Below are 50,391 nucleotides of genomic sequence, written 5' to 3' on the forward strand. Positions count from 1 at the left end.
CGACGGCAACGACGCGGTCTATGGCAACGGCGGCAGCGACCGGATCCACGGCGATGCCGGCGACGACTATCTGCGCGGCGACCTCGACGACGACGCGCTCTGGGGCGATGCCGGCAACGATCTGCTGGCCGGCGACCATGGCGCCGACACCCTGAACGGCGGCGACGGCGACGACACGCTCAACGGCGGGCGCGATGCCGACCTGCTCGTCGGTGGCGCCGGCGCCGACCTGTTCGAGCATGAGGGCGTGCAGGCCGGCGGCCCGGACGGGGGCATCGATACGGTCGTCGACTACGGCTTTGCCGAGGGCGACACCGTGCGCGGCAATGGCTGGGCGGTGATCGGCCCCGATACCGTGGTCTACGACGCCGACGGCGACCCGATCTTCACGTTGCCGGGGTACGACGCGTCCGTGTCCGGCCTGCGCCTGCTGACCTTCGCCGGCGACCTGGTCGGCTGACGAACGCTGCGCTGAGCCGTGGCGCGCGAGACGGGGCGGCCGGTCAGTCGATGGTCGCCATCAGCTTGGTCACCGTGGCGCGGAATGCCTTCTTCACCGGCATCTCGATGCCCGGGCCGATGATGATGCCGCAGGCATAGATCTTCCACTTGCCGCCGTGCTTCACCGCCAGCAGCTGATGGAAATAGGCGCTGCCGTCGCCGATGGTCTCGCCGACGATCTTCTCGCCGAGGTCGAGCGGCGTGTAGACTCGCGGCTCTATGCGGCATTCCAGCGTGCCCTGCGCCGCCTTCAGCACGCCGAGCCGGTTGCTGTCGGCGTCGTGGTAGAAGATCAGGTGCGGGCCGTTCGACCGGACCTCCAGCGAGCAGCCGTTCATGCCGCCGGTCACCACCATGGTGCCGTTCGGCGCGGCGCGCAGCACGTTGACCTCGCCGACGCCGCGGTTGACCCAGGGGAACAGATAGTCGCTGCCGCCGTTCGACGCGGCCAGCCGGGTTACGCCGTTCGACGGCTTCGCCTCGGTCAGCGTGCACGGCCCGCCATATTCGCAGTTGGTGACGCCGGGCAGCTTGGTGGTCTTGAAGCCGCGGGCATCGACCATGAAGTCGTACTTCTCGATCGCCGTATCCGGGTTGGCGCGGAAATCGCTGAGGGCCGACATGGGGGAACGCTCCTTCGGGCGTGAACGCACTGTCGTTGCCGGGGGCAAGCGGATGCGGTGCCGCGACCGGCATTGCCGCCATCCTAGCGCGGAGCGGCACACCAGTGTGTTAATTGCCGCCGGCCATCCGTGCGCATGTCGGCCGCGGCGCGGCCAGCGGCGGCTGCGGGCCGGCGCGCCCTACAGCGCGACGAACCAGTAGCTGAACGCCACCGGCCGGCCGGCACGGACCGCCGACACCGCCGAGGCCCGGTTGCTGCGCTGGATGGTACCGGCCAGCACGCTTGCCGGATCGGTCAGCCGCAGCCTTGCCGCCAGGCATCGCTGGGCCTCGGCCGCCAATCCCCGGCCGCTGAACGGTGCGCTCACGATCTCCTCGACGACGAGGTGGCAGGGCAGGAATTCGATCGTTCCGGGCAGCGTTGCGATCAGCCCGGCGATCCGGCCGTCCACGGCGATGGTGTGGAGGGTGCCGCGATCCCGGCATGCGGCAAGGGTGTCGTGGTCCGCCGGATACAGTTCCGCGGCCAAGGCCGGGTCGCTCCGCCCGAGCGCGGCATGGCGGTCGCGGACGAGGCCAAGCGCCCGGTCGATGTCGGTCTCGGCGACCAGCGTGCAGGCGCCGACCGGTGCCGGCATTGCCGCGGCGCGCGCGGCGTGGAGGGTCTGGTCGGCATAGGCGCCTGGCCACGGCGGGGCGGGACCGGCGAGGACACGGACCGCGAAGGGCGCGAACCGGCGCCATTCGGCGCGGATCGCCGCGCACGCCGCGGCGACGTCGAAATCGTGGCTCCACGCGAGCAGGTCGACGAAGGGCCGAGCGCCGTCGCCGCCGTAGAAGCGAATCCTTGCGAGAAGATCGCATCGGCCGACACGCAGCACCCGCGGGGCATAGGCGAGGGCCGGCGCATCGAAGCGTGCGAAATGCGCACGGAACCGCGCCGCAAATCCGGGGTCGGCGACGTCGGCAAGCCGGCGCGACAGCCAGCTGTCGAGCGCGGCTGCGGCGGCGTCGGGCCCGATCAGGCCGGCCAGTGTCGGCCGATAGGCGTCGACCGAGGTGAATCGGGCCGGCTGCGGCTCGTCGCGGCGCATCGGCTCACATCCGCAGCTGTAACGAGGATCCGGGACCGGGCAAGGCGGTCAGAGTCCGGCGACGCTGCCGAGCTCGCGGCGCGCCATGGCACGGAAGGCGCTCGGGCTGCGATAGCCCAGCGCCGCGGCGATGCGGGCGGGCGGTTCGCCGCGCGCGGCGCGTTCCTGCGCCTGTAGCAGGCGAAGCCGACGCCGCCAGGCGGCGAAGCTGAGGCCGGTCTCGGCGCGAAACAGGCGGGTCAGCGTGCGCCGGCTGAGCCCGGCACGGTCGGCCCAGCCGTCGATGTCGAGCGCCGAGTCGGGCTCGGCGGCCAGCGCCTGGCACAGCCGGGCGAGCCGGCGGTCGCGCGGCAGCGGCAGCTCGAACGGCGTCGCGGCGGCGCGTGCGATCTCGTCCAGCGCCAGCGCGGCGAGGTGGCCGCCGCGGCCGGCCGCGTCGTAGAGCGGCGGCTCCTCGCGCAGTGCCAGCAGGGTGGCGCGCAGCAGGTCGGAGACCGCGATCACCCGGCAGCCGGTCGGCAGGTCCGGGCGCGCGTCCGTCGCGACATAGGCGGACCGCATGCGCACGCCGTCGTGGATGACGGTGTCGTGCGCGATCCCGGCGGGAATCCACAGCGCGTGGCCGGCCGGAACGAACCAGGTGCCGACCCGGGTCTCCGCGGTCATCAGCCCCTCGATGGCATAGAGCAGCTGGTGGCGGGGATGGCTGTGCCAGCCGGTGCGCCCGCCGGTGCGGTAGTCGCGCGACAGCAGCGCGATCGGGCGCGGGATGCTCTGCTGTTCGGCGGCGTGGTCGGTGACGAGGAAGGTGTCGGTCAGCATCGCCGCTGGCTCCGGGTTGGCCCGATCGATGACAAATCTGGCCCGACGCGGCAATCGGGTCAATGCTAGGCTGCCGCCGCAATCCGGAGACCGACGCTTTCATGGCCGCACCCGACTACGCCCGCCGCACCATCGCCTTTGTCAATCTGGCACACGGGCTGGACCACTTCGTGCTGCTGATCTTCCCGACCGCGGTGCTGGCGATCGCCGCGGCCTGGGACATGGCCTATGGCGACCTGATCGGGCTCGCCACCGGCGCTTTCGTGGCGTTCGGTCTGTTCTCGCTGCCGGTCGGCTGGATGGCCGACCGGGTCGGCCGGCGCACCATGCTGGCCGCCTTTTACCTCGGCTGCGGCGCCTGCTGCCTGGGCCTGGCGACCGCGACCGGCGAGACCGGGCTCGCGATCTGGCTGCTGGCGCTGGGCGCCTTCACCGCGATCTACCATCCGGTCGGCTCGGCGCTGCTGGTCAGCAACACCCGCCGCCTCGGCCGCGACCTCGGCATCAACGGGGTCTGGGGCAACATCGGCGCGGCCAGCGCCTCCGGCGTCACCGCGTGGCTCGCCGCCACCTTCGGCTGGCAGGCCGGCTTCGTGGTGCCCGGCGCCGTCTGCCTCGTCGCCGGTCTCGCCTTCCTGGCGCTGGTGCCGCGGACCGATGCGGCGGTCAGCACCCGCGGCGGCCGGCCGCAGCCGGCGCCGATCCCGGTCGCGCGGCCGCTGCTGCTGGCCGGGCTGTTTGGCCTGGCCATCGTCGCCGGCGGCTTCACCTTCAACATCACCTCGGTGTCGCTGCCGAAGGTGATCGACGAGCGGCTCGGCTTCCCGCTCGACCTGGAGATGGTCGGCTCGCTGACCACCGCGGTGTTTCTGTGCGGCGCGGTCGCCCAGTTCGCCATCGGCCGGCTGATCGACCGCAGCGCGCTGCCGCCGCTGTTCGCCGGCATCGCCGCCTGCCAGGCCGCCGGCCTGGTGATCGCGGCGCTGACCACCGGCATCGCGATGCTGGCCGGGCTGGTCGTGACGCTGGCGGCGATCTATGCCCAGGTGGTGGTCAACGACGCCATGGTCGCCCGCTACGTGCCGGCCGAGAAGCGGTCGCGCGCCTATGGCATCCGCTATTTTTTCGGCTTCACCACCGCCGGCTTCGCGGTGCCGATGATCGCGGTGATGCACGAGGCGGCCGGCTTCGAACTGGTGCTCGGCGTCGCCGCCGCCTTTGCCGGCGTGATCTTCCTGTCGGCGCTGTCGTTCCTGCTGGTCGGCGGCCGCGGCATGCGGCCGGTGCCGGTGGCGGCGGAATAGCGGCCGCGATCGAAGTCTTGCCCCGGCGCGCCCGCTGCGCCACTGTCGGGCGCGGCGGGCCGGGGGAGGTCCGCCCATTCATCGCCGGCAAGAAACGCATCGGAGGGAACGGCATGGCCGCGGACCTGACTGCATCGAGGAAACTGGGGCGGACCGCGCTGACCGTGGCGCCGATCTGCTTCGGCACCTCGGGCCTGGGCAACATGCCCAACACCTATGGCTACGAGGTCGATATCGAGCGGGCGCGCGCGACCGTGCGGCAGATCTTCGACGGGCCCGGCAGCTTCCTCGACACCTCGCGCAACTATGCCGAGGCGGAGGACCGGGTCGGCGACGTGATCCGCGAGCGCGGCGGCATCCCGGCCGGCTTCGTGGTCTCGACCAAGCTCGACCGCGACATGCAGACCAACGCCTTCGACGGCGACCGCGCCCGCCGCTCGATCGAGGAGAGCCTGCGCAAGCTCAACCTAGACCGGGTCCAGCTGCTGCATCTGCACGACCCGGAATATGTGCCTGACATGAACCAGGTCACCGGGCCGGGCGGTTCGCTGGAGGCCTTGTTCCGGATGAAGGAGGAGGGGCTGTGCGATGCGGTCGGGCTGGCCGCCGGCCGGGTCGACGTGATGATGCCGCTGTTGCGCGACTGGCCGTTCGACGCGCTGATCAGCCACAACCGTTTCACTCTGGTCAATCGCAACGCCGACGCGATGTTCGACCTGGCCCACGAAAAGGGCATCGCCGTGCTGAACGCGGCGCCGTTCGCCAGCGGCGTGCTGGCCAAGGGCACGGCGAACTACAAGCGCTACGTCTACCAGCCGGCGAGCGAGGCGACGCTGGAGCCGGTCAAGCGGGTGGAGGCGATCTGCGCCCGCCACGGCGTGCCGGCCGGCGCCGCCGCGCTGCAGTTCTCGATGCGCGACCCGCGGGTGACCTCGACCATCGTCGGGGTCAGCAAGCCGGAGCGCGTCGCCCAGGCCTGGGAATGGGCACGCTGGCCGATCGGCGACGAGGTCTGGGCGGAGCTGGCCCAGGTCCCGGCCACCGGCGACGACCCGGAAGCGAGCCGCGACTACAAGCCGGGCTGAGCCTGCGCGGGCGCGGCGGGCTCGATTTCCGCCACATTGCGCGTGAACGCTGCCCGCCCATGAACACGCACCCGGTCCTGGAGCACGGTTGCGCCGCGTGGCTGCGTGCGGCCGTCCTGGCGCTGGCAATGGCGGCCTCGACACACGGGCGCGCGGCGCTGGCGCAGTCGCCGCCGGTGCTGGCCCCGTCTGCCACCGTCATCCTCGGCGAAGGCCCCTATCCGCTGCAGCAGCAGACCTATGCCCTGGCCGCGGACGTCGGGCGCGTCGCCACCATCGGCACCCGCGGCATTCTCCTGTGGGACGGCGGCGGACGGCTGTTGGCGGCACTCGAAGACGGCGGGAACCGCCGCTTCGAGTGGTACAGCGCCGTGGCGGCCAGTGCCGGCGGGCGCCATGTCGCCGTCGGACTGCGCGACGGACGGATTGCCCTGTGGGACAGGCCGTCCGCCGGTGCCGCCCCGCGGCTGCTGGAGGGTCACGGCGACCGTGTCACCGCCATCGCCTTTCTCGGCGACAGCGGCGTGATGACCAGCGGCGGCGGCGACGGCAGCCTCGTCTTCTGGGTGGACGGCAACCCGGCGCTGGCGTTGGCGGGGCACGACCATGCGGTCACCGCGCTGGCGCTCAGCGCCGACGGCCGCTGGCTCGCCAGCGGCGACGACGGCGGCACCGTGCTGGTCTGGGAAGCCGGCGCGCTGCGGTACCGGCTGCAGGCCCATGCGGAGGCGGTCTATGCGCTGGCGTTCAGCCCGGACGCGCGCTGGCTGGCCAGCGGCGGCCGCGATGCCCGGTTGCTGGCCTGGGACATGGCCGACGGCCGGGCGCTCGCGACGATCCACGACGGCGCCGGTGCGGCCCCGCTGGCGCGCAGCCCGGTCTATGCGGTTTCGGTGAGCCCCGACGGGGCCTGGCTCGCCTTCGGCGGCATGCGCGGCGAAATCGGGCTGTGGGAGGTGGCGACGGGTCGGGCGCGCGCGATCCTGCTCGGCCGTGACCAGAACGGCTATCCGATCGCGGCGCTCGGTTTCTCGAGCGACGGCACGGTGTTGTCGGCGGTGTCGGGCGAGGGCACGCTGCGGCAATGGCCGGTCGGGCGGTTCTGATGGGGTCGCGGCCGCTCGGTTGGGCCGTCGGCGCCCTGGTCGCCTTCGCCGCCGGCGACGGCCTTGGCCAGCAACCCGCGCTGGCTGGCGCCTGGACGTCGGTGAACGGCACCTCGATCCCGACCTACAGCATGACCACCGGCGAATGGATGGGCCAGCAGACCCAGATTGCCGGGCTGAACTATGTCTTCCTGCCCGATGGCAGCTACCGTGCGGTCTATGCCTCGCGCGCCGAAAGCCCCGCCGGCGGCGTCGTCTACTACGGCTGGGAGTCGGGCCAATATGCGCTGGCCGGCGACGTGCTGACGCTGCAGCCAGCCGTCGCGGTTCGCACGGACAATGCCGGGCGCAGTATCGACCCGCCGCCGCGCAGCTACGACGTCGGCTTCGACGGCCCCGACGCGCTGGTCCTGTTCGGCTGGTGCGCGGAATGGCAGTCGGATGCATGGTGCGCCGACGGTATCGGCGGCGGCTATCGCGCCGTCCGGTCGGAGCAGCGGTTCTACCGCACTGCGCTGGAGTGAGGCGCCGGTCCGCCCGCGCCGCCGCGACCGCTCAGCCGGCCGGCAGCTCCTCCGTGTCGATCTCGGGCTGCAACGTGGCGGAATAGCGGCCGCCGCTGACCGTGCGCGCGTTGATCATCGCCTCGAGCTCTGCCATTGCCGCCGGCGACAGGGCGACGTCGGCGGCGCCGAGGTCCTCCTCCAGATGCGCCACCGACGTGGTGCCCGGGATCGGCACGATGTGGTCGGCCTTGTGCAGCAGCCAGGCGATGGCCAGCTGGGCGCGGGTGCAGCCCAGTCGCGCCGCGCAGGCGCCGAAGCTGTCGAGCAGGCGCAGGTTGGCGGCGTAGTTCGGCTCCTGGAACCGCGGCATCGTGCGGCGGATGTCGCCGTCGGCGAACACCGGCGGGTCGGCGACGCCGCCGGCGAGGAAGCCGCGCGCCACCGGCGAGAAGGCGACGTAGGTCACGCCCAGCTCGGCGCAGGCGTCGAGCACCGCCACCTCGGCATTGCGGGTCCACAGCGAATATTCGGACTGCACGGCGGCGATCGGGTGCACCGCATGGGCCTTGCGCAGGGTGGCGGCCGAGACCTCGGACAGGCCGATGGTCTTGACCTTGCCTTCGCGCACCAGGTCGGCCAGCGCGCCGACGCAGTCGGCGATCGGCGTCTTCTTGTCCCAGCGGTGCAGGTAGTAGAGGTCGATGACGTCGGTGTTCAGCCGGCGCAGCGACTCCTCGCAGGTCCGCTTGATCCGCGCCGGGCTGCTGTCGATGGCGCGGGTGCGGTTGGGGCCGGACATGCCGCACTTGCTGGCCAGCACGATCTCGTGCCGGTGCGCGCCCAGCGCCTCGCCGACCAGCACCTCGTTGTCGCCGTGGCCGTAGATGGCGGCGGTATCGAAATGGGTGACGCCGAGGTCGAAGGCGCGGCGGATCAGCGCGCGCGCATCCTCCGGCGACGGCCCCGGGCCGTAGGCATGGCTGACGTTCATGCAGCCGAGCCCGATCTCGGCGACGTCGAAGGGGCCGAGCCTGCGCGTTTTCATCGTCGTCATCCCTGTGCGGCGAGTTGGCGCTCGATCGCGTCGAGCGTGCGGTAGCAAGGCATCACCTTGGCGACGCTGGCATTGGGCTCGCGCCCGTCGCGGATCGCGGCGAAGAACGCGCGGTCCTGCAGTTCGATGCCGTTCATCGAGACGTCGACGGCGGAGACGTCGATTTTCTCGTCCCTGCCGGTGTAGAGGTCGTCGTAACGGGCGAGCCAAGTGCCGCTGTCGCAGATGTAGCGGAAGAAGGTGCCGAACGGACCGTCGTTGTTGAAGCTCAGCGACAGGGTCAGGATCGCGCCGTCGGCGGCCTTGATCTGGATCGACATGTCCATGGCGATGCCCAGCTGCAGGATGCAGCGGCCCCTGGATGGCGTGGACCTGCACCGCCGGCTGGCCGGTCTGGTATTGGAACAGGTCGACCGTGTGGGCGGCGTGGTGCCACAGCAGGTGGTCGGTCCACGACCGCGGCTCGCCCTGGCGTTGGTGTTGCTGCGGCGGAAGAAATAGGTCTGCACGTCGTCCATCTGCTGGATGCGCGCCGCACCCGCGGGTCGCTGCGGCGCACCCACTGGTGCGACGGGTTGAACCGGCGGGTATGGCGGCGACCATGCAGACCAGCCCGGTCTCCCGCTGCGTCTGCAGCACCGCCTCGGCGTCGGCCAGGCTGTCGGCCAGCGGGATCTCCACCTGGACATGCTTGCCGGCCCGCATGCACTGGATCGCCTGGGCGGCGTGCTGCTGGGTCGGCGTGCACAGGATCGCCGCCTGCACGCCGGGCAGCGCCAGCGCGTCGACCAGCTCGGTGGTTGCGTGCGGGATGCCGTAGCGCTTCGCCACTTCCTGGGTCGGTTCCAGCCGCCGCCCGACCAGCGAGACCACCTCGATGCCGCCGATCGCGGCGATGCCGTCGAGGTGCTTCTGGCCGAAGGCGCCGCCGCCGGCGACTATGATGCGCATCCGCTGCTCCCGTCCCGGTTCAGGTGTGGTTCTTCAGGATCAGGTGGCCGACCGCCGTGTTCGATGCCGGCACATGGTAGAAGCGGTGCACCTCGTCGACGGCGTCGTCGAGCGCGCCGCGCATGATCAGCCACATCACCAGCTCGATTCCCTCCGAGCCCGCCTCGCGGACATAGTCGATATGCGGCATCCTCGACAACCCGGCCGGGTCGTGGATCAGGCGCTCGATGAAGTCGTGGTCGAACGCCTTGTTGATCAGGCCGGCGCGCGGGCCCTGCAGCTGGTGGCTCATGCCGCCGGTGCCCCAGACCTGGACGTTGAGGTCGTCGTCGTAGCGCTCGACCGCGCGGCGGATCGCCTTGCCCAGCGCATAGCAGCGCGCGCCCGACGGCGGCGGATACTGCACCACGTTGACCGCGAACGGGATCACCTTGCACGGCCACGCCCTGGGCTGGCCGAACATCAGCGACAGCGGCACGGTCAGACCGTGGTCGACGTCCATCCTGTTGATGATGGTCAGGTCGAAGTCGTCCTGGATCACCGATTGGGCGATGTGCCAGGCGAGGTCGGGGTGGCCGATCACCTCCGGCACCGGCCGCCGGCCCCAGCCTTCGTCGGCGGGCTGGAAGCGGTCGGCACAGCCGATGGCGAAGGTGGGGATCATCTCCAGGCTGAACGCGGTGGCGTGGTCGTTGTAGACCAGGAAGATCACGTCAGGCTGTTCCTCGGCGATCCAGCGCTTGGAGAAGTCGTAGCCGGCGAACACCTTGGCCCAGTAGGGCTCCTGCGCCTTGCCGTGGTCCAGCGCCGCGCCGATCGCCGGCACGTGGCTGGTGGTGACGCCCGCGGTGATCCTAGCCATGCGCCTTCTCCCCGACATAGCGGTTGCCTTCGGGGGAGCGGCCGCCGGCGATCATCATGTCGCGATACGCCTCCTCGGTCATGCCGGTCATCAGCGAGGCGGCGTACTGGAAGCTCTGGCCGTCGGTGGCGAAGATCTTGGCCAGGAAATAGACGTTGCCGCCCAGCGCGATCATCCGGTTGTAGTCGCGGTCCAGCACCGCCCGCTTCTGGTCCTCGGTCATCGGCCACTGGTCCAGATAGGCGCGCTCGTTCTCGCGGAAGGCGTCGCGGTTGGCCGCCTTCATCAGCGACATGCAGAACTGGTTGAGGTGGTAGCCCTTGCGCGCCATCTCCGCGTCGAAGATCGTCGTGCCGGGGACGTCCTTGTAGGGTTTGTCCAGCGCCATCAGGCCACCTCCTCCGGCCAGTACAGCCGCATCGGATTGTCGACCAGCAGCTTCTGCTGCAGTTCAGCCGTGGTCGCGATGCGCGGGATGAAGTCGACCAGCTGGCCGTCGTCGGGCATGTGCGACTTCAGGTTGGGGTGCGGCCAGTCGGTGCCCCAGATCACCCGGTCCGGGAAGGTCTCGACGATCCGCCGCGAGAACGGCACCACGTCGTCGTAGGTCGGCGGGCCCACCTTGGTCAGGCGCTCGGTGCCGCTGACCTTGGACCAGAAGTTGGGGTGGTCGGCCATCAGCCGCACGAAGGTCTCGAACTCGGGCCCGTCGGCCGGCTTGGAAACGTCGGGCCGGCCCATGTGGTCGACCACGACCGTGGTCGGCAGCGAGGTGAAGAACGCCTGGTGCTCCGGCAGTTCCTGGATCTCGAAGTAGATCACGATGTGCCAGCCCAGCCGGGCCACCCGCTCGGCGATGCCGGCGAGCGCGTCGTGGGGCAGGGCGTCGACCAGGCGCTTGACGAAGTTGAAGCGCACGCCGCGGACGCCGCCGTCGTGCAGCATCTGCAGCTCCTCGTCGCCGACGCCCGGCTTCAGTCCGGCGACGCCGCGGGCGCGGCCGTTCGAGGCGGCGATGCCGTCCAGCATCGCCCGGTTGTCGGCGCCGTGGCAGGTCGCCTGGACGATGACGTTGCGCGAGAAGCCGAGGAAGTCGCGCAGCGCGAACAGCTTGTCCTTGCCGGCGTCGCAGGGGGTGTATTTGCGCTCCGGCGCATAGGGGAACTCGGCGCCGGGCCCGAAGATGTGGCAGTGGGCGTCGACCGCCCCGGGCGGCGGGGTGAATCGCGGCTTCGACGGGTTCTGGCAGTAGACCAGCCAGCCGGGGTCCATCTGGAATGTCTGTTGTGTGGTCATTCGTCTCTCAAAGCAAAATCGGTCATGTCATCCCCGGGCTTGTCCCGGGGATGACGGCCATTGCTGGCAGGACGCGCGCATCACCGGCCCTGGGCCTTCAGGATGGCGTCGAGCCGCGGATAGACGCGCCGCGCATTCAACGCGAACACCTTGCGCTTGTCGGCCTCTGGGATGGCCAGCGCGTCGATGTAGCGGCGGGTGTCGTCGAAATGATGCCCGGTCTCCGGGTCGATGCCGCGCACGGCGCCGACCATCTCGGAGCCGAACAGGATGTTGTCGACCGCGATCACCCGGAACAGGAGGTCGATGCCGGGCTGGTGATAGACGCAGGTGTCGAAGAACACGTTGCGCATCACATGCTCCGGCAGCGGCGGGCGCTTCAGCATGTCGGCGAGCCCGCGATAGCGGCCCCAGTGATAGGGCACCGCGCCGCCGCCGTGCGGGATGACGAACCGCAGCGTCGGGAAGTCGCGGAACAGGTCGCCCTCGATGAACTGCATGAAGGCGGTGGTGTCGGCGTTGATGTAGTGGGCGCCGGTGGCGTGGAAGTTGGGGTTGCACGAGCTGGAGACGTGGATCATCGCCGGCACGTCGAGCTCGACCATAGCCTCGTAGAACGGGTACCAGTGCCGGTCGGTCAGCGGCGGCGCGGTCCAGTGGCCGCCGGACGGGTCCGGGTTCAGGTTGCAGCCGACGAAGCCGAGCTCCTCGACGCAGCGCCGCAGCTCGTCGACCGAGTTCGCCACCGGCACGCCGGGCGACTGCGGCAGCTGGCAGACGCCGATGAAGTTCTGCGGGAACAGGTCGACCACCCGCTTGATCAGGTCGTTGCAGGCGCGGGTCCAGTCGCGCGAGGTCGCCTCGTCGCCGACATGGTGGGCCATGGCCGACGCCCGCGGCGAGAAGATGGTCATGTCGGCGCCGCGTGCGCGCAGCAGCTTGAGCTGGTTGTTCTCGATGCTCTCGCGGATGGCGTCGTCGCCGATTTCCGCCGCCGCCGGCGGCGGCAGCGTAGGGTCGGCCAGCCGCGCGATCTGCGCGTCGCGATAAGCCTGCAGCGGCGGCGGCGCCGTCGTGTAGTGGCCGTGGCAGTCGATGATCATGCCTCTGGCGCCTCCTCCGCGTCCAGCGTCGCCAGGATCGCGTCCAGCATCCCGGTCAGGTCGGCCGCCTGCGCCGCGGTGCGGAAGCCGGCGGCCCAGTCCTGGCGCTCGGCGGCGCCGGCGCTCATGTGCGGGTCCAGCCCGGCATCGGCGACGGTGCGTGCCACCTCGCGCATCTCCTCCGCCCGCCGCGCGCCATGCACCAGCGAGCGGCCGATCATGTAGCGGGCGCGCTCCGGCCAGTCGTCCAGCGGGAACAGGTCGCGCAGCGACGCCAGCACCGTGTCGTCGACGCCGTAGCGGCGCGCCGCCAGCAGCCCCTCGGCCAGCAGCGCCTCGATCCCCTTGATCATCACGCTGCGGCACATCTTGGCCGCCGATGCCTTGCCGACCTCGGCATCGAACACCCTGGCGCCGGCAAAGCCGAGGTCGTGGGCGACCGGATAAAAGGCCGCGGCATGCGGCCCGCCGAGCAGGATCGCGGTGGCGATCCGCTGCGGCGCGATCGGCGACATCACCGCCGCCTCGACATAGCGGCCGCCGCCGTCCTCGATCGCGCGGGCGGCGCGCCGCTTCTCGGCCGGCGAGGCGGAGTTGAGGTCGAGGTAGAAGGTGCCGGCCGCGATCGCGGCGGCGGAGGCCTGCGCCGCGGCGACCGCCTGCGCCGCGGTGACCGCGCTGATCACGATGTCGGCGCCGCGCCCGGCGTCGGCCGCGTCGCCGGCCGGGCGCACGGCGCGCGCCGCCACTGCAGCCGACGGGCCGCTCGACGGATCGGCGAATTTCACATCCCAGGCCGCCAGCCGCACCGCGCCGCCGGCCGCGAGGTCGTCGGCCAGGGTCTGCCCGACCTCGCCGAAGCCGATCAGACTGATGTCGTGCCGGTTGGTCAAATCGTGGTCCGGTTGCCGTCCCCGGGCCCGCTGCGGCGGCCGGCCCGGCGTGCCGGCCGGCCGTCCATTCCAATGTCGTCGCACGCGGGCCGCGTTTCCTAGCTGCGAAGTGTCGGGAAACCGACCGGCTGCGGCCAGCGCCTTTTGCGCCGGCCGCTATAACCCTTCGCTATCGGGGGCCATCGTGCCCAGCCCGGTGGCGACATGGCCGGCGACACGCAGGGCCGCGACCAGCGCGGTCTGCAGCGGGGTCGGCACCCAGTCGCTGCGCAGCGTCAGGCCGATCGGCCGCTCGGTCTGCGGCAGGTCGAGCGGCAGCACGGTCAGCACGCCGAACCGGGTCTCGACCGCCACCTGGGCGCGCGACAGGATGGCCAGCCGGTCCGACCCCATCAGCACGCCGCGCAGCGCGACCAGCGAGCCGGTCTCGATCACGTTCGCCGGCGGCATGCGCCCGGCCAGCGCGAACATCTGCTCGAACCGCGCGCGCGCCGGCGTGTTCGGCCGTGGCGCCACCCACGGCCAGTCCAGCACGTCGGTCAGCGCCAGGGTGGCGCGGGCGGCCAGCGGGTGGTCCGGCCGCGCGATCACGCACAGCCGGTCGCTGAACAGCGGCTCCTGCACGATGTCGGCGGGCAGCGGCGGCTGGCGCAGCGCGCCGACGATCAGGTCCAGATCGCCGCGCCGCAGCGCCGCGATCAGCCCCTCATAGGCGCCCTCGACGATGGAGACGGCGACGTCGGGGAAGCGGGCGGTGACGGCGTTGACCGCGGCCGGCAGGATCTCGGTGCGGGCCAGCGGCAGGCAGCCGACCGCGACCCGGCCGGTGACGGTGCCGGCCAGCGCGGCGAGGTCGTGGCCGGCCGCCTCGATCTCGCCGAGCGCCAGGTTGGCCATGCGGGCCAGATCGCGGCCGGGCTGGGTCAGCACCAGGCCGTGGCTGAGCCGCTCGAACAGCGGCACGCCGACCACCCGCTCCAGATCGCGGGCGGCCCGGTGGACGCTGGGCTGGGCGAGACCGAGCTGGCGGGCGGCACTGGCGAAGCCCTCGGTGCTGCCGACCGCGACCAGCGCGCGCAGCTGCGCCATCGTCGCCAGCCGTTCCAGCGGGCGCGGCTGTCCGCCGCCGGCGGCCAGCCGGCGCCCGGCCAGGGCCAGATGCTGCAGCGCCCGCTCGACCCGCCGCTGCAGCACCTCGCCGGCCGCAGTCAGGTACATGCCGGTGCTGCGCCGGTGGAACAGCGGGGTGCCGAAGCGCCGTTCCAGCTGGGCGATCGCCTTGGTCACCGCCGGCTGCGACAGGTTCGCCGCCTCGGCCGCACGGTTGGCGGTGCCGAGCCGCGCGGTCAGGTCGAAGGCGAGCAGATGGCGCAGCGACGGCGGTCGATCCATGGCGCGGTTTCGGTCTTGCTCCGCAGGCGGGCGATAGCCAAAGTTTATACCCAATCGCATCCATGCCGCTTCGTCACAAGTGGCTATCCGCGCATGGTTGCGGGCCGATCTTCCGTGCGGCTGCTGGGCAGGCGATCATGAGCCATTGTGTCGTTCAGAATATCCGGCGCGCCGATGCGTCGGCGATCGCCGGCCTGGGCGAGGCCGGGGTGGCGACGGTGCACGAGGCCCAGGGCCGCACCGGCCTGATGCTCAGCTACATGCGGCCGATCTATGCCGGCGCACGCATCGCCGGCAGCGCGGTCACCGTGTCGGTGCCGCCGGCCGACAACTGGATGATCCACGTCGCGGTCGAGCAGTGCCAGCCCGGCGACATCATGGTGGTGGCGCCGACATCGCCCTGTGACGCCGGCTATTTCGGCGACCTGCTGGCCAACTCGCTGGCGGCGCGCGGCGTGCGCGGGCTGGTGATCGAGGCCGGGGTGCGCGACGTGCGCGAGCTGACCGCGATGGGCTTTCCGGTGTGGTCGCGCGCGATCTCGGCGCAGGGCACCGTCAAGGAGACGCTGGGCTCGGTCAACGTGCCGCTGGTCTGTGCCGGCGCCCTGGTCAACCCCGGCGACGTGATCGTCGCCGACGACGATGGCGTCTGCGTGGTGCCGTGCGACACCGCGGCGGACGCGCTGGCCAAGGCGCGGGCGCGCGAGGAGAAGGAGGCCGGCGTGCGCGCGCGCCTGGTCGCCGGCGAGCTCGGGCTCGACGTCTACGGCATGCGTGCGAAGCTGGCCGAGAAGGGCCTGAAATATGTCTGACCCGCGCGCCGCGGCGGGCGGCATCCGCTGCATGTGGATGCGCGGCGGCACCTCGAAGGGCGGCTATTTCCTGGCCGAGGATCTGCCGGCCGATACCGCCGCGCGCGACCGCTTGCTGATGCGGATCATGGGCACACCCGACCGGCGCCAGATCGACGGGCTCGGCGGCGCCGACCCGCTGACCTCGAAGATCGCCGTCGTGCGCAAGTCCGACCGGCCGGGCATCGACGTCGACTATCTGTTCCTGCAGGTCTTCGTCGACCGACCGATCGTCACCGACCAGCAGAACTGCGGCAACATCCTGGCCGGCATCGGCGGATTCGCCATCGAGCGCGGGCTGGTGGCCGGCCGCGACCCGGAGACGCCGGTCGCCATCTACATGGAGAACACCGCCCAGACCGCGGTGGCGCGGATCGCCACACCCGGCGGCTGGCCGACCTATGCCGGCGACGCCGCCATCGACGGCGTGCCGGGCACCGCCGCGCCGGTGCCGCTGGAGTTCCGCGACACCGCCGGCTCGACCTGCGGCGCGCTGCTGCCGACCGGCAACGCGGTCGACCGGATCGACGGGGTCGAGGCCACCCTGATCGACAACGGCATGCCCTGTGTCGTGATGCGTGCCGCCGACCTCGGCATCGACGGCGACGAGGACTGCGCCGCGCTGGAGGCGGACGCAGGGCTGCGGGCGCGGCTGGAGGCGATCAGGCTGGCCGCCGGGCCGCTGATGAACCTGGGCGACGTGGCCGACAAGTCGGTGCCGAAGATGACGCTGGTCTCCGCCGCACGCGCCGGCGGCGCGCTCAGCACCCGGTCGTTCATCCCGCACAAGTGCCACGACGCCATCGGCGTGTTCGCCGCGGTCAGCGTGGCCACGGCGGCCACGCTGACCGGCACGCCGGCGGCGTCGGTCGCCGCGCTGCCGCCGGGCCGCCGCAAGTCGCTGGACATCGAGCATCCGACCGGCCGGATGACCGTGATCGTCGATCTCGACGACAGCGGCGCGGTCGCCGGCGCCGCGCTGCTGCGCACCGCCCGCAAGCTGTTCGACGGCGTCGTCTTCGCCGACGGCTGACGGCGAACCGTACCCGCGCTTGACGCTGCGGGTCGCGCGATGCACGAAGGCCTCTGTGCCGGGCCGCCCGGACCCTGATCCCATGCGGCGGCCGGTTTGACAGGGAAGCAGGCGACGGCGGTGCGCAGGGCACGGGTTCGACTGAAGGACATTGCCGACCGCACCGGTTTTTCCATCAACACGGTGTCGCTGGCGCTGCGCGAGAGCCCGCGCATCCCGGCCGAGACCCGCAAGGTGATCCGCGCGGCGGCGGACAGCCTGAACTACCTGCCCAACCAGATCGCCAAATCGCTGGTCAAGCGCGAGACCCGCACCGTCGGCCTGGTGCTGACCAACATCCTGAACCCGACCCTGACCCAGACCGCACAGACGCTGGAGCGCATGCTGGCCGACCGCGGCTATTCCATCCTGTTCGCCACCTCGAACAACACGGTCGAGCAGGAGGACGCGGTCATCGACATGTTCCGCAGCCGCCAGGTCGACGGCATGCTGGTCTACCCGACCCGCCATTGCCGGCTCGACCGGGTCCGCGCCCTGCGCCAGGCCGGCTATCCGATCGTGCTGCTGGTCGCATTGCCCGACGCGGCCGGCGTCGACGCGGTCAGCGTCGACGACCGCAGCGGCGCCTACAAGGCGACCCGCCACCTGCTGGAGCTTGGCCATTCGCGCATCGGCTTCCTGGATTCGGCGCACCCGCTCGGCAACAACGAGAAGCGCGACGGCCATCTGCAGGCGCTCGCCGAGTTCGGCGTCGCGCGCGACGACGCGCTGATCTGCGACCCGAAGGGCCATGGCGCCGGCCAGGGATTCGACGCGATGTACCGGCTGATGGCCAGCGCCGAGCCGCCGACCGCGGTATTCGCGGCCAACGATTCGCTCGCCATCGGGGCGTTGCGCTGGTGCCAGAAGCACGGGCTGGACGTGCCCGCCGACCTGTCGGTGGTCGGTTTCGACAATATCGAGCTGGCGCAGTTCACCGCCGTGTCGCTGACCACCATCAACTATGCGGTCCAGCGGCTCAGCCGGATGGCGATCGACCGCCTGCTGGCGCTGATCGAGGCCGGCGACAGCCTGCCGCCGCCGCGGGTCACGCTGCTGGACCCCGAACTGGTGGTGCGCGAAAGCAGCGGGCCGCCGCGCTGACGTCGGCGTGCGGCGGTGCGGCTTGACCCGGCTCGTCCGCCGCGCCCAGGATCGGCGCGACCGGCACGCGGCGGGCGGCGGCGTCGGCGACCGCACAATGACACGCCCGGCCGGGAGGCCCCATGACCGCGACCCCGCTGTTCCCGACCACCGTCGCCGGCAGCCTGCCGAAGCCGTTCTGGCTGGCGGAGCCGGAGAAGCTGTGGCCGGCGTGGCGCCACCAGGGCGCGGCGCTGGAGGCGGCGCAGCGCGACGCGGTGCTGGTCTGGCTGAAGGAGCAGGAGGACGCCGGCATCGACGTCGCCTCGGAGGGCGAGCAGGGCCGCATCCACTTCGTCCACGGCTTCCTGCAGCACATCGACGGCATCGACTGGAACCTGAAGACGCCGATGGGCATCCGCAACAACCGCTACGTCGTCGACGTGCCGACGGTGACCGCGGCGGTGACGCGGCCGCGGCCGGTGCATGGGCGCGAGGCCGGCTTCCTGCGCGCCCACGCCCGCGGGCCGGTGAAGTTCACGCTGCCCGGGCCGATGACCATCTGCGACACCATCGCCGACGGCCACTACGGGCGGCGCGCCGACATGGCGATGGCGTTCGCGGCGCTGCTGAACCAGGAGGCGCGCGAGCTCGACGCGCTCGGCATCGACGTGATCCAGTTCGACGAGCCCGCCTTCAACGTGTTCGAGGCCGACGTGCTGGACTGGGGCATCGCCGCGCTGGAGCGCGCCGCCGAGGGCCTGAAGGCGCGGACGGCGGTGCACATCTGCTACGGCTACGGCATCGAGGCCAACATCAAGTGGAAGCAGACGCTGGGCGCCGAGTGGCGGCAGTACGAGGCGATCTTCCCGGCGCTGAACGCCAGCCGCATCGGCCAGGTCTCGCTGGAATGCGCCGGCAGCCACGTGCCGATGGCGCTGATCGGACTGCTGCCGGACAAGGAGGATCCTGGTCGGCGCCATCGACGTCGCCACCGACCGGGTCGAGACGGCGCAGGAGGTGGCCGCCACGCTCGGCGAGGCGGCCCGCCACGCCGACGCCGGCCGCATCCAGGCCTGCACCAACTGCGGCCTGGCGTTGCTGCCGCGCGACGTGGCCGTCGCCGCTTCAGGGCGCTCGGCGAAGGCGCGGCGCTGATGCGGAAAGGGACGGTACGGCTGACCGGGCCGCCCTCGCGGGGTCCCCGCGCCGAATGCCGGCGGCCGAGTTCGCTGGTCGCGACGCTGACGCCGTTGCTGCGCACCAGCACGCCGTCATTGTCGTAGACGGTGCTGGCGCTCTCGAAGAAGGTGAACGGCACCCGAAGCCGACCCTGCGGGCGCGCAGGAAGTTGATGGCGATGTCGGGCGGCGTGACGATGCTGACCGGCAGGTCGCCGGCGCGGGCGCGGCCCTGCAGCACGTCCACGCCGTAGATCGCGGCCAGGTGGGCGTTCGATTCGAAGCTGATCCCGATCGAGACCACGGCGCTGTCGCTGCCCTCGCGCACCACCTCCGGCGCGACGCTGAGCACGGGGGCGCGGTCGGAATGCCGGTTGATGGTCTGGATCTCGCGGAACACCGAGGTGCTGCCGGTGATCCAGAACGCGCTCGCGGTCAGCTCCGGGTCGGTCTGCTGCATGATCGCGACCGCGCCGGCAACCAGGCCGGCGAGCTCGGTGCGGGCGTTGGCCGGGTCCTCGACGGCGAGATACTGCACCTCGATCCCGAGCGCCTGGGCGAAGTCGGCGATCGGCTTGGCCTGGGTCTCGACCGCGCTGACGTTCTGCGCGTCGACCAGGATGCCGAAATTCTGCAGGTTCGGCATCAGGTCCAGCACATAGGCCATCTGCACCTCGACCGGCATGTTCAGCGAGGTGAAGGCGAAGTTGGTGCCGGTGCCGCGGTCGTAGCTGTCGACCTGGCCCAGCACCACCGGGTCCTTGGCACAGACGGTGACCACCGGGATCGCGCCGTCGCGGTAGCTGTCCCACAGCCACGCCGCGGCGTTGGAGCCCATGGCGAAGATCAGGTCGCTGCCCAGCTGGTCGGCCAGCGCCAGCGCCTGGCGGCCGCGGGCGTCGTCGTCGCCGTAGTTGACCACGGTGACCTCGGCATTGATGCCGCCGTCGTGCATGACCGCCAGGATCTTGCTTATCGCGATGGCATAGGCGGCCGAGGGCTTGGAATAGAGCACCAGCACCTGCTGGGCGTCGCTGCCGCCGGCCAGCGGCCGGATCTCCACCCGGTCCGCGTCGGCAACGGTGACGGTCCAGTCCGCCGCGACCGCGGCGTCATAGGCGAACCAGTCGCCGTCGGCCGCCGCGGCCGGCGCGGCCAGGGCGAATAGAGCGGCGCCCGCGGCGAGCGCGCCGAGTACGGTGCCGGCGGCCCGGCGCTGCCAGTGATCGGACATCGGTGGTCTCCTACTCCGTGGGAACGAGTGCGCCGTGCCCGGCCGTTCGGCGCGGGGCGGCGCGAAGGACGAACAGGACGGCGAACAGCGCTATGGCGCCGCCGATCCAGGCGATCAGTTCGGCCCGCTGACCGGCGACGATGAAGAGCTGGCCGACGATGATCGGACCGGCGACATGGCCGGCGCGCTCGAGGAAGCGGTAGCTGGCGGTGACGGTGCTGGCGCCGACCGCATGGCCGAGCGCGGATTCGGTCACGTGGGTCACCACCGGCGCGTTGATGAAGCCGTGGGCGATGCCGACCAGCGCGACGCCTGCCAGCAGCACGGCGGCCTCGGCAAGGCCGGCCGGGACGCCGGCGAGGTCGGTCACCCGGTCGACCGCGCCGACCAGGGCCAGGCCCAGGCCGCTGATCGCGGCGCCCCAGAACAGGATGCCGCGCGTGCTGCCCAGCCGGTCGGCGACGCGGGTCATCAGGCTGCTGGCGACGATCACGCCGGCGCCGTAGACCATGATGATCTGGCCGATGTCCTCCTGCGGGTAGCCGCGGGCGGACAGCAGCAGCGGCAGCGCGAAGATGACGACGCCGGTCAGCACCGCCTTGGCCGGCATGCCGATCAGCAGGATGGTCTTCAGGAACGCGGGGTCGCGCAGCACCCGCACCGCGTTGCGCCCGATCTCGGCCAGGTTGGCGGCCAGGGTGGCGGTGCGCTGGCGCGCGCGGGCGCAGCCGGGCACCACGGCAAAGGCGTAGACCGCGATCAGGCCGGCAATGCCGGCGGCGACCAGGAACACGTTCTGCGTGCCGACATAGGTCACCAGCAGCGAGCCGATCGCCATGCCGGCGATCATGCCGCCCTGGAAGCCGAACACGATGATGCCGGCGCCCTGGGTCTTGCGGCCGCTGGCGGCGGTCGCCAGGATGTAGGCCTGCACGCCGATGAACAGCATGCCCTGGCCGATGCCGGACAGCGCGCGGGCGGCGATCATCACGGCGATGTCCAGCGGCACCGCGAGCAGCGCCAGGCCGGCGGCAGCCAGCACCAGCCCCCACGCGATCAGCGGCTTCGGGCTGGCCTGCTGGGCGAAGTGCCCGGCCGGCACCAGCGTCAGCGCGAAGGCGAGGTAGAATGCCAGGAACGGCGCCGAGACCAGCGATTCCGGCAGGCCGGCCTCCGCGACCAGGCGCTGGAAGTGCTGCGGCAGGAAGGCATAGGTCAGGTGCTCGGCCAGCACGGCGAGGAAGAACAGCGGCTTGACGATGTCCAGCGCGGCCTCGCCTTGCGGCGACTGCGCGGCCGCACCGTCCGCGCCCGGGCGGCGCGGCAGCCGCAGCGAGCGGGCCAGTTGCATGAACACGCCGGAGAGCAGGGCGGAGGCGACGAACAGGGCGGCGAAGTTCTTCACGCTGCGCGCCACCGCGCGATAGACCACGCCCTCCGGCACCGAGACCAGCACGCTGATCGCGTGGTCCGCGCCGGCATCGGTCAGGTCGACCACATAGTCGTAGGTGCCGCTCCACGGCAGCCAGTCGTCGTCGGCCGCGTCCTGCTCGTGGACCCGCGGCTCGCCGTCGATGGCGATGCCGACGGCGCCGAGATCGGGATTGAGCTGAAGATACTCGCGGAACAGGCCGTCCAGCCCCTGCACCTCGTCGAGGCCGAGGTTGAAGCTGATCAGGCTCGACAGCCGCTCGCCCAGCGAGTCGGCGAGCGCGCGGGCCTTGGCCTGGGTGCCTTCGGCGTAGAGCCCGACCAGGGTGGCGATCACCGCCGCCGCCATGGCGGCGAAGACCGCGGCCAGGCCCAGCTGCAGCCACGGAAAGCGGGCGCCTGCGAAGCGGCGGGCCCCCAAAGCGGCAAAGGCCGCGAAGGCGGCCGAAAGCGTAAGCGATGCCCAAAGCAGCGGCCCGAACCCCTGTTGCAGCCGCGTGTCGATCGCCGCGCGTTGCATGGTCACCGCCAGGCTGCCCGCCTCTTCGAAGCGCGTGCGCAGCGGCAGCACCACCTGCAGCAGCGCGCCGTCGCCGTGGACCGCATAGTCGTCGGCGCCGCCACCCGCGACCGGCGGCAGCAGGGTCGTCTCCGGCGCCGTGCCGGCCGCGAACACGATCGCGCCGGCGGGGTCGTAGACCGTCATGGCGACGATCGACGGGTCGGTCTGGGTGAACGGATCGGCCTTGGTCGCGAAGCCGACGAACTGGTTCAGCGGCAGGCCGCGGCGCAGATAGCCGTCCAGCGACGTCTGCAGCACGCGGGCCTGCGCGGCCAGCTTGTCGAGGTAGTAGTGCTGGTAGGTGCGCTGCCCCTCGCCGAAGCCGATGTACATCAGCAGCATCAGCGAGACGGCAGCCACCAGGAACATGGCGACGGCATCGACCAGGCGCTGCCTGAGGCTTGTCGGGGCTGCCATCACCGCGTCGCCGCGCCGCCCGCCGTCAGCGGACCAGGGAGAGAAGGTGGTGGCCGGTGCCGCGGCGCTGGCCGAAGATCGTGTCGATGCGGTCGGCAAGCAGCGACAACACCAGGTCGTCATAGTCCATGCCGTGGCGCACCAGCCCGGCGCAGACCAGGTTGGTGCGGCCGTCGGCCGGGGCTTTCAGATCGGGCTTCGGGTTGGCCTCGAGCACGTGCAGGCGGCCGGCGGCGTCGGCGCGGATGTCGACGCGGACCAGCGTCTCCAGGCACATGTCGTTGAAGACGTCGCGGGCCAGCTGCTCCAGCTCCGCCACCAGTGCGCCGTCGACCGCGGGGTCGAGCACGCGCAGGCGCGCCTGCGTGATCGGGCAGACGTCCATCGAGGTGAAGATGTCCTCGTCCGGCCGCAGCACCCGCTCCAGGGCGGAGAAGGCGAAGGGCCGGTCGCGCCGCTCCAGCCGGCCGCCCTGGGCGGTGACCGGCCCGCAGACGGCGACGCAGAACTCGCGGCCGGGCAGGTATTCCTCGATCAGCACGTGGTTCTGGGTGATCTCGTGCACCGCGGCGACGCAGCCGGGCAGGTCGGCGATGTTGTCGATCTTGTGCACGTGCAGCGAGGCGCGGCCGGAAACCGGCTTGACGATGAACGGCCCGTCATACTCGCCGAACGCCTTGCGGAACTGGCGCGCCTCCGCCGGCACCAGCGGGCCGCGGCCCATGTGCCAGGTGGTGAAGCGCGCGGTCGGCAGGCCCAGCGCCATCAGCTCGCGCTTGAAGGCGTGCTTGTTGTCGAGCGTGGACGCGATCAGCGGGTCGTGGCCGACATAGGGCACGCCGCACAGCTCCAGCATGGCCGGCGCGTGGCAGACCGGGTCGTAGCCCTGGACGCCGCCGGTGTTGAGCCAGGCGAGGTCGGTGGCCTCGGCGCGCAGGCGCGCGCCCAGGTGCATGTCCTCCGGCAGCACCGCGACATCGCGGCAGCCGATCCGGCGCAGCGCGGCGGCGATGTCCTGCGCCACCGGCTCGTAGCTCTTCCACGAGCGCGTGTGTACCGTGGAGTGGATCACGGCGCCGTGGCTGGCGTTGCTGCCGGCATGGATCACGGCGAAACGGGCGCGCCTTGTCAGCGCGTCGAGCTGGCCTTCCAGGTCGTCGATGCGGCCGCTGCGCCGGGGCGTCGGAGCCGGATCGAACTTGGCGACGCCCGCGAGCGCCGCGCCGGTCGGTTGGATGTTCATGCCCTGCCGCGATCGATTGCTGGACGGATCGACGGACAGACTAGGCGGCAGTCATTAACCACGGCCTAATTGGCGGCGCGCCGCGGCATCCGCGAAGTATTGGCCAAGGACTGCGGCGAATGAAACGGCGGGCGCGCCAATGATGCTCGCACGACCGGCAGTCGCGGCGCATCGCCGTCCCCGCCGGCGCCGCGACCGGTCAGTCGCCGTCGGCGTCGCGCGGAAGCTTGAGCTGCGGCGCGCGGCCGGCGGCCCGCTCCGCGTGCCACTGGGCACACCAGTCGGAGCAGAATGGCGGCCCGTCGGGCGTCGGCCGCACGGCCTCGTCGTAGAGCAGCACGCCGCAATTGGCGCACTTCACATAGGCTTCGACGTAATAGCGCTTGTCGGCGAACCGCATCGTCCTAGTCCTTGCCCGGCGTCACGCCATAGTCGGCGGCCGCGTGCTCCGCCGAGATCCAGCCCTCGGCGAGGTCGTGCGCGACCGCGGCGCGGTCGCGGCCCTGCGGGTCGCCCCAGCCGCCGCCGCCGCCGGTGGTCAGCCACACGCGGTCGCCGGGGTTGATGGTCAGGCCGGCGAACTTGGACGGGCTGACCCGGCCCTCGCCGGCGACCACCGTGTGCCAGCCGTCCTCGCCCTTGCGCTGGATCACCAGCGAGGCCTTGCCGGCCGGCCGGCCGCCCCGCAGGCCCCACGGCGCGCGCTTGTGGCGGTCGCCCATGTGGCTGACGGTGATCGGCGCGTCGCGGCAGACGATCCGCTTGGTGACGCCGAGGCCGCCGCGATAGGTGCCGGCGCCGCCGCTGTCGGCGACCAGCGCCATCTCCTCGACCAGCCAGGGATAGCGCGCCTCGAACACCTCGGTCGGGATCATCCGGCAGTTGCCGTTGATGCAGTTGACCGCATTGTTGCCGTCGGCGAACGGCCGCCCGCCCCAGCCGGCCGACAGGAAGTCGTAGCAGACGTAGTAGTCGCCGCTGCGCGGGTCGGTGCCGCCGAACAGGAAGTTGCAGTGTGTGCCGGCGTCGGTGGCCGGCGCGCGGTCCGGCACCGCCTGGGCCAGCGCGCCGACGACGGTGTAGGCGATGCGCGGGTGGGTCTCGGTGTTGCCGCCGACCTCCGGCGCCGGAAAGTCGACGTTGACCACCGTGCCCGGCTCGGCCAGCACGCGGATCGGCCTGAAACAGCCGGAGTTCTTCGGGATCGACGGGTCGGTGACGTGCAGCACGGCATTGTAGCTGGCTGACCAGGTGACGCCGAGGGTGGCGTTGATCGCGCCGCGGGCCTGGCGGTCGGAGCCGGCGAAATCGACCACCAGCTCGTCGTCCATGACGTGGCAGGCGACGCGGATGAAATAGGGCCGGTCCTCGATGCCGTCGTCCTCCATGCAGTCCTCGAAGCGGTAGACGCCGTCGGGGATCGCGCGGATCTCGGCCCGCATCCGCTGTTCCGAGTAGTCAAGCAGGTCGGCCACCGTGCGCTCGAAGGTCTCGATGCCGTAGCGGCGGATCAGGTCGACCATCCGCGCCTCGCCCAGGTCGACCGATGCGATCAGCGCGCGATAGTCGCCGTAGTTCTCGCGCGGGGTGCGCACGTTGGCCAGCAGCAGGCGCCAGACGTCGTCGACGTCCTCGCCGCGGCGCTTGATCTTCACCGGCGGCACCCGCAGGCCCTCGTGGAAGATCTCGGTCGCCTCCGCGGCGAAGCCGCCGGGCACGCTGCCGCCGGTCTCCGAGACATGGCCGATCGCGACGGCATAGCCGACCAGCGTGCCGTCGACGAAGATCGGCTTGAACAGCGTGTGCTCCGGCGTGTGCAGGCCGCCGCGATAGGGGTCGTTGTGGATGATCACGTCGCCGGGGTCGATGCCGTCCAGCGCCAGCTCGCGCAGCGAGGTCTTGATCACCAGCGGCATGCCGCCGATCTGGGCCGGGCAGTAGTCGGCGACCGCGATCATGTCGCCGTTCGGCGCGGCGATGGCGCAGGTGAAGTCCAGCCCTTCGTTGAAGATGGTCGAGTAGGCGGTCTTCATCAGGGTGATGCCCATCTCGCGGCAGATCGCGACCATGGTCGAGTTGACCACGTTCATCGCGACCACGTCGCGGGCGGGCCGGCCGGTGGCGGTCATTGCGGGCCCTCCTTGAAGGCGAGGTGCAGGTTGCCGAAGCCGTCGACGCGGCAGCGCTGGTCGGCCGGCAGCACGGTGACCGAGGCGGCCTCCTCGATCAGCGCCGGGCCCTCGATCACATGGCCGGCGCGCAGGCCGGCGCGGTCGAAGACGGCGGTGTCGTGGGTGCCGTCGTGGAACGTCACCGGGCGGCGCCCGACCGGTTCGGCCGGGCCGGTCGCCGCCGCCAGGCTCGGCGCGGCCGGCTTTTCGGTGCGCCCGATCACGGTGACGACGAAGGTGGTGACCTCGATCAGCGAGCCGGGCATCGCAAAGCCGTAGCGGGCCTTGTGGCCGGCGTGGAACGCCTGCCACAGCGCGGCGGTGTCGCGCAGCCCGCCGGCCGGCAGCGGCACCTCCAGCTCGTAGTTCTGGCCGAAATAGCGCATGTCGACGGCGGCCTGGATTTCCAGCTCGCCGGCATGGCCCTGCTGGCGCAGCTCGGCGACGCCGTCGTCGATCAGTTCCTGCATCACCGCCTGGGCGGCAGCGGGGTCGAAGGCGGCCGACGTGGTCTGCACCGTACGGTGGCGGTCGACCCGGGCGTCGGCGGTGGTGAAGCCGTAGGCGGAGAACTGGCCCGGATGGTTCGGCACCAGCCCGTGGTCGATGCCGGCCTCTGCCATCAGCGCGCCGACGTGCAGCGGCCCGGCGCCGCCGAAGGCGCACAGCGTGAAGTCGCGCGGGTCGTGGCCGCGCTCCAGCAGCACGGCGCGCAGGGCGCCGACCATGTTGGTGTTGGCGATCTGCACGATGGCCAGCGCGCAGTTCTCGGGCGTGTAGCCGATCTTGGCCGCGACGCCGGCCACCGCGGTCCGCGCCCGCGCCGGGTCCAGCTTCATCGCGCCGCCCAGGAAGTTGCCGGGGTCGATCCGGCCCAGCAGCAGGTTGGCGTCGGTGACCGTCGGCAGGTCGCCGGTGCCGTAGCAGGCCGGGCCCGGGTCCGCGCCGGCGCTCTGCGGGCCGACCCGCAGCATGCCGCCCTTGTCGACCCAGGCGATCGAGCCGCCGCCGGCGCCGATGGTGCGGATGTCGATCATCGGCACCTGGATCGGCAGCCCCCACTCGATCTCGAACGACGTGGTGAAGCTCTGGTCGAAGCCGACGATGGTCGAGCAGTCGGTCGAGGTGCCGCCCATGTCGAGCGTCACCATGTTCGGCCGGTCGATCTGGCGGGCCAGCATCGCCGCGCCGATCACCCCGCCGCTGGGGCCGGAGACGGTCATGTGGATCGGCGCGCCGGCCGCCGCCTCCACCGTCATCTCGCCGCCGTTCGACTTGATCACCGAGATGCGGGCGTTGGGCGCCGCCTCGCGCACGCGGGCGCGCATGCGGCTTAGATAGGGCGCGACCTTCGGCTTGAGGTAGGCGTCGGCGATGGTGGTCGAGGCGCGCTCGTATTCCTTCCAGCGCGGCAGCACGTCGTACGAGATCGAGACCGGCACGCCGGGCAGTTCCTCGGCCAGGATCTCGGCCGTGCGCCGCTCGTGCGCCGGGTCGAGGAAGGAGAACAGGTAGCTGACCGCGACCGCCTGCACCGCGCCCTCTTCGCGCAGCCTGCGCGCCACCGCGCGCACCGCGTCTTCGTCCAGCGGGCTCACCTCGCGGCCGTCGCGGTCGATCCGCTCGGGGATGTCGTGGCAGTGGCGGCGGCTGACCAGCGGCTCCGGCTTGATCCAGGTGATGTCGTAGTGGTCGCGGCGGTTGCCGCGCTGGATGAACGGCGTGTCGCGGAACCCAGCGGTGGCCAGGAAGGCGATCTCTGCCCCCTTGCGCTCCAGGATCGCGTTGGTGGCGATGGTCGTGCCGAGCCGGATGGTCTCGATCGCCGCCGGGTCGGCCACCTGCCGCAGGCCGCGGATCAGCCCGTCGGTCGGGTCCTGCGGCGTGCTCGGCGTCTTCCAGGCTTCGACGGTGCCGCTGTCGCGGTCGTAGCAGACATAGTCGGTGAATGTGCCGCCGACATCGACGGCAATCAGGTATCGCGGCATACCGTACACGAGCTCCCCCTCGGACCGGCCGAGGATATGGGCGACCGCACGGCTTGGCAATCGATGCCGCGCGCCGACGTGTGGCGAAAAAAATATATGTGGCGGACCCCCTTGCGGCGCGACCTGCGCCGGGGCACATCTTCAGCCAACGACTGCCGCGGACGGGCGCAACCCCGGCTTGGCATCCCGTGCAGTCGGATTCGGCCCGATCGGCCGGCGCATTGCAGCCGGCTGCCAGGGGCCCTTTCTGAGGCAGACGAGTCCTGATCTTGGTGGCGCGCAGCGCGACGGAGATCGATCGGCCGTGCATCGCGTTGGGGGGATGCATGGCCGCGCGTGGGCCCACGCCCCGGACCCGTCCTTCCGGATACCGCACATCATGAAGTCTGTTGCCGTCGGGGGCGCCGTCGCCCGGCCCCGGCGCGGGGCCGTCCGCGCCTTCGCGGTCGTCGTGGCCCTTGCCGTGGCCACGTTGATCGTCGCCGAACTGCTGCTGGTGGACGCCGCGCTGGCCTGGAGTCTCGTCGGCATGTGGGAGCTGCCGGCGCTGGTCGCGGAGATCGTCGGCGCCGTCGGCGCCGCCGCCAGCCTGTGGGTCGGCTGGATCGTGTTCCGCGCGGCCCTGGCCTATGAGCGCGAGAATCTCGAACCGAGGCAGGCCGGTCGGGCCGACATTGTCACTTGACGGCGGGCCGCTGCGGAGTCAGCCTGCAGTTGACGGCGACTACGCATGCGCAACCCGCTGTCGATCCCGACAGCGACCGGTCCGCGCCCTCGGCGCCCGCAGCGGCGTACGCCGCCGTCCGTGTGGCAACTGACCAGGGAGGGTGCGTAACAGCATGGAACCACCGACCCATCGGTTCGGGCCTCGCCGCGATGCGGGGCCCACGGCCTGAGCGGACTCACGGCAGACGTCACGTGCGACCCGGCCGGGCCGGTCGACAATTCGGACGATTGAGCCGCCCGTCGCAGGACCGGCGGCAAGCATAGAGCAGAGAAGCACCCGGCGGCGCAGGCCAGCCGGCCCGGCCCCAGCGGTATCGCCCCTGGGGCCGGTTGCTCTCCGGGCCGGCGCGTCAGCCCCGATCCTGGGCGATGCGGGCCTGGCGCATTCGGGCGATGCCGTCGGCCAGCGCCGCCTGCAGCAGCCAGGCGTCGCCCGAATAGGCGATGAAGTCGAAGCCCTGCTCGATCAGTGCCAGCCCTTCCGCAGGCGTCGCGGCGATGCGGCCGAGCGCCCGGCGGTTGGTCAGCGCCGCCTCGACGATGCGCGCGGTCGCCTGGGCGAAGCGGGGATCGTCGAACGCGCCCGGAATGCCCATGCTGACGCTGAGGTCATAGTGCCCGATCCACAGCCCGTCGAGGCCGTCAAGAGCGGCGATTTCCTCGACCGCGTCCAGCCCGGCGACCGTTTCGATCTTGGCAAAATAGACCGTGCGGGCGTCGGCCGCCCGCAGCTTGTCCAGCACCGGTCCCGGCGCATAGCGGTCGTGGCCGACCTGCACCGAGACCGCGCGGGTGCCGCGCGGCGGATAGCGGGTGCGCGCCGCGGCGATACGGGCCTCGTCGACGCCGTCGACCATCGGCGACATCACCGCCTCGGCGCCGATGTCGAGACAGCGCGCGAGATCGTCCGGGTTCTTGCCGGGCATGCCGACGATGGCGGGCAGGGCGGCGGCTTCCAGCGCGCGCAGCAGCGTCTTGACGGTGTCGATGCCAAAACCGCTGTGCTCCATGTCGGCCAGCACGAAATCGCAGCCGGCGGCCTTCAGGATGTGGCCGATGCCCGGCGTGGCGAACTCGACCAGGAAGGTCCCGAACTTGGGCGCGCGGGTCCCGGTCAGCGCCTTGATCGTCATCGTCCCCTCCGGCGGCATGGCCCGGCTCAAGGCGCGCGGACCAGCCCGCCATCGAGCCGGAGGCACTGCCCGGTCAGATAGGCGCCGTCGTCCGACAGCAGGAACGAGACCAGGCCGCCGGCCTCGGCGGCGTGGCCGTAGCGGCCGAGCGGGATCTTCGCCCGCCGCTCCGCCTTTTCCGGCAGGCTGTCGATATAGCCGGGCAGCACCGTGTTGATGCGGATGCCGTGCCTGGCCTGGGTGTCGGCGTAGATCTTGGCGAAGTTGACCAGCGCGGCGCGCATGCAGGCCGAGGTGGCGAAGGTCTCCTCCGGCTCCGCGGCAGCGAAGGACGACATGATCACCACCGAGCCGCCGCCGGCCGCGACCAGCGCCGGCGTCGCCTTGCGGATCAGCCGGACCGCGCTGACGAACAGCAGGTCGTAGGCGCCCTGCCACTGGTCGTCGGTCAACTCCAGCAGCGTGCCCTTGGGCGCGTGGCCGGCATTGACCACGACGGCGTCGATGCGGCCGAAGCGCGCCTTCGCCCCGTCGACCAGCCGGTCGAGGTCTGTTTCCTCGGTCAGCGAGCCGGTGACGCCGAAGCCGCCGATCTCGTCCGCCAGCCGCTCGGCGCCGCCCGACGGCGACAGGGTCGCCACGTTCCAGCCGTCGGCGGCGAGCCGGCGGGCGATGGCCGCGCCGATGCCCTTGCCGGACGCGGTGACCAGCGCGGTCTTTGCGGTGGGTGTCGCGCTCATGCCGCCATCTCCTGCAGCCGGGTCCTGATCCAGTCGTGCAGCGGCGCCAGCCGTTGCGCCGTCGCGGCGTCCGCCGGGGCACCGGCCTCGGCGGCCTGCTGGCGCGCCTCCGCCGCGGCGGCGACGCGGTCGGCCCACGCCGACGCCCGCGCCATCACCGCGTCGGCGTCGGCGCCGAGGCCGTGCAGGTGCAGTTCGGTCTTGCGGAAGGTGCGGGGCACGACCTGCATCACTACCGTGCCGTCCGGTTCCGCCCACAGGCCGGTGGTCGGCCACAGCCAGGCGTAGCGGCCGCCGGCGCCCGGCGCCGGGCTGGCCGGGCCGTCGACCAGCACGTCGAGCACGGCTTTCCAGTTCGGGTTCAGCGCGCGCGTCTCGGCGCCGCAATGCGCCAGCCCGTCGAGCGGGATGTCGCCGGCCGCCGGCGCGTCGCCGCTGCGCGCATCCAGCCGCACGAAGACCAGCCCGCCGGCTTCCGCCTGCTGCAAGACTTCCAGCGGGTATCTGGCCAGGTCGCCGTCGTCGGGCGCCACCGGCTGCGGGGCGGAGACCAGCCGGCCGCGCGTGTCGTAGGTCCAGCCGTGGAAGCGGCAGCGGACCTGGGCGCAGCGGCCGCGGCCGTTGTCCAGCACCGGCATCTTCTGGTGCGAGCAGACGTTGCGGAAGCAGCGCACCGCGCCGTCGTCGCCGCGGATCGCGAACAGCGGCCAGCCGCCCAGGCCCAGCGCGGCATAGCTGCCTTCGCCGTCGAGGCTGGCGGCCGGCGCCACCACCTGCCAGCCGGTGCCGAAGATGGCCTTGCGTTCGGCCTGGAAGGTTATCGGGTCGGTATAGCTCTTCGCCTCCAGCAGCACCGCGTCGCCCATCCGTCGTCTATCCCCTCACCACAGCGCCTTGACCAGCAGCAGGCCGGCCGAGAGGGTGCAGATTGCCAGCACGCCGGTGCGGACGTAACCCTTGTCGACCAGCCTGGCGGCGAGGCCGGACACGGCGAAGCCGATCGCCATCGCCGGGATCAGCTTCACGCTCAGCGCCAGGTCGTGCCAATCGAAGGCGCCGAACGCGGCCAGCGCGGCGATCGACATCGCCGCGCCGACGGTGAAATAGGCGGCGATGGTGGCGCGCATCTGCGGCCCGGCGACGTTCTGGTACACGATCGCCATCGGCGGCGCGCCGACCGAGGTGATGGTGCCCATGAAGCCGGAGGCAGTGCCGGCGATGAACAGGTTGCGCTTGGAGGCCTCGACCCGCCAGCCGGACAGGCTGAGGCCCACGCCGGCCAGGATCATCAGCGCGAAGATGACCAGGAACTGCTCCGGCGGCAGCAGACCCACCACCAGGCCGGCCAGGAACGAGGCCGGAATACGCCCGGCCAGCGCCGAAGCGAGGTCGCCGTAACGGATCTGCGAGCGTTCGCGGATCGCCAGCAGCACGGCCAGGCCCAGCGCCAGCACCAGCAGCGGCCCCGGCACCATCACCGGGTCGATCACCGCCAGGATCGGCGCGGCGACGATGCCGAAGCCGACGCCGATCGAGCCCTGCACCAGCGCGGCAAGCGCGACCACCAGCGAGGCGAAGGCGAACGTCGTCCAGTCGGTAACCATCAGGTCGGCGAGGGTCACGCCGCGGCCACTCCGTCAGCCGGCGAGGTAGACGGTCTTGGTGGTGGTGTAGAAGTCCATCACGCCGTGGCCCGCCTGTTCCTTGTAGGTCTGGTTCGACGAATGCTTGATCCCGCCGAACGGCGCGGTCAGCGCGACGCCGGTGGTCGGGCTGTTCACCTTGATCACGCCGGCGTCGATGCGCTCGGCGAAGTCGATCGCCTTGCCGAGGTCGCGGGTGACCAGCGATGCGGCGAGGCCGTATTCGACGTCGTTGGCCATGGCCAGCGCCTGGTCGAGGTCGTCGACCCGCTGCAGGCCGACGACCGGCCCGAAGATCTCCTCGCGCTGCAGGCGCGCGCCGGCGGGCACGTCGGCGAACACCGTCGGGCGCACGAACCAGCCCTTGTCGCAGCCTTCGCCGGTGACGCGCTCGCCGCCGGCGACCAGCCGGGCGCCTTCCTCGCGGCCGAGCGCAACATAGCCCAGCACCGTGTTCATCTGGCCTTCGCTGGCCTGCGGGCCCATGCCGACGCCCTGATGCAGGCCGTTGCCGACCGCGATCGCCGCGGCCTTGGCGGCCACCTTCTCGACCACCGCGTCGTAGATGCTGCCGACCGCCAGCACCCGGCTGGTGCCGGTGCAGGCCTGGCCGCTGAGCCCGAAGGCGCCGCGCGCGATGACGGTCGCGGCCACTTCGGGGTCGGCGTCCTCCAGCACGATGCACGGGTTCTTGCCGCCCATCTCCAGCTGGGTGCGCCGCTCCGGCCCGGCCTTGGCATAGATGCCGCAGCCGGTGGCGTAGCTGCCGGTGAAGGTCACCGCGTTGGCGCCGGCGACGACGGCATCGCCGACCTCGGCGCCGCTGCCCTGGACCAGGGCGATCGCCTCCGCCGGCAGCCCCGCCTCCAGCAGCAGCTCGACCAGCCGCTGGCCCATCAGCGGGGTCAGCCCGGCCGGCTTGAACAGCACCGCGTTGCCGGCGGCCAGCGCCGGGCCGATCTTGCGGGCCGGGATCGAGATCGGGAAGTTCCACGGCGTGATCGCCGCGACGATGCCGACCGGCCGGCGCAGGGTCATCACGATCTGGCCGCCCTCGGCCGGGAAGGTCTCGCCGCGCAGCCGCAGCGCCTCGCCGGCATAGAGCCGGAAATTGGCGGCGGTCCGCTTCACCTCGTTGGACGACTCGGCCAGGGTCTTGCCTTCCTCGCGGGTCAGCTCGCGGGCCAGCTCGTCGGTGCGGGCCAGCATCAGCTCGGCCATGCGCTCCAGCACCTGCATGCGCTGCTCCGGCGACGACTTCGCCCACGCCGCCGCGCCGCGGCGCAGGCCGGCGACCGCCGCCTCGACATCGGCCGGGCCGGATGCGGGGAAGGCGCCGATCAGGTCGTCGGTGTCGGCCGGGTTGCGACGCTCGAAGCTGCGGCCGGTGGCGGCCGGCCGCCACTGACCGGCGACGAAATTCAGGTTCGCGCTCACGCCTTCTTCGCCTGGTCCGGAACTGTGACGGCACCGCCGCCGGTGCGCTGCATGTGGTCGGCGAAGGCCTGGATGCCGGCCTCGCACACCGCGATGTCCTGCTCGCCGTTGCCGCCGGACACGCCGATGCCGCCGACGACCTGGCCGTCGACATAGATCGGGAAGCCGCCGACGAACACCGTGATCCGGCCGCCGTGCTGGGTGAAGATGCCCCAGGCCTCCTCGCCCGGATAGGTGTTGGTGAAGGTATGGGTGACGCGGCGATGGCCGGCGGCGGTGAACGCCTTGTTCTCGGCGATCTGCACGCTGGTCACCTTGGCGCCGTCGAGCCGGCGCAGCGCGATCGGATAGCCGGCGTCGTCGGCGATGCAGATGACGTGCTTGTTGCCGAGTTCCTCGGCCTTGCGCTGGGCGGCGTCCAGAATCAACTCGGCCTCGGCGAGGTCGAGCGCCTGCTTGGTGATCATGAGGGCAGTTCTCTCCCGTGGGTGACCGCCCACTTGTAGCCCGGATGGAGCGAAGCGCAATCCGGGGCACTCGGCAGCATTGTCAGGGGTCCCGGATTGCGCTTCGCTCCATCCGGGCTACGGATCAGTGCGTCTACTCAGCGGCGACCTGCATCGGCTCGGCCAGGTACTTGTTGTACAGGCCGTCGAGATAGAGCCGGCGCATCATCGTCGCTTCCTTGACGCAGCGGATGCACGCCTCCTTCTTCTCGTCGCTGTCGGCCAGCCGCTCGAGGATCTCGAAGCCGCGCTCGCCGTGCTCGGTGTCGGCGATGATGTGCAGCCGGAAGAACACGACCTCCTCCTCGGTGAAGCCGTATTGCTCGATCAGCGGCGGCGTGGTGCGGCTGTAGATCTGCGGCACCTGGCTCTCCAGCCCGACCAGCAGGCCGGCGACCGCCTCGTGGGTCGGCCGGTATGACTGGCGGAAGCACCAGGACTGCAGGCCCAGCGTCTCCGGCAGCAGCTCGCCGTTCAGCTGGGCGTTCTCGATCTCGGCGCGGCTCTTGCCGCAATGCTCGGCGAACTCGATCAGCAGGTCGGTGTGCTTGACCTGCGGGAAGCCCTCCTCGCCGACGAAGCCTTCCTCCTCCATCATGTTCTCGAGCAGGAACTCGCGGATCTGCTGGTCCGGCGCGTTGGCGTAGACCGTGCCGCACCACCACGGGAAATGATGGACGTAGTGATAGTGCTGCTTGGCCCATTCGCCGAGCAGCTCGCGGTTCAGCCCGCCGGTCACCCAGGCCTCGCTCCACGGATGCACCTTGGAATGGCGGCCCTGGATCGCCGCCTCGACCTTCTCGCGGAACGCGCTTTTCGCCATCTGACCGATCCTCCTCGACATGCCGGCGCTCGAAAGTCCGGATACTGTATACAATCCTTTTTCGGGATCAAGACCGTTGTGCCGCCGCCGACCGGCCCGGTTCAGCCGCCGGCGATGCTGCGCCAGACCGCGCCGGCGACCGCCACGTCCTCCAGTGCGATGCCGACCGACTTGAACACCAGCACGCCGCCTTCGGAGACCCGGTGCGCATCCGGCGCGGCCAGCGCCGTCGCCGCCTCGACAACGGCGTCGCGGCGCAGCGCACCGGCGGCCTCTGCCAGGATCAGGTCGCCGGCCTCGGCGAAGGCCTGCGGCGCCCACTCCACCACCACCCGCTCGGCCCGCCGGAAGGCGGCGGCATCGAGCTCGGCGCCATCGGGCAGGGTGCAGCCGACCGCGGCGACGAAACTGCCGGCGGCCAGGGCGTCGCCGGACAGCACCGGCGTCTTCGACCGCGTGGCGGTGACGACCAGACGCGCGCCCGCCAGCGCGGCGTCGCCGGCCGCCGGCACGGTCCGCACCCCGGTCTCGTCGGCAATGGCGGCACAGCAGGCGGCGGCATCGCCGCGGCTGACGAAGCGGATTTCCACCAGCTGGAACCGGCGGGCCAGCGCCCGGGCGTGGGCCCGCCCCTGCACGCCGGTGCCGTAGACCGTCAGAACGTCGGCGTCGGGCCGGGCCAGCGCCTGCGCGACGGCCGCGGTCACCGCGGCGGTGCGGATCTCGGTGAAGGCGTCCGCCTCCATGCAGGCCAGCGGGGCGCCGCTGTTCGCGTCGAACAGCAGCACCACGAAGCGGAAGCGGCCGTCGACGGTGGTGTAGATCTTGGCGCCGGCGATGCCTTGCGACGGCAGCACGGCCGCCATGGTGCTGAGTTTGGTGCTGCCGGCGGCGATGCGCTGGCGCGCCTGGATCGCCGCCCGGCCGGCGGCCTGGTCGGCAAAGGCGGCGGCGACCGCGTCGACGGCGGCGCCGAGGTCGGCGTGGGCACGGACCTCGGCGTCGCCGATCAGGCGCACGCCGCCGCTTCCCGGCGCGGCTCGCCGACGACGCCGGCGCTGTCGCGCTCCAGCAGCTGGTCGCCGACCGAACTGACATGCCGGCTGGCCAGCAGCGCCGCCAGCTCCTGGTCCGCCTCCAGCACCGCGCGAAGGATCGCGGCGTGCTCGTTCCAGGATTCGCGCGCCCGCTCCTCGGAGATGCGGGCGAACAGCCAGTAGGTCTTGGCCCTGAGCGTGCCCATGAAATCGGCCAGATGCCGGTTGGCGCCGGCCTCGGCCAGGGCGACGTGGAAGGCGTCGTTGAGGTCGCGCAACGCCGCCAGGTCGTTGCGCGACGCGGCGGCCTCGCCCGCGCGCAGGATCTCTGCCATCCGCCGGCCGGCCTCGGGCGTACAGCGGCGCGCCGCCAGCCGGGCGCACAGGCCTTCCAGCGCGGCGCGCAGCTCGATCACCTCGCGCGCCTCGTCGACCGAAAGCGCGGCGACCGAGGCGCCGCGGCGCGGCGCGATCTCGACGATGCCCTCGCTGCGCAGCGTCTTCAGCGCCTCGCGCACCGGGTTGCGCGACACGCCGAACATGCGGGCGATGCGGTCCTCGACCAGCCGCTCGCCGGGCTTGAACCGGCCCGCCAGGATCGCGTCGCGCAGCGCCGCCGTCACCATGTCGTTCAGCGACTGGTGGCGCTGGCCGAGCGCGAGCGCGCCATCGTCGGGCAAGCCTTGCTGCGTGCCGTCCAATTGCGGTGTCCTCCGTGGCGAATCCTTGACGCTGTTGTTCATTGTATACCATCATCGCGCGCTGTCGCCTATTCCGCTCGGGCCGGGCGGCGTGCGACCCAAGAGCGCCCCGCTGCGGCGGGCACAGAATGGACGGGGGAGTTTGACTGATGGGGTTGGACATTCTGCCTAGGTTTGTCCTCGGAGCGGCCGTCGCCGCCGGCCTGATGGCGCCGGCCTTCGCCGCCGAGGTCACGATCGCGATCGGATCGGAGCCGACGACGCTGGACCCGCAGCAGCGCGACGATGGCGGCGAGCGCGCGGTCAACGACAACATCTACGAGACGCTGATGGCGCGGACCGCGTCGGGCGAGCTGGTGCCGGGCCTGGCCGCCGCCGCGCCGACCCAGGTCGACGCCACCACCTGGGAATTCAAGCTGCGCGAGGGCGTCAGCTTCCATAACGGCGAGCCGTTCGATGCCGCCGCGGTGGTGCACAGCGTCACCCGCATCATCGACCCCGCGTTCAACTCCGAGCAGAGCTCGTTCTTCTCAACCATCACCGGCGCCGAGGCGGTCGACCCGACCACGGTGCACATCCTCACCTCCGGCCCCGACCCGATCCTGCCGGCGCGGATGTACTGGATGAAGATGGTGCCGCCGCAGGCCTCGCAGGAAGAGGGCTTCGGCGAGCATCCGGTCGGAACCGGGCCCTATGCGTTCCAGGAGTGGCAGCGCGGCAGCGCCATCACGCTGACCGCCAACCCGGACTATTGGGGCGCGGCGCCGGCGATCGATACGGTCAACTACCGGTTCGTCGAGGAATCCGGCACCCGGCTGGCCGGCCTGCTGGCGGGCGAATACGACCTGATCACCAACCTGCAGCCGGAATTCGTCGACCAGGTGCCGCAGGCGGCGCACGTCTCCGGCCTCGAGCTGCCGATCGTCATCCTGTCGGCGATCAGCGGGCCGACCCAGGACGTGCGGGTGCGCCAGGCGCTGAACTACGCCGTCGACAAGGAGGTGCTGGCGCAGAACCTGTTCGAGGGCTATGCGCAGGTGGCGCACGGCCAGCTGCTGGCGCCGTCGTTCTTCGGCTACAACCCGGCCGTCGCCGGCTATCCCTACGACCCGGACAAGGCGCGCGCCCTGCTGGAGGAGGCCGGCGCCGTCGGCACCGAGGTGGAGATCATCGGCACCTCCGGCCGCTGGCTGAAGGACCGCGAGCTGGTCGAAGTGATTGCCGGCTTCTGGCAGGAGGTGGGCGTGACCCCGGTCGTGCGCATCTTCGAGTTCGACGAGTATCTGAACCGGCTGTTCGACCGCGAGACCCGCGGCGACGCCATTTTCGTGGTCAGCTCGAACGAGCTGCTCGACGCCGACCGTCCGTTCTCGGCCTACTACCATCAGGGCGGCATCGGCGCGTCGAACCAGGACCAGCACCTGGCCGACCTGATCGACCAGGCGCGGACCGAGACCGATGTGGCCACGCGCGAGGCGCTGTACCACGAGGCGGTGCAGCTGGCATTCGACCAGGCCTATTTCCTGTGGCTGCTGAACATCGAGGACATCTACGGCATGTCCGAGCGGCTGCAGTGGACCCCGCGGGTCGACGCCAAGCTGCTGGTCAGCGAAATGGCAGTCGCCGAATAGTCTGACGGCGAGGCCGGGCGGGCGGCGGCGGGGAACCGGCCGTCGCCCGCCTGCCGCTTCCGGAGGGGCCGATGGGTCGATTCATGCTGGCGCGCATGCGGCACGGCCTGGTCGTGATCCTGGGCGTGACCGTGGTCGTTTTCGTGGTCACCCGCATGATCGGCGACCCGGTCCGCGTGATGCTGCCGCTGGAGGCAACGGCGGAGCAGCGGGCCGCGTTCGAGGCGCAGCTCGGCTTCGACCGCTCGATCCCGGTGCAGTTCGCCGACTTCTTCGGCGACCTGGTCACCCTCGATTTCGGCGAGAGCCTGTGGCAGCACCGGCCGGCGATGGACATCGTGTTCGAGGGCCTGCCCAACACGCTGCTGCTGGTCGGCGCCGGCCTCGGCCTCGCCATCCTGCTGGCGATCCCGCTCGGCATCCTCGCCGCGCTCAGGCCCGGCAGCTGGGTCGACCGGCTGACCGTGCTGCTCAGCCTGCTCGGCCTGTCGATTCCGCAATTCTGGCTCGGCCTGATCCTGATCGTGGTGTTCGCGGTCAATTTCGGCTGGCTGCCGCCGGCCGGCAATTTCAAGGCCACCTCGATCATCCTGCCGGCGATCACGCTGGCGCTGCCGGCGCTGACCCGGCTGGTGATGGTGGTGCGCTCGCAGATGATCGACGAGCTGAACGCGCAGTATACCAAGACGGCCGAGGCCAAGGGCATGCCGTTCCTGCGCGTTGTCGGCGTGCACGCGCTGCGCAACGCCGCGGTGCCGGTGCTGACGCTGGCGGCATGGGAGTTCATCCGCGCGCTCGCCGGCTATACCGTGGTGGTGGAGAGCGTGTTCGCCTGGCCCGGCCTCGGCCTGACCGCGATCCAGTCGATCGAGCGGCAGGACCTGATCCTGCTGCAGGCGATCGTGTTCACCGTCGCGATCATGGTGGTGGTCATCAACCTCGCGGTCGACGTCGCCTACAAGGCGATCGACCCGCGCATCAAGCTGGACTGACCGGCGATGTCGACCGAATCGCTCGACGTCCCGTCGCTGCCGGCCGACGCGCCGCCGGCCGAGATCGACGACCGCGGCACCGCGGCGGCGATGGGCGGGGCCGCATTCCGCGGCCGGCCGCACGAGATGTTCACCGCGGTGCGCGGCATGGGCCGCGAGCTGTGGCAGGACAAGGCCGGCTTCGTCGGCCTCGTCGTGCTCGTGCTGCTGGTGCTGATGGCGATCTTCGCACCGCTGCTGGCGCCCTACGAGCCCGGCGACCAGAACCTGCCGCTCAAGTTCCGCCCGCCGGTGTGGCAGGAGGGCGGCAGCTGGGCGCATGTGCTCGGCACCGACAATCTGGGCCGCGACGTGCTGTCCCGGCTGATCCACGGCAGCCAGGTCTCGCTGATCGTCGGCGTCGCGGTGGTGGCGCTGGCCGGCGGCTTCGGCGTGCTGATGGGTCTGCTCGCCGGCTATCGCGGCGGGCGCACCGACGCCTTCATCATGCGCTGGATCGACACGCAGATCGCCTTTCCGGGCCTGCTGCTGGCCTTGATCATCCTGGCCGTGGTCGGCGCGTCGATGACCACGGTGATCATCGTGCTGGCGATCAACGGCTGGATGGTCTACGGCCGCATGACCCGCGGCATCGTGCTGTCGGTGCGCCAGCTGCCCTATGTCGAGGCGGCGGAGATGGTCGGCTGCCCGTCCTGGCGCGTGGTGTTCCGCCACATCCTGCCCAACCTGACCTCGCCGCTGCTGACGCTGGCGATCCTGGAGTTCGCCCGCATCATCCTGGCCGAGGCGGCGCTGAGCTTCCTCGGCCTCGGCATCCAGCCGCCGCAGACCTCCTGGGGCCTCGATGTGGCGATCGGCAAGGAATACATGTTCAAAGCCTGGTGGCTGGTGACCATTCCCGGCACCGCCATCGCCATCACCGTGCTGGCGATCAACATGGTGGCGAGCTGGGCGCGCATCACCTCCGACCCGCAGGAGCGCGAGAAGCGCTTTGCCCGGGTGCTGGCCGCGCGCGAGAAGCGCCGGGCGCGGGCGGCATGATCGCGGACGCGCCGTTGCTGGAGATCGAGGACCTGCGGGTCCACTTCATGACCCGCCGCGGCACGGTGGAGGCGGTCCGCGGCGTCTCGCTGGCGGTCGGCCCGGGCGAGACGCTGGGCATCGTCGGCGAGAGCGGCTCCGGCAAGAGCGTCACCGCCCAGGCGGCGATGGGGCTGGTCCACGTGCCCGGCAAGATCGTCGGCGGCGACATCCGCTGGCGCGGCCACACCCTGCTCGGCCCCGCCGGCCGGCGCACGGCCGCGGCGGTGCGCGGCGCCAAGATGGCGATCATCTTCCAGGACCCGATGACGTCGCTGAACCCGGTGTTCACGGTCGGTACCCAGATCACCGAGGTGATGACCCATCACCTGAAGATGGGCCGCAAGGCGGCGTGGGACCGGGCGCGCGAGCTGATGGCGCTGGTCGGCATCAACGCGCCGGACAAGCGGCTGCGCCAGTATCCGCACGAGTTCTCCGGCGGCATGCGCCAGCGTGTGATGATCGCGATGGCGCTGGCCTGCGAGCCGGAGCTGCTGATCGCCGACGAGCCGACCACCGCGCTGGACGTCACCATCCAGGCGCAGATCCTGGAGCTGATCGCCGAACTGCAGGAGAAGCTGGGGCTGTCGGTCATCCTGATCACCCACGACCTCGGCGTCGTCGCGGGGCTGTGCCACCGGGTTGCGGTGATGTATGCCGGCCGGGTGGTGGAGCAGGGCGAGGCCGAGGCGCTGTTCGACGACCCGGCTCATCCCTACACACTGGGCCTGCTGCGTTCGACTCCCCGGCTGGACGAGCTGCGCGAGCGGTTGATCGCCATCGACGGTGCGCCGCCGGGGATGATCGGCCCGCCGGCCGGCTGCGCCTTCATGCGCCGCTGCCCGGCGGCGGACGGCGCCTGCGCCGACGACCCCGCGCTGCGCGAGGTTGCCCCGGGGCGGCTGGCGGCGTGCGTGCGGCCCTTCACCAACGCCTGGGCCGCGGTCGATGCGCCGGGCCGGCGGGTCGCGGGAAGGAGCCTCGGCGCTGCCTGACGGACAGGAATACATGGCCGCAACGCCCGCCCGCACCGCGCCGCCGCTGGTTGAGGTCGAGGGCCTGTCGGTGCACTTCCCGGCCGGCCGCTCCGGCTTCTGGGGCCAGTCGCAGCTGTTCGTGCACGCGGTCGACGACGTCAGCTTCGCGATCGCGCCGGGCGAGACCCTGGGCCTGGTCGGCGAGAGCGGCTCGGGCAAGACCACCACCGGGCGGGCCATCCTGCGCCGGGTGCCGGCGACCCGTGGTTTCGTGCGATTCCGCGGCCAGGACATCACCCATGTCGAAGGGGAGCCGCTGCGCCAGCTGCGCCGGCACATGCAGCTGATCTTCCAGGACCCCTATGCCAGCCTGAACCCGCGCATGCGCATCGGCGAGATCGTGGCCGAGCCGGTGCTGGTGCACGGCCTGGTCCGCGACGCGGCCGCGGCGCGCGCGCTGGTGGTCGACCTGCTGGAACGCGTCGGCCTGCCGGCCGACGCCATCGACCGCCACCCGCACGCCTTTTCCGGCGGCCAGCGCCAGCGCGTCGGCATCGCCCGCGCGCTGGCACTTCAGCCCGAGTTCATCGTCGCCGACGAGCCGGTGTCGGCGCTCGACGTCTCGGTGCGCGCCCAGGTGGTCAACCTGCTGCAGGACCTGCAGCAGGAGCTGGGGCTGACCTATCTGTTCATCGCCCACGACCTCTCGGTGGTGCAGCACATCTCGCACCGCATCGCCATCATGTATGCCGGCCACCTGGTGGAGATCGCGCCGGCCGAGGCGATCTATGCCGACCCGAAGCATCCCTATACCGAGGCGCTGCTGTCGGCCGTGCCGATCCCCGACCCGAAGGTGCAGCGCAGGCGCCGCCGCATCGTCTATTCCGGCGAGGTGCCGAGCCCGATCCATCCGCCGGCCGGCTGCCGCTTCGCCTCGCGCTGCCCGCAGGTCACCGACCAGTGCCGCGCCGAGGTGCCGCCGCTGGAGGCCAAGGCGCCCGGCCATCTCGCCGCCTGCTGGCGCCGCTGAGCACCGCCTGCCGGCAATGGGCCGGCGGGACGCGCCAGCGCGGCCGGCGCATCGTTCGGTCCGGGCGATCAGCAGGCCTCGTACCGTCCGGTCTGCGTTGTAGCGCACGTAGCTCTCCCTGACCTCCTGGTGGCCATCGGCAAAGGTGATCACGTTGTTCACCTGATAGCAGCTCGGGCCGTAGCTCGGCGCCGAGATCGCCGTGACCTGGCCGCTGCTGCCGCCCGGCTTGTTCCACTGCACGGTCTGACCCGGCGCGTTCAGTGCGCCTGCGGTCGCCTGTTCCCATTTCGCCTGCTCGTCCGCGTCGAGCTGGGCGCCGATCGCGCCGCCAAGCAGCGCACCCAGCAGCGCGCCGCCGACGGTGGCGGCGACGTTGCCGGTGCCGCTGCCGAACTGGTTGCCGGCGACGCCGCCCGCAACAGCGCCGGCACCGGCGCCGATCGCCGCACGGCTGGGGCCGCGCTCGCCGCAGCCGGCGGCGGCAAGGGCGATCACGGCGGTCGCGGAAAGAATCATCAGTTTTGTCATCGGCTTGACCCTCACTCCGTGCAGAAACGATCGCCACAGAGATAGGCCGGATTGGAAAGTCGCAATAACATAGGTCATGAAAATGTTGTATTTTTTGGTGCGACCGGCGGGACGGCCGCGACCCGCCGGCCCTCGACCGGGCGGTTACTTCAGCGACAGGCCGCCGTCGACCATCAGCACCTGGCCGGTGACGTGGCCTGCCGCGGGCGACAGGAAGAAGGCGATGGCGGCGGCGACGTCGTCGGGGCGGGCCAGCTTCAGCAACGGCGTCGCCCGCCGGGCCGCTTCCCAGGCCTCCGGCTTGATCGCGTGGTGCGCGCCCGGGTCCTTCTGGGTGTAGCCCGGCGCCACCACGTTGACCGTGGCGCCATGCGGCGCCAGCTGGACGGCGAGCGCCTTGGCCATCGCCTCGATCGCGCCCTTGGCGGCGGCGGTGGCGGGAAAGATGGTGTCGTTGACGCCGAACACGTGCGCCACGAACGAGCTGACCGCGACCACCCGCCCGCAAGGCGAGGCGGCGAGGTCGTCCAGCAGCGCGGTGACCAGGCGGAAGAAGGCCAGCGGCATCGCCGCCTGCGCCGCCGCGAAATCAGCCTCGCCAAGCTCGCCGAACCGGCGCCGGTCTGCGCTGCCGGCGTTGGCAACGAAGCGGTCGATGCGCCCGAACGCGGCCCGGCCGGCGGCGGCGATCCGATCGGCCGTCTGCGGCTCGGCCAGATCGCCCAGCGCGGTCTCGACCGTAGCGCCGGCGGCGCGGCAGGCCGCTGCGACAGCGGCGAGCTTGTCCTCGCTGCGCCGCGTGTGCAGCATCAGGCGGGCACCGGGCACGGCCAGGCCGCGTGCGGTGGCCGCGCCGATGCCGCTGGCCGCGCCGGTGACGAGCGTCGCAGGTTGGTTGGTGTCGGGTGCGGCGGCCATCGATCGCTCCGGTCGGATTCACGCAACGAGGGGGAGTTCACAATGGCAGATTCGGCCGACATCGCCAGCATTGCCGACTGGTTCCGACAGTGGGGCGCGCTGGTTTCGGCGGTGGACTTCGTGCCGGCGCGGGCGCTGTTCGACAAGGACGTGGTCGGCTTCGGCACGTTCCAGGACCAGGTCCACGGCCAGGCGGCGCTGGAGGCGGAACAGTGGCGCCGGGTGTGGCCGACCATCGAGGATTTCGCCTTCGACACCGGCAGCCTGGTCGCCCAGGTCTCGCCCGACCGGCTGATGGCCTCGGCGGCGATCCTGTGGACCTCGACCGGCATCGCCGAGGACGGCAGCCGGTTCCCGCGGCCCGGCCGCTGCACCGTGGCGCTGCGCCGCGATGCCGTCGACGCGCCGTGGAAGGGCATCCACACCCACTTCTCGCTGCACCGCGGCGTGCCGCAGCGTTCGCACGGCCAGCGACAGCCGCGCTCCTGACGCAGACCCGGCCGCGGCGCTCCGCCCGCCGCCTACCAGCAGGTGAAGCCGCCGTCGACGATCAGGTCGACGCCGGTGCAGAACGACGCGGCCGGGCTGGCCAGGAACACTGCCGGGCCCGCCATCTCGTCGACCGAGGCCATCCGGCCCATCGGCGTCTCGGACTCGAACTGCTTCACCTGCTCCGCCACCTCGGGACGCAGGTTCATCGGCGTGGCGGTGTAGCCGGGGCTGATCGCGTTGACCCGGATGCCGCGGTCGCACCATTCCATCGCCAGGCTCTTGCTCAGGTGGATCACCGCGGCCTTGGAGCTGTTGTAGTGCGCCTGCTTCAGCCCGCGGTTGACGATGCTGCCCGACATCGAGGCGATGTTCATGATCGAGCCGTTGCGCCGCGGCAGCATCACCCGCGCCTCGGCCTGGCATGAGCGGAACAGGCCGGTCAGGTTGACGTCGATCATCCGCTGCCACTGCGCCGCCTCCATCGCCTCGGCCGGGGCGGCGTTGGCAATGCCGGCACAGTTGCCGGCGATGCTGATCGGGCCGAGCCTGCGCTCGACCTCGGCGATCGCCTCGGCCAGGTCCAGCTCCTCGCGCACGTCGCCGCGCACGGCGCAACCGTTGCGCCCGGTGCCCTCGACCTTGGCGACGGTGTCGTCCAGGCCCGCGCTGTCGGCGAGGTCGAAGCAGCCCACGTCGGCGCCGGCCTCGGCATAGGCGATGGCGATGCGCTGGCCGATCCCGCTGCCGGCGCCGGTGACGAAGGCGACCTGGCCGTCGAGCCGAAACATGTCCATGGTGGGCGGTCCTCCCTTGCGTTGTCGCGCGACTGCTTAGCAGCGGCCGGCCGCGGCAAGAAGGCACAATCGGCGCCGCCTTGTCGCGCCCGGGCAATGCCCGTAGGGTCGGACCGATCCCAACCGCACCAGGACCCACCGATGGCGCTGCGCCCCGATTTCGCCACCCGGCTGAACTCCTTCGCCGCCGACCGCGGCGTGGGCGGGCGGCCGACGCCGCTGGAGCTGATCCGCCGTGCCGGCACGGTGGAGGGCCTGACCTCGGTCGACCTGAATTTCCCCGACCATTTCGCCGGCTCGACGCTGGCCGAGGTGCGCGCCTGCGTCGCCGACGCCGGGCTCGGCATCAACGGGCTGGCCATGCGCTACTACGGCGATGCGGACTTCAAGCGCGGTGCGCTCGGCCATCCCGACGCTGCGATCCGGCAGAAGGCGGTCGAGCTGACGCTGCGCGGGGTCGACGCCACCGCCGAGGCCGGCGCCGACCTGCTGACCGTCTGGCTGGGCGAGGACGGCTTCGACTATCCGTTCCAGGCCGACTATGCCGATCTGTGGAAGACGGTCGCCGACGGCCTGCGCCGGGTCGCGCTGCACAACCCGGATGTCCGCATCGCCATCGAGTACAAGCCCGACGAGCCGCGCGCCCGCGCCCTGCTGGGCGACATCGGCACAACCCTGCTGATGATCCGCGAGATCGGCTGCGCCAATGTCGGCGTGTGCCTGGACTTCGCCCATGTGCTCTACGCCGGCGAGCAACCGGCCTTCGCCGCCGCCATGGCCGCGCATCACGCCCGGCTCTACGGCCTGCACCTGAACGACGCCTACGGGGCGCGCGACGACGGCATGATGGTCGGCAGCGTGCACGGCCTGCAGACGCTGGAGCTGCTGTTCACCATGGATCGGGTCGGCTACGACGGCGCGATCTATTTCGACACCTTCCCCGACGCCTCCGGGCTCGACCCGGTCGAGGAATGCCGCACCAACATCATGGTGACGAAGCGGCTGCTGGAGATGGTGGAGACGCTGCGCGGCCGCAACGACCTGGCCGAGGCGTTGGCGCGGCAGGACACCATCGCCGGCCAGCGCATCGCCCAGGGCGTGCTGCTCGGCATCGCCGGCGGCGCCGGGGCCTGACCCGACCGGACGCGCGACCATGCAGCCGGCGCCGCGCATCACGGTCTTCGGCAGCCTGCACATGGACATCGTGGTGCAGGCGCCGCGCCAGCCGCGGCTGGGCGAGACGCTGGCCGGCAGCAGCTGGCGGCCGGTGCCCGGCGGCAAGGGGCTGAACCAGGCGGTCCACGCCGCCCGCCACGGCGCCGCGGTGCGCATGGTCGGCCGGGTCGGGACCGACGACTTCGCCGGGCCGCTGCTGGCGCATCTGGCTCGCCACGGCGTGGACGCGCGCGGGGTGCGCCGCATGGAGGCGGCCGGCACCGGCATGAGCGTGGCCATCATCGAGGCGGCGGGCGACTATGCCGCCGTGATCGTGTCCGGCGCCAACCAGTGCGTCGACGGCGACGACGTGGCGGCGGTGGCGGCGGGACCGGCCGACCTGCTGCTGCTGCAATACGAGGTGGCGCCGGCGGCGCTGGCGCCGGCGGCGCGGGCGGCGAAGGCGGCCGGCGCGCGGGTGGTGCTGAACGCCGCGCCGGCGGCGCCGGCGCCTGCCGGCCTGCTGGCGTCGGTCGACCTGCTGGCGGTCAACGCGATCGAGGCGGAGATGCTGTCCGGCATGCCCGTCGCCGACCTGGCAGGGGCGCACCGGGCGCTGGCGGCACTGGCCGCGCAGGTGCCGGCGGTGGTGCTGACCCTCGGCGCCGACGGCCTGCTGCTGGCCGAGCGCGGCGGATCCGCCTGTCACATTCCCGGCCATCGCGTCGCGGTCGTCGACACCCACGGTGCCGGCGACGCGCTGATCGGTGCGCTGGCCTGTCGGCTGGCCGCCGGCGACGGGCTGGCGGCGGCGGCCCGCTACGGCAACGCGGCGGCCGCGCTGATGGTTGCGAGCGCCGGTGCCGACCCCGCCGCGATCACGGTCGACGCCGTCGATGCCTTGCTGGCCGCCGAGGCGCGACGGAAGGCGGACCGGCCATGACCGAGCACGTGCTGACCATCAACGCCGGATCGTCCTCGGTGAAGTTCGCGCTCTATGCACTCGACGACCGGCCGGTGGAGCGGCTGCGCGGCCAGGTCGACGGCATCGGCGCGACGCCGCGCATCGAGGCCCGCGTCGGGACCGAGATTCTGGCCGACGGCGACCCCCTCGATCCGGCCACCGACCAGGCGGCGGCGCTGCAACAGATCCTGCGGCTGATCGAGCGGCGATTCGGCGGCGTCGCCATCCCGGCGGTCGGCCACCGCGTGGTCCACGGCGGCGTCGACTATGCCGCGCCGATGGTGCTCGATGCCAAGGTCCTCGCCGACCTCGAGCGGCTGGTCAGGCTGGCGCCGCTGCACCAGCCGCACAACCTGGCCGGCATCCGCGCCGCCCGGGCCGCCTTCCCGCAGGCCCTGCAGGTGGCCTGTTTCGATACAGCCTTTCACCGCGCGCATCCCTGGGTCAACGACACCTTCGCCCTGCCGCGCAGCTACTACGACGAGGGCGTGCGCCGCTACGGCTTCCACGGCATCTCCTACGAATATGTCGCGATGCGGCTGCGCGCGGTCGCGCCGGCGCGGGCGGCGGGCCGGGTGGCGATCGCCCATCTCGGCAACGGGGCGTCGATGTGCGCGGTGCGCGACGGCCGCAGCGTCGGCTCGACCATGGGCTTCACCGCGCTCGACGGCCTGCCGATGGGCACCCGCTGCGGCCAGCTCGACCCCGGCGTCGTGCTGTACATGCTGGACGAGAAGGGGATGGACGCGCGCGAGATCGAGGCCGTGCTCTACAAGCAGTCGGGGCTGAAGGGTCTGTCCGGGTTGTCACACGACATGCGGGAGCTGGAGGCGGCGGGCACGCCGGAGGCGGAAGAGGCCATCGCCTATTTCGTGTTCCGTATCCGGCGCGAGCTCGGCGCGATGGCGGCGATCCTCGGCGGGCTCGACGCCCTGGTGTTCTGCGGCGGGATCGGCGAGCACGCCTGGCGGGTGCGCGAGCGGGTGTGCGCCGACATGGGCTGGCTCGGCATCGCGCTGGACCGGGGGCGCAACCGTGCGGGCGAGACCGTGGTCTCGGCCGACGAGTCGGCGGTGGCGGTGCTGGTGATCCGGACCGACGAGGAACAGATGATCGCCGCCCACACCGCCGCGCTGCTGGCGGCGTCGCGCTGAATGCGCCGCCGGCTCAGAACCGCGGCTTGTGGGTCTCGGTGAAGTGCAGATAGCCGGCGTCGAAGCCGGCGATGCGCTCCAGCCCGGGCATGTCGAGGATGCGCACGTGCGACGGGCCGGTCTCGACCAGACGTTCGCCGCGCAGCCAGCGCAGCGTGCGGTTCACGTGGACCGCGCTGAGCCCCAGCGTGTCGGCCAGGTCCTCCTGCGTCATCGGCAGCGGGAACCGGCCGCCGTCGATCATGTCGAGCAGCTGCAGCCGCCGCCACAACTCGCAGAACAGGTGCGCCATGCGCTCGCGCGCGCTGCGCCGGCCCAGCGACACGATCCGCTCGGCCAGCAGCGCTTCCTCATGCGCGTTGGTCCATGACAGGGCGAGCGCCAGCTGCGGCTGCGCGCGCAGCATCTCGGCGAACGGCACGATCGGCATGACGTAGGCGATCACTTCGGTCTGTGCGGTCAGGTAGAAATCGGACTCGCCGAACAGCGCGGCGTTGAAGCACATGAAGTCGCCCGGCAGCACGAAGTTGACGATCTGCCTGTCGCCATTCTCCAGCAGCTTGAAGCGCACGGCCCAGCCGGAGTGGACCAGGAAAACGTTGCTGTACGACTGGCCGGCCTCGATGATCGGCTGGTGCCGCGCGAAGTGCGCCTCGTTGTGGCACAGCACGCGGATCGCGTCCCCCATCTCGCCGGTCACCGTCATGACCGGCCTGAGCTTCCTGAGCAGCTGTGCCGTCACCTCGCGCAGTTCCTCTGCGAACGCATCGTGCCCCATCCGCCGATCGCCTCCTCGCCCGGCCCCGGGCGGGCAGATTAGGCGAGAACGGGCGTCATGGCGATTGGTTCACGCGGGATCGTGGTCCCGCACCGAGTTGGAGCGGCGCTGAATGCGACGGATCAGTTCCGCCGCCTTCGCACGCTCCTCCGCCGCATAGGCGCCGAGCCCGGTGCTGAGCTGCGACTCGCGGGCCGCTTCGCAGATTTCGTCGATCTCGGACGAATCGAGCACGCCGTTGTCGACCAGCGCGGCGATCAGCGATTCGCAGATCGTCAGGGCGGCGAGACCGGGGCTCGCGCCGTTGCTACCGTTTCCCTCCATTCCGCTCCGCTCCTCCATGGCAGGCGCAGGGACGACGACGGCGCGATGCCGAGCCGCCCCTGACTGTTGTCAGCGGTCGGGCTCAGCGGCGCAGGGCCGGGTCCTCGCCCTTGGCGCGTGCCTTACCGTCTCGTTCCGCCTGGCGCAGCGCCTCGCCGGCCGGGCCCTCGATGGCCTTGCGCGCCTTCTCCGCCGCGTCCTCGACCGCGCCGCTCTGCGCAAATTCGGTGGCGTCCTTGCGATAGCGACGGGCGGCCTGGTAGTCGCCCTCGCCCTGAACCTTCGACTTGTCGCTCATCGGTTGCTCCATCTGTTCTGGCCGCCGCGACCGCGGCGGATAGATCGGGCGTCGCCGACGCCCCTGTCTTGATCGGGTGGCTTGATCGGGTGGCGCTGTCCGGCGTCGCGCAGATCGCCGACGCCGGACAGCCCGCTGGAGGGTGGAACCGCGTTGCAGCGCGGACCCATGTCGTGTTTCAGGACGTCTCAGGTCAGGCCGGCGGCCTGCGGCTGCGCATCAGGTGCAGGATCAGCGACACCACGAGCAGCACCACGAACACGAAGAACAGTATCTGCGCGATCGAGGCCGATGCCGCCGATATGCCGCCGAAGCCGAACACGCCGGCGACGATGGCAACGACGAAGAATACAAGGGCCCACCACAACATCGGTCAGTCTCCCGTTTTTCGATCTCCGGCGCGGTGCGCCGCTCAGGCGTTCCAGGCGTCGACCTGGCGTTCGGCGTCTTCGCGGGCGATGCCGTAGCTCTTCTGGATCTTGCCGACGAGCTCGTCGCGCTTGCCCTCGATGACATCGAGATCGTCATCGGTCAGCTTGCCCCACTGCTGCTTGGCCTTGCCCTTCAGGATGTTCCAGTTGCCCTTCAGCTGCTCGGAATTCATTTGCGTTCTCCTTCGTTTGGCACCGGCCGTGGGGGGGGGCGAGTGCCCCGCCCGGCCGGGGGGGGGGGGGTGAGGGGTGGGGGGGGGGGAGCCCCCC

50 protein-coding genes and 3 pseudogenes (1 of these 53 only partly in view) are annotated in these 50,391 nt (G+C 71.5%); 19 read left to right on the forward strand and 34 right to left on the reverse strand.

The genetic code is table 11. The features are described 5' to 3' along the window. Nucleotides 1–460 carry the final stretch of a PQQ-dependent sugar dehydrogenase gene (locus tag R3F55_16780; GenBank protein ID MEZ5669061.1) on the forward strand. The gene continues 4,022 nt to the left of window position 1, outside the view, so only the last 460 of its 4,482 coding nucleotides appear in the window; its start codon lies beyond the left edge, outside the window; its stop codon occupies nt 458–460. A 43-nt stretch (nt 461–503) separates the two neighbouring features. On the opposite strand, the gene R3F55_16785 is transcribed toward R3F55_16780, so the two are convergent. From R3F55_16785 to R3F55_16795, 3 genes are all read right to left on the reverse strand, one after another. After that, nucleotides 504–1,124 (reverse strand): hypothetical protein, encoded by a 621-nt coding sequence (locus tag R3F55_16785; protein ID MEZ5669062.1) that lies wholly within the window; start codon nt 1,122–1,124, stop codon nt 504–506. Nucleotides 1,125–1,304: 180 nt separating this feature from the next. After that, a complete protein-coding gene (locus R3F55_16790; GenBank protein ID MEZ5669063.1) occupies nt 1,305–2,219 on the reverse strand; it encodes a hypothetical protein in 915 nt (304 codons plus the stop codon). Between the two features lie 48 nt (nt 2,220–2,267). Then, nucleotides 2,268–3,041 carry a helix-turn-helix transcriptional regulator gene (locus tag R3F55_16795; GenBank protein ID MEZ5669064.1) on the reverse strand — a complete coding sequence of 258 codons (774 nt, stop codon included), beginning with the start codon at nt 3,039–3,041 and terminating at the stop codon, nt 2,268–2,270. 101 nt (nt 3,042–3,142) lie between these two features. On the opposite strand from R3F55_16795, the gene R3F55_16800 reads away from it, so the two are divergent. From R3F55_16800 to R3F55_16815, 4 genes are all read left to right on the forward strand, one after another. Next, a complete protein-coding gene (locus R3F55_16800; protein MEZ5669065.1) occupies nt 3,143–4,345 on the forward strand; it encodes an MFS transporter in 1,203 nt (400 codons plus the stop codon). A gap of 113 nt (nt 4,346–4,458) precedes the next feature. Then, nucleotides 4,459–5,430, forward strand: a complete 972-nt coding sequence (locus tag R3F55_16805; protein ID MEZ5669066.1) for an aldo/keto reductase — start codon at nt 4,459–4,461, stop codon at nt 5,428–5,430. A 59-nt stretch (nt 5,431–5,489) separates the two neighbouring features. After that, nucleotides 5,490–6,536, forward strand: a complete 1,047-nt coding sequence (locus R3F55_16810) for a WD40 repeat domain-containing protein (GenBank protein ID MEZ5669067.1) — start codon at nt 5,490–5,492, stop codon at nt 6,534–6,536. Beyond that, nucleotides 6,536–7,060, forward strand: coding sequence for a hypothetical protein (locus R3F55_16815; protein MEZ5669068.1), 525 nt, complete (start codon nt 6,536–6,538; stop codon nt 7,058–7,060). The genes R3F55_16810 and R3F55_16815 overlap by 1 nt, the downstream gene beginning before the upstream one ends. 31 nt (nt 7,061–7,091) lie before the next feature. On the opposite strand, the gene R3F55_16820 is transcribed toward R3F55_16815, so the two are convergent. The 8 genes and pseudogenes from R3F55_16820 to R3F55_16855 form a co-directional block, all read right to left on the reverse strand. Continuing rightward, nucleotides 7,092–8,087 carry an aldo/keto reductase gene (locus R3F55_16820; GenBank protein MEZ5669069.1) on the reverse strand — a complete coding sequence of 332 codons (996 nt, stop codon included), beginning with the start codon at nt 8,085–8,087 and terminating at the stop codon, nt 7,092–7,094. Nucleotides 8,088–8,092: 5 nt separating this feature from the next. Then, nucleotides 8,093–9,047, reverse strand: a pseudogene (locus R3F55_16825) (Gfo/Idh/MocA family oxidoreductase). Between the two features lie 19 nt (nt 9,048–9,066). Next, nucleotides 9,067–9,909, reverse strand: coding sequence for a class III extradiol dioxygenase subunit beta (locus R3F55_16830; GenBank protein MEZ5669070.1), 843 nt, complete (start codon nt 9,907–9,909; stop codon nt 9,067–9,069). After that, nucleotides 9,902–10,297, reverse strand: coding sequence for a protocatechuate 4,5-dioxygenase subunit alpha (gene ligA / locus R3F55_16835; protein MEZ5669071.1), 396 nt, complete (start codon nt 10,295–10,297; stop codon nt 9,902–9,904). Before ligA ends, R3F55_16830 begins: the two co-directional genes overlap by 8 nt. Next, nucleotides 10,297–11,205, reverse strand: coding sequence for an amidohydrolase family protein (locus R3F55_16840; GenBank protein MEZ5669072.1), 909 nt, complete (start codon nt 11,203–11,205; stop codon nt 10,297–10,299). Before R3F55_16840 ends, ligA begins: the two co-directional genes overlap by 1 nt. Nucleotides 11,206–11,285: 80 nt before the next feature. Then, complete coding sequence (locus R3F55_16845) at nt 11,286–12,308, reverse strand: amidohydrolase family protein (protein MEZ5669073.1); 1,023 nt, start codon at nt 12,306–12,308, stop codon at nt 11,286–11,288. Continuing rightward, nucleotides 12,305–13,201 carry a DUF1932 domain-containing protein gene (locus R3F55_16850; GenBank protein MEZ5669074.1) on the reverse strand — a complete coding sequence of 299 codons (897 nt, stop codon included), beginning with the start codon at nt 13,199–13,201 and terminating at the stop codon, nt 12,305–12,307. Before R3F55_16850 ends, R3F55_16845 begins: the two co-directional genes overlap by 4 nt. A gap of 156 nt (nt 13,202–13,357) precedes the next feature. Then, complete coding sequence (locus tag R3F55_16855; GenBank protein MEZ5669075.1) at nt 13,358–14,593, reverse strand: LysR family transcriptional regulator; 1,236 nt, start codon at nt 14,591–14,593, stop codon at nt 13,358–13,360. Nucleotides 14,594–14,730: 137 nt separating this feature from the next. Here R3F55_16855 and R3F55_16860 point away from each other — a divergent pair, with 137 nt between their 5' ends. The 4 genes and pseudogenes from R3F55_16860 (at nt 14,731) to R3F55_16875 (ending at nt 18,765) form a co-directional block, all read left to right on the forward strand. Continuing rightward, on the forward strand, nt 14,731–15,405 hold the full coding sequence (locus R3F55_16860) for a 4-carboxy-4-hydroxy-2-oxoadipate aldolase/oxaloacetate decarboxylase (protein MEZ5669076.1): 675 nt from the start codon (nt 14,731–14,733) through the stop codon (nt 15,403–15,405). Further along, nucleotides 15,398–16,477 (forward strand): 4-oxalomesaconate tautomerase, encoded by a 1,080-nt coding sequence (locus R3F55_16865; GenBank protein MEZ5669077.1) that lies wholly within the window; start codon nt 15,398–15,400, stop codon nt 16,475–16,477. Before R3F55_16860 ends, R3F55_16865 begins: the two co-directional genes overlap by 8 nt. 120 nt (nt 16,478–16,597) lie before the next feature. Then, nucleotides 16,598–17,620: a LacI family DNA-binding transcriptional regulator gene (locus R3F55_16870; protein ID MEZ5669078.1), complete on the forward strand. Its 1,023-nt coding sequence runs from the start codon at nt 16,598–16,600 to the stop codon at nt 17,618–17,620. A 122-nt stretch (nt 17,621–17,742) separates the two neighbouring features. Beyond that, nucleotides 17,743–18,765, forward strand: a pseudogene (locus tag R3F55_16875) (methionine synthase). On the opposite strand, the gene R3F55_16880 reads toward R3F55_16875, so the two are convergent. From R3F55_16880 to R3F55_16905, 6 genes are all read right to left on the reverse strand, one after another. Beyond that, on the reverse strand, nt 18,728–20,014 hold the full coding sequence (locus R3F55_16880; GenBank protein MEZ5669079.1) for an ABC transporter substrate binding protein: 1,287 nt from the start codon (nt 20,012–20,014) through the stop codon (nt 18,728–18,730). The pseudogene R3F55_16875 and the gene R3F55_16880 sit on opposite strands and share 38 nt — an antisense overlap. A gap of 10 nt (nt 20,015–20,024) precedes the next feature. Continuing rightward, nucleotides 20,025–22,424, reverse strand: coding sequence for an MFS transporter (locus tag R3F55_16885; protein MEZ5669080.1), 2,400 nt, complete (start codon nt 22,422–22,424; stop codon nt 20,025–20,027). A 25-nt stretch (nt 22,425–22,449) separates the two neighbouring features. Next, a complete protein-coding gene (locus R3F55_16890) occupies nt 22,450–23,667 on the reverse strand; it encodes an ATP-grasp domain-containing protein (protein MEZ5669081.1) in 1,218 nt (405 codons plus the stop codon). A 199-nt stretch (nt 23,668–23,866) separates the two neighbouring features. Then, nucleotides 23,867–24,067 (reverse strand): hypothetical protein, encoded by a 201-nt coding sequence (locus tag R3F55_16895; protein ID MEZ5669082.1) that lies wholly within the window; start codon nt 24,065–24,067, stop codon nt 23,867–23,869. A gap of 4 nt (nt 24,068–24,071) precedes the next feature. Next, on the reverse strand, nt 24,072–25,796 hold the full coding sequence (locus R3F55_16900) for a hydantoinase B/oxoprolinase family protein (protein MEZ5669083.1): 1,725 nt from the start codon (nt 25,794–25,796) through the stop codon (nt 24,072–24,074). Further along, nucleotides 25,793–27,826 (reverse strand): hydantoinase/oxoprolinase family protein, encoded by a 2,034-nt coding sequence (locus tag R3F55_16905; GenBank protein ID MEZ5669084.1) that lies wholly within the window; start codon nt 27,824–27,826, stop codon nt 25,793–25,795. The genes R3F55_16900 and R3F55_16905 overlap by 4 nt, the downstream gene beginning before the upstream one ends. A gap of 379 nt (nt 27,827–28,205) precedes the next feature. Between R3F55_16905 and R3F55_16910 the strand changes: the two genes are divergently transcribed. Then, nucleotides 28,206–28,511 (forward strand): hypothetical protein, encoded by a 306-nt coding sequence (locus R3F55_16910; GenBank protein MEZ5669085.1) that lies wholly within the window; start codon nt 28,206–28,208, stop codon nt 28,509–28,511. Nucleotides 28,512–28,902: 391 nt separating this feature from the next. Here R3F55_16910 and R3F55_16915 read toward each other — a convergent pair whose 3' ends face one another. From R3F55_16915 to R3F55_16955, 9 genes are all read right to left on the reverse strand, one after another. After that, nucleotides 28,903–29,685, reverse strand: a complete 783-nt coding sequence (locus R3F55_16915; GenBank protein MEZ5669086.1) for an aldolase/citrate lyase family protein — start codon at nt 29,683–29,685, stop codon at nt 28,903–28,905. A gap of 26 nt (nt 29,686–29,711) precedes the next feature. Beyond that, nucleotides 29,712–30,425, reverse strand: coding sequence for an SDR family oxidoreductase (locus tag R3F55_16920; protein ID MEZ5669087.1), 714 nt, complete (start codon nt 30,423–30,425; stop codon nt 29,712–29,714). Further along, nucleotides 30,422–31,291, reverse strand: a complete 870-nt coding sequence (locus R3F55_16925) for a Rieske (2Fe-2S) protein (GenBank protein MEZ5669088.1) — start codon at nt 31,289–31,291, stop codon at nt 30,422–30,424. The genes R3F55_16920 and R3F55_16925 overlap by 4 nt, the downstream gene beginning before the upstream one ends. A gap of 15 nt (nt 31,292–31,306) precedes the next feature. Continuing rightward, nucleotides 31,307–32,047, reverse strand: a complete 741-nt coding sequence (locus tag R3F55_16930; GenBank protein ID MEZ5669089.1) for a sulfite exporter TauE/SafE family protein — start codon at nt 32,045–32,047, stop codon at nt 31,307–31,309. A gap of 15 nt (nt 32,048–32,062) precedes the next feature. Continuing rightward, nucleotides 32,063–33,505, reverse strand: coding sequence for an aldehyde dehydrogenase family protein (locus tag R3F55_16935; protein ID MEZ5669090.1), 1,443 nt, complete (start codon nt 33,503–33,505; stop codon nt 32,063–32,065). After that, nucleotides 33,502–33,972, reverse strand: coding sequence for a heme-binding protein (locus tag R3F55_16940; GenBank protein ID MEZ5669091.1), 471 nt, complete (start codon nt 33,970–33,972; stop codon nt 33,502–33,504). Before R3F55_16940 ends, R3F55_16935 begins: the two co-directional genes overlap by 4 nt. A gap of 133 nt (nt 33,973–34,105) precedes the next feature. Further along, complete coding sequence (locus R3F55_16945) at nt 34,106–34,834, reverse strand: iron-containing redox enzyme family protein (GenBank protein MEZ5669092.1); 729 nt, start codon at nt 34,832–34,834, stop codon at nt 34,106–34,108. Nucleotides 34,835–34,935: 101 nt separating this feature from the next. Beyond that, nucleotides 34,936–35,853 carry an ornithine cyclodeaminase family protein gene (locus R3F55_16950; GenBank protein ID MEZ5669093.1) on the reverse strand — a complete coding sequence of 306 codons (918 nt, stop codon included), beginning with the start codon at nt 35,851–35,853 and terminating at the stop codon, nt 34,936–34,938. Next, nucleotides 35,844–36,551, reverse strand: coding sequence for a GntR family transcriptional regulator (locus R3F55_16955; protein MEZ5669094.1), 708 nt, complete (start codon nt 36,549–36,551; stop codon nt 35,844–35,846). The genes R3F55_16950 and R3F55_16955 overlap by 10 nt, the downstream gene beginning before the upstream one ends. Before the next feature lie 227 nt (nt 36,552–36,778). Here R3F55_16955 and R3F55_16960 point away from each other — a divergent pair, with 227 nt between their 5' ends. The 5 genes from R3F55_16960 to R3F55_16980 all read left to right on the forward strand — a co-directional run bounded on the left by R3F55_16960 (nt 36,779) and on the right by R3F55_16980 (nt 42,282). Continuing rightward, entirely contained in the window at nt 36,779–38,203 is a 1,425-nt protein-coding gene (locus tag R3F55_16960) for an ABC transporter substrate-binding protein (protein MEZ5669095.1), read from the forward strand. 71 nt (nt 38,204–38,274) lie between these two features. Beyond that, entirely contained in the window at nt 38,275–39,195 is a 921-nt protein-coding gene (locus tag R3F55_16965; protein ID MEZ5669096.1) for an ABC transporter permease, read from the forward strand. Between the two features lie 6 nt (nt 39,196–39,201). Then, the gene (locus R3F55_16970) at nt 39,202–40,236 is read left to right on the forward strand and encodes an ABC transporter permease (GenBank protein MEZ5669097.1); all 1,035 of its coding nucleotides are present in this window, start codon (nt 39,202–39,204) and stop codon (nt 40,234–40,236) included. Continuing rightward, nucleotides 40,233–41,270, forward strand: a complete 1,038-nt coding sequence (locus tag R3F55_16975; protein MEZ5669098.1) for an ABC transporter ATP-binding protein — start codon at nt 40,233–40,235, stop codon at nt 41,268–41,270. Before R3F55_16970 ends, R3F55_16975 begins: the two co-directional genes overlap by 4 nt. A gap of 13 nt (nt 41,271–41,283) precedes the next feature. After that, nucleotides 41,284–42,282: an ABC transporter ATP-binding protein gene (locus R3F55_16980; protein ID MEZ5669099.1), complete on the forward strand. Its 999-nt coding sequence runs from the start codon at nt 41,284–41,286 to the stop codon at nt 42,280–42,282. A 378-nt stretch (nt 42,283–42,660) separates the two neighbouring features. On the opposite strand, the pseudogene R3F55_16985 reads toward R3F55_16980, so the two are convergent. After that, a pseudogene (locus tag R3F55_16985) lies at nt 42,661–42,891 on the reverse strand (hypothetical protein). Between the two features lie 66 nt (nt 42,892–42,957). Continuing rightward, a complete protein-coding gene (locus R3F55_16990; protein MEZ5669100.1) occupies nt 42,958–43,731 on the reverse strand; it encodes an SDR family oxidoreductase in 774 nt (257 codons plus the stop codon). Between the two features lie 42 nt (nt 43,732–43,773). On the opposite strand from R3F55_16990, the gene R3F55_16995 reads away from it, so the two are divergent. Continuing rightward, complete coding sequence (locus tag R3F55_16995; protein MEZ5669101.1) at nt 43,774–44,220, forward strand: nuclear transport factor 2 family protein; 447 nt, start codon at nt 43,774–43,776, stop codon at nt 44,218–44,220. A gap of 32 nt (nt 44,221–44,252) precedes the next feature. On the opposite strand, the gene R3F55_17000 is transcribed toward R3F55_16995, so the two are convergent. Continuing rightward, nucleotides 44,253–45,017 (reverse strand): SDR family oxidoreductase, encoded by a 765-nt coding sequence (locus tag R3F55_17000; protein MEZ5669102.1) that lies wholly within the window; start codon nt 45,015–45,017, stop codon nt 44,253–44,255. 141 nt (nt 45,018–45,158) lie between these two features. Between R3F55_17000 and R3F55_17005 the strand changes: the two genes are divergently transcribed. Genes R3F55_17005 through R3F55_17015 form a run of 3 tightly spaced genes read left to right on the forward strand, consistent with a single transcriptional unit; the run spans nt 45,159 to nt 48,290 of the window. Next, nucleotides 45,159–46,151 carry a sugar phosphate isomerase/epimerase family protein gene (locus tag R3F55_17005; GenBank protein MEZ5669103.1) on the forward strand — a complete coding sequence of 331 codons (993 nt, stop codon included), beginning with the start codon at nt 45,159–45,161 and terminating at the stop codon, nt 46,149–46,151. A gap of 19 nt (nt 46,152–46,170) precedes the next feature. Continuing rightward, nucleotides 46,171–47,115, forward strand: a complete 945-nt coding sequence (locus R3F55_17010) for a PfkB family carbohydrate kinase (protein ID MEZ5669104.1) — start codon at nt 46,171–46,173, stop codon at nt 47,113–47,115. Beyond that, nucleotides 47,112–48,290, forward strand: a complete 1,179-nt coding sequence (locus R3F55_17015) for an acetate/propionate family kinase (GenBank protein MEZ5669105.1) — start codon at nt 47,112–47,114, stop codon at nt 48,288–48,290. Before R3F55_17010 ends, R3F55_17015 begins: the two co-directional genes overlap by 4 nt. Nucleotides 48,291–48,303: 13 nt before the next feature. On the opposite strand, the gene R3F55_17020 is transcribed toward R3F55_17015, so the two are convergent. The 5 genes from R3F55_17020 to R3F55_17040 all read right to left on the reverse strand — a co-directional run bounded on the left by R3F55_17020 (nt 48,304) and on the right by R3F55_17040 (nt 50,294). After that, nucleotides 48,304–49,068: a Crp/Fnr family transcriptional regulator gene (locus R3F55_17020; protein MEZ5669106.1), complete on the reverse strand. Its 765-nt coding sequence runs from the start codon at nt 49,066–49,068 to the stop codon at nt 48,304–48,306. A 69-nt stretch (nt 49,069–49,137) separates the two neighbouring features. Next, nucleotides 49,138–49,392 carry a hypothetical protein gene (locus tag R3F55_17025; protein MEZ5669107.1) on the reverse strand — a complete coding sequence of 85 codons (255 nt, stop codon included), beginning with the start codon at nt 49,390–49,392 and terminating at the stop codon, nt 49,138–49,140. An 82-nt stretch (nt 49,393–49,474) separates the two neighbouring features. Beyond that, nucleotides 49,475–49,690: a hypothetical protein gene (locus R3F55_17030; protein MEZ5669108.1), complete on the reverse strand. Its 216-nt coding sequence runs from the start codon at nt 49,688–49,690 to the stop codon at nt 49,475–49,477. 193 nt (nt 49,691–49,883) lie between these two features. Then, a complete protein-coding gene (locus R3F55_17035) occupies nt 49,884–50,060 on the reverse strand; it encodes a DUF1328 domain-containing protein (protein MEZ5669109.1) in 177 nt (58 codons plus the stop codon). A gap of 42 nt (nt 50,061–50,102) precedes the next feature. Further along, nucleotides 50,103–50,294 carry a CsbD family protein gene (locus R3F55_17040; GenBank protein ID MEZ5669110.1) on the reverse strand — a complete coding sequence of 64 codons (192 nt, stop codon included), beginning with the start codon at nt 50,292–50,294 and terminating at the stop codon, nt 50,103–50,105. Nucleotides 50,295–50,391 lie beyond the last annotated feature (97 nt).

It is taken from the genome of Alphaproteobacteria bacterium (genome assembly GCA_041396705.1).
In the GTDB taxonomy this organism is placed as follows: Bacteria; Pseudomonadota; Alphaproteobacteria; order CALKHQ01; family CALKHQ01; genus CALKHQ01.

Bases quoted from the DNA above. Each gene is read 5' to 3' on its own strand.
- R3F55_16790 (MEZ5669063.1), bottom strand. From the start codon at position 2,219: ATGCGCCGCGACGAGCCGCAGCCGGCCCGATTCACCTCGGTCGACGCC.
- R3F55_17025 (MEZ5669107.1), bottom strand. From the start codon at position 49,392: ATGGAGGGAAACGGTAGCAACGGCGCGAGCCCCGGTCTCGCCGCCCTG.
- R3F55_16945 (MEZ5669092.1), bottom strand. From the start codon at position 34,834: ATGGCGAAAAGCGCGTTCCGCGAGAAGGTCGAGGCGGCGATCCAGGGC.
- R3F55_16815 (MEZ5669068.1), top strand. From the start codon at position 6,536: ATGGGGTCGCGGCCGCTCGGTTGGGCCGTCGGCGCCCTGGTCGCCTTC.
- R3F55_16940 (MEZ5669091.1), bottom strand. From the start codon at position 33,972: ATGATCACCAAGCAGGCGCTCGACCTCGCCGAGGCCGAGTTGATTCTG.
- R3F55_16810 (MEZ5669067.1), top strand. From the start codon at position 5,490: ATGAACACGCACCCGGTCCTGGAGCACGGTTGCGCCGCGTGGCTGCGT.
- R3F55_16880 (MEZ5669079.1), bottom strand. From the start codon at position 20,014: ATGTCCGATCACTGGCAGCGCCGGGCCGCCGGCACCGTACTCGGCGCG.
- R3F55_16860 (MEZ5669076.1), top strand. From the start codon at position 14,731: ATGAGCCATTGTGTCGTTCAGAATATCCGGCGCGCCGATGCGTCGGCG.
- R3F55_16795 (MEZ5669064.1), bottom strand. From the start codon at position 3,041: ATGCTGACCGACACCTTCCTCGTCACCGACCACGCCGCCGAACAGCAG.
- R3F55_16980 (MEZ5669099.1), top strand. From the start codon at position 41,284: ATGGCCGCAACGCCCGCCCGCACCGCGCCGCCGCTGGTTGAGGTCGAG.
- R3F55_16890 (MEZ5669081.1), bottom strand. From the start codon at position 23,667: ATGAACATCCAACCGACCGGCGCGGCGCTCGCGGGCGTCGCCAAGTTC.
- R3F55_16845 (MEZ5669073.1), bottom strand. From the start codon at position 12,308: ATGATCATCGACTGCCACGGCCACTACACGACGGCGCCGCCGCCGCTG.
- R3F55_16900 (MEZ5669083.1), bottom strand. From the start codon at position 25,796: ATGACCGCCACCGGCCGGCCCGCCCGCGACGTGGTCGCGATGAACGTG.
- R3F55_17005 (MEZ5669103.1), top strand. From the start codon at position 45,159: ATGGCGCTGCGCCCCGATTTCGCCACCCGGCTGAACTCCTTCGCCGCC.
- R3F55_16920 (MEZ5669087.1), bottom strand. From the start codon at position 30,425: ATGAGCGCGACACCCACCGCAAAGACCGCGCTGGTCACCGCGTCCGGC.
- R3F55_16915 (MEZ5669086.1), bottom strand. From the start codon at position 29,685: ATGACGATCAAGGCGCTGACCGGGACCCGCGCGCCCAAGTTCGGGACC.
- ligA (MEZ5669071.1), bottom strand. From the start codon at position 10,297: ATGGCGCTGGACAAACCCTACAAGGACGTCCCCGGCACGACGATCTTC.
- R3F55_16925 (MEZ5669088.1), bottom strand. From the start codon at position 31,291: ATGGGCGACGCGGTGCTGCTGGAGGCGAAGAGCTATACCGACCCGATA.
- R3F55_16885 (MEZ5669080.1), bottom strand. From the start codon at position 22,424: ATGGCAGCCCCGACAAGCCTCAGGCAGCGCCTGGTCGATGCCGTCGCC.
- R3F55_17035 (MEZ5669109.1), bottom strand. From the start codon at position 50,060: ATGTTGTGGTGGGCCCTTGTATTCTTCGTCGTTGCCATCGTCGCCGGC.
- R3F55_16895 (MEZ5669082.1), bottom strand. From the start codon at position 24,067: ATGCGGTTCGCCGACAAGCGCTATTACGTCGAAGCCTATGTGAAGTGC.
- R3F55_16990 (MEZ5669100.1), bottom strand. From the start codon at position 43,731: ATGGCCGCCGCACCCGACACCAACCAACCTGCGACGCTCGTCACCGGC.
- R3F55_16975 (MEZ5669098.1), top strand. From the start codon at position 40,233: ATGATCGCGGACGCGCCGTTGCTGGAGATCGAGGACCTGCGGGTCCAC.
- R3F55_16855 (MEZ5669075.1), bottom strand. From the start codon at position 14,593: ATGGATCGACCGCCGTCGCTGCGCCATCTGCTCGCCTTCGACCTGACC.
- R3F55_16970 (MEZ5669097.1), top strand. From the start codon at position 39,202: ATGTCGACCGAATCGCTCGACGTCCCGTCGCTGCCGGCCGACGCGCCG.
- R3F55_16910 (MEZ5669085.1), top strand. From the start codon at position 28,206: ATGAAGTCTGTTGCCGTCGGGGGCGCCGTCGCCCGGCCCCGGCGCGGG.
- R3F55_16960 (MEZ5669095.1), top strand. From the start codon at position 36,779: ATGGCGCCGGCCTTCGCCGCCGAGGTCACGATCGCGATCGGATCGGAG.
- R3F55_16865 (MEZ5669077.1), top strand. From the start codon at position 15,398: ATGTCTGACCCGCGCGCCGCGGCGGGCGGCATCCGCTGCATGTGGATG.
- R3F55_16830 (MEZ5669070.1), bottom strand. From the start codon at position 9,909: ATGGCTAGGATCACCGCGGGCGTCACCACCAGCCACGTGCCGGCGATC.
- R3F55_17010 (MEZ5669104.1), top strand. From the start codon at position 46,171: ATGCAGCCGGCGCCGCGCATCACGGTCTTCGGCAGCCTGCACATGGAC.
- R3F55_16905 (MEZ5669084.1), bottom strand. From the start codon at position 27,826: ATGCCGCGATACCTGATTGCCGTCGATGTCGGCGGCACATTCACCGAC.
- R3F55_16785 (MEZ5669062.1), bottom strand. From the start codon at position 1,124: ATGTCGGCCCTCAGCGATTTCCGCGCCAACCCGGATACGGCGATCGAG.
- R3F55_17015 (MEZ5669105.1), top strand. From the start codon at position 47,112: ATGACCGAGCACGTGCTGACCATCAACGCCGGATCGTCCTCGGTGAAG.
- R3F55_16800 (MEZ5669065.1), top strand. From the start codon at position 3,143: ATGGCCGCACCCGACTACGCCCGCCGCACCATCGCCTTTGTCAATCTG.
- R3F55_17020 (MEZ5669106.1), bottom strand. From the start codon at position 49,068: ATGGGGCACGATGCGTTCGCAGAGGAACTGCGCGAGGTGACGGCACAG.
- R3F55_16805 (MEZ5669066.1), top strand. From the start codon at position 4,459: ATGGCCGCGGACCTGACTGCATCGAGGAAACTGGGGCGGACCGCGCTG.
- R3F55_17040 (MEZ5669110.1), bottom strand. From the start codon at position 50,294: ATGAATTCCGAGCAGCTGAAGGGCAACTGGAACATCCTGAAGGGCAAG.
- R3F55_17000 (MEZ5669102.1), bottom strand. From the start codon at position 45,017: ATGGACATGTTTCGGCTCGACGGCCAGGTCGCCTTCGTCACCGGCGCC.
- R3F55_16820 (MEZ5669069.1), bottom strand. From the start codon at position 8,087: ATGAAAACGCGCAGGCTCGGCCCCTTCGACGTCGCCGAGATCGGGCTC.
- R3F55_16840 (MEZ5669072.1), bottom strand. From the start codon at position 11,205: ATGACCACACAACAGACATTCCAGATGGACCCCGGCTGGCTGGTCTAC.
- R3F55_17030 (MEZ5669108.1), bottom strand. From the start codon at position 49,690: ATGAGCGACAAGTCGAAGGTTCAGGGCGAGGGCGACTACCAGGCCGCC.
- R3F55_16995 (MEZ5669101.1), top strand. From the start codon at position 43,774: ATGGCAGATTCGGCCGACATCGCCAGCATTGCCGACTGGTTCCGACAG.
- R3F55_16965 (MEZ5669096.1), top strand. From the start codon at position 38,275: ATGGGTCGATTCATGCTGGCGCGCATGCGGCACGGCCTGGTCGTGATC.